44 protein-coding genes (1 of these 44 cut by a window edge) are annotated in these 47,314 nt (G+C 72.0%); 17 read left to right on the top strand and 27 right to left on the bottom strand.

The window, feature by feature from the left end; genetic code table 11:
- The 3 genes in view from FF041_RS36435 to FF041_RS36445 are tightly spaced (at most 54 nt apart) and all read left to right on the top strand, a layout consistent with a single transcriptional unit that may run on beyond the window.
- On the top strand, nucleotides 1–406 hold the final stretch of the coding sequence (locus tag FF041_RS36435) for a DUF4192 family protein (protein ID WP_153526895.1). The gene continues 1,244 nt to the left of window position 1, outside the view; 406 of the gene's 1,650 nt are visible here — the last part of the coding sequence; its start codon lies off the left edge, out of view; it ends in the stop codon at nucleotides 404–406.
- Nucleotides 407–460: 54 nt separating this feature from the next.
- Complete coding sequence (locus FF041_RS36440) at nucleotides 461–1,042, top strand: DUF6349 family protein (protein ID WP_153526897.1); 582 nt, start codon at nucleotides 461–463, stop codon at nucleotides 1,040–1,042.
- Nucleotides 1,039–1,554 (top strand): hypothetical protein, encoded by a 516-nt coding sequence (locus tag FF041_RS36445; RefSeq protein WP_153526899.1) that lies wholly within the window; start codon nucleotides 1,039–1,041, stop codon nucleotides 1,552–1,554. Before FF041_RS36440 ends, FF041_RS36445 begins: the two co-directional genes overlap by 4 nt.
- Nucleotides 1,555–2,287: 733 nt before the next feature.
- Here the strand turns inward: FF041_RS36445 and FF041_RS36450 are convergent.
- Genes FF041_RS36450 through FF041_RS36465 form a run of 4 tightly spaced genes read right to left on the bottom strand, consistent with a single transcriptional unit; the run spans nucleotide 2,288 to nucleotide 5,311 of the window.
- On the bottom strand, nucleotides 2,288–3,409 hold the full coding sequence (locus FF041_RS36450) for a serine hydrolase domain-containing protein (protein WP_153526901.1): 1,122 nt from the start codon (nucleotides 3,407–3,409) through the stop codon (nucleotides 2,288–2,290).
- Entirely contained in the window at nucleotides 3,406–4,335 is a 930-nt protein-coding gene (locus FF041_RS36455) for a DUF6895 family protein (protein ID WP_153526903.1), read from the bottom strand. Before FF041_RS36455 ends, FF041_RS36450 begins: the two co-directional genes overlap by 4 nt.
- 29 nt (nucleotides 4,336–4,364) lie before the next feature.
- Nucleotides 4,365–5,099, bottom strand: coding sequence for a hypothetical protein (locus tag FF041_RS36460; RefSeq protein WP_153526905.1), 735 nt, complete (start codon nucleotides 5,097–5,099; stop codon nucleotides 4,365–4,367).
- 11 nt (nucleotides 5,100–5,110) lie between these two features.
- Nucleotides 5,111–5,311: a hypothetical protein gene (locus tag FF041_RS36465; protein ID WP_153526907.1), complete on the bottom strand. Its 201-nt coding sequence runs from the start codon at nucleotides 5,309–5,311 to the stop codon at nucleotides 5,111–5,113.
- Between the two features lie 556 nt (nucleotides 5,312–5,867).
- Between FF041_RS36465 and FF041_RS36470 the strand changes: the two genes are divergently transcribed.
- The 4 genes from FF041_RS36470 to FF041_RS36485 all read left to right on the top strand — a co-directional run bounded on the left by FF041_RS36470 (nucleotide 5,868) and on the right by FF041_RS36485 (nucleotide 12,085).
- Entirely contained in the window at nucleotides 5,868–6,260 is a 393-nt protein-coding gene (locus FF041_RS36470) for a TOBE domain-containing protein (RefSeq protein WP_153526909.1), read from the top strand.
- Between the two features lie 185 nt (nucleotides 6,261–6,445).
- Nucleotides 6,446–7,243: a molybdate ABC transporter substrate-binding protein gene (gene modA / locus FF041_RS36475; RefSeq protein ID WP_153526913.1), complete on the top strand. Its 798-nt coding sequence runs from the start codon at nucleotides 6,446–6,448 to the stop codon at nucleotides 7,241–7,243.
- 128 nt (nucleotides 7,244–7,371) lie between these two features.
- Entirely contained in the window at nucleotides 7,372–9,483 is a 2,112-nt protein-coding gene (locus tag FF041_RS36480) for an ABC transporter permease (RefSeq protein WP_153526915.1), read from the top strand.
- Nucleotides 9,484–9,871: 388 nt separating this feature from the next.
- Nucleotides 9,872–12,085: an RICIN domain-containing protein gene (locus tag FF041_RS36485; protein ID WP_153526917.1), complete on the top strand. Its 2,214-nt coding sequence runs from the start codon at nucleotides 9,872–9,874 to the stop codon at nucleotides 12,083–12,085.
- 38 nt (nucleotides 12,086–12,123) lie between these two features.
- Here FF041_RS36485 and FF041_RS36490 read toward each other — a convergent pair whose 3' ends face one another.
- The 6 genes from FF041_RS36490 to FF041_RS36515 all read right to left on the bottom strand — a co-directional run bounded on the left by FF041_RS36490 (nucleotide 12,124) and on the right by FF041_RS36515 (nucleotide 18,910).
- Complete coding sequence (locus FF041_RS36490) at nucleotides 12,124–12,912, bottom strand: VOC family protein (protein ID WP_153526919.1); 789 nt, start codon at nucleotides 12,910–12,912, stop codon at nucleotides 12,124–12,126.
- A 171-nt stretch (nucleotides 12,913–13,083) separates the two neighbouring features.
- Nucleotides 13,084–14,523 (bottom strand): acyl-CoA synthetase, encoded by a 1,440-nt coding sequence (locus tag FF041_RS36495; RefSeq protein ID WP_323393682.1) that lies wholly within the window; start codon nucleotides 14,521–14,523, stop codon nucleotides 13,084–13,086.
- A 390-nt stretch (nucleotides 14,524–14,913) separates the two neighbouring features.
- Nucleotides 14,914–16,482 carry a GAF domain-containing protein gene (locus FF041_RS36500; protein WP_323393683.1) on the bottom strand — a complete coding sequence of 523 codons (1,569 nt, stop codon included), beginning with the start codon at nucleotides 16,480–16,482 and terminating at the stop codon, nucleotides 14,914–14,916.
- Between the two features lie 42 nt (nucleotides 16,483–16,524).
- Nucleotides 16,525–17,568, bottom strand: a complete 1,044-nt coding sequence (locus FF041_RS36505; RefSeq protein WP_323371315.1) for a rod shape-determining protein — start codon at nucleotides 17,566–17,568, stop codon at nucleotides 16,525–16,527.
- A 173-nt stretch (nucleotides 17,569–17,741) separates the two neighbouring features.
- Nucleotides 17,742–18,305 carry a hypothetical protein gene (locus tag FF041_RS36510; protein ID WP_153526921.1) on the bottom strand — a complete coding sequence of 188 codons (564 nt, stop codon included), beginning with the start codon at nucleotides 18,303–18,305 and terminating at the stop codon, nucleotides 17,742–17,744.
- A gap of 116 nt (nucleotides 18,306–18,421) precedes the next feature.
- Entirely contained in the window at nucleotides 18,422–18,910 is a 489-nt protein-coding gene (locus FF041_RS36515) for a MarR family winged helix-turn-helix transcriptional regulator (protein WP_153526923.1), read from the bottom strand.
- A 90-nt stretch (nucleotides 18,911–19,000) separates the two neighbouring features.
- On the opposite strand from FF041_RS36515, the gene FF041_RS36520 reads away from it, so the two are divergent.
- Nucleotides 19,001–20,023, top strand: coding sequence for an NADP-dependent oxidoreductase (locus tag FF041_RS36520; RefSeq protein ID WP_153526925.1), 1,023 nt, complete (start codon nucleotides 19,001–19,003; stop codon nucleotides 20,021–20,023).
- Nucleotides 20,024–20,214: 191 nt separating this feature from the next.
- Here the strand turns inward: FF041_RS36520 and FF041_RS36525 are convergent, their stop codons facing one another.
- Complete coding sequence (locus tag FF041_RS36525; RefSeq protein WP_153526927.1) at nucleotides 20,215–22,776, bottom strand: M14 family zinc carboxypeptidase; 2,562 nt, start codon at nucleotides 22,774–22,776, stop codon at nucleotides 20,215–20,217.
- Nucleotides 22,777–22,933: 157 nt separating this feature from the next.
- On the opposite strand from FF041_RS36525, the gene FF041_RS36530 reads away from it, so the two are divergent.
- On the top strand, nucleotides 22,934–23,758 hold the full coding sequence (locus FF041_RS36530) for an EI24 domain-containing protein (protein WP_153526929.1): 825 nt from the start codon (nucleotides 22,934–22,936) through the stop codon (nucleotides 23,756–23,758).
- Here FF041_RS36530 and FF041_RS36535 read toward each other — a convergent pair.
- From FF041_RS36535 to FF041_RS36545, 3 genes are all read right to left on the bottom strand, one after another.
- On the bottom strand, nucleotides 23,755–24,498 hold the full coding sequence (locus tag FF041_RS36535) for a carbon-nitrogen hydrolase family protein (RefSeq protein ID WP_153526931.1): 744 nt from the start codon (nucleotides 24,496–24,498) through the stop codon (nucleotides 23,755–23,757). The two genes, FF041_RS36530 and FF041_RS36535, sit on opposite strands and share 4 nt — an antisense overlap.
- Nucleotides 24,499–24,587: 89 nt before the next feature.
- Nucleotides 24,588–25,820: a C15 family peptidase gene (locus FF041_RS36540; RefSeq protein WP_153526933.1), complete on the bottom strand. Its 1,233-nt coding sequence runs from the start codon at nucleotides 25,818–25,820 to the stop codon at nucleotides 24,588–24,590.
- Nucleotides 25,821–25,920: 100 nt separating this feature from the next.
- Nucleotides 25,921–26,907, bottom strand: coding sequence for an SGNH/GDSL hydrolase family protein (locus tag FF041_RS36545; RefSeq protein ID WP_153526935.1), 987 nt, complete (start codon nucleotides 26,905–26,907; stop codon nucleotides 25,921–25,923).
- Between the two features lie 269 nt (nucleotides 26,908–27,176).
- On the opposite strand from FF041_RS36545, the gene FF041_RS36550 reads away from it, so the two are divergent.
- A complete protein-coding gene (locus FF041_RS36550) occupies nucleotides 27,177–27,674 on the top strand; it encodes a DUF3145 domain-containing protein (RefSeq protein WP_323371316.1) in 498 nt (165 codons plus the stop codon).
- Nucleotides 27,675–27,795: 121 nt separating this feature from the next.
- Here the strand turns inward: FF041_RS36550 and fabF are convergent, their stop codons facing one another.
- From fabF to FF041_RS36575, 5 genes are all read right to left on the bottom strand, one after another.
- Nucleotides 27,796–29,058: a beta-ketoacyl-ACP synthase II gene (fabF, locus tag FF041_RS36555; protein ID WP_323393684.1), complete on the bottom strand. Its 1,263-nt coding sequence runs from the start codon at nucleotides 29,056–29,058 to the stop codon at nucleotides 27,796–27,798.
- Nucleotides 29,059–29,145: 87 nt separating this feature from the next.
- On the bottom strand, nucleotides 29,146–29,397 hold the full coding sequence (locus tag FF041_RS36560; RefSeq protein WP_153482090.1) for an acyl carrier protein: 252 nt from the start codon (nucleotides 29,395–29,397) through the stop codon (nucleotides 29,146–29,148).
- A 115-nt stretch (nucleotides 29,398–29,512) separates the two neighbouring features.
- On the bottom strand, nucleotides 29,513–30,514 hold the full coding sequence (locus tag FF041_RS36565) for a ketoacyl-ACP synthase III (protein ID WP_153526937.1): 1,002 nt from the start codon (nucleotides 30,512–30,514) through the stop codon (nucleotides 29,513–29,515).
- A 27-nt stretch (nucleotides 30,515–30,541) separates the two neighbouring features.
- Complete coding sequence (locus FF041_RS36570) at nucleotides 30,542–31,459, bottom strand: ACP S-malonyltransferase (RefSeq protein ID WP_323393685.1); 918 nt, start codon at nucleotides 31,457–31,459, stop codon at nucleotides 30,542–30,544.
- An 89-nt stretch (nucleotides 31,460–31,548) separates the two neighbouring features.
- Nucleotides 31,549–32,733, bottom strand: coding sequence for a PucR family transcriptional regulator (locus tag FF041_RS36575; protein ID WP_323371319.1), 1,185 nt, complete (start codon nucleotides 32,731–32,733; stop codon nucleotides 31,549–31,551).
- Between the two features lie 155 nt (nucleotides 32,734–32,888).
- Here FF041_RS36575 and FF041_RS36580 point away from each other — a divergent pair, with 155 nt between their 5' ends.
- A complete protein-coding gene (locus FF041_RS36580; protein ID WP_323393686.1) occupies nucleotides 32,889–33,545 on the top strand; it encodes a pirin family protein in 657 nt (218 codons plus the stop codon).
- A gap of 79 nt (nucleotides 33,546–33,624) precedes the next feature.
- On the opposite strand, the gene FF041_RS36585 is transcribed toward FF041_RS36580, so the two are convergent.
- A complete protein-coding gene (locus FF041_RS36585; protein WP_153526943.1) occupies nucleotides 33,625–34,449 on the bottom strand; it encodes a serine hydrolase domain-containing protein in 825 nt (274 codons plus the stop codon).
- A gap of 103 nt (nucleotides 34,450–34,552) precedes the next feature.
- Here FF041_RS36585 and FF041_RS36590 point away from each other — a divergent pair, with 103 nt between their 5' ends.
- Nucleotides 34,553–34,984: a MerR family transcriptional regulator gene (locus tag FF041_RS36590; RefSeq protein ID WP_153482096.1), complete on the top strand. Its 432-nt coding sequence runs from the start codon at nucleotides 34,553–34,555 to the stop codon at nucleotides 34,982–34,984.
- A gap of 4 nt (nucleotides 34,985–34,988) precedes the next feature.
- Complete coding sequence (locus tag FF041_RS36595; RefSeq protein WP_153526945.1) at nucleotides 34,989–36,008, top strand: aldo/keto reductase; 1,020 nt, start codon at nucleotides 34,989–34,991, stop codon at nucleotides 36,006–36,008.
- 94 nt (nucleotides 36,009–36,102) lie between these two features.
- Here the strand turns inward: FF041_RS36595 and FF041_RS36600 are convergent, their stop codons facing one another.
- The 3 genes from FF041_RS36600 to FF041_RS36610 form a co-directional block, all read right to left on the bottom strand.
- A complete protein-coding gene (locus FF041_RS36600; protein ID WP_153526947.1) occupies nucleotides 36,103–37,158 on the bottom strand; it encodes an acyl-CoA thioesterase in 1,056 nt (351 codons plus the stop codon).
- Between the two features lie 252 nt (nucleotides 37,159–37,410).
- On the bottom strand, nucleotides 37,411–38,385 hold the full coding sequence (locus FF041_RS36605) for an NAD-dependent epimerase/dehydratase family protein (RefSeq protein WP_153526949.1): 975 nt from the start codon (nucleotides 38,383–38,385) through the stop codon (nucleotides 37,411–37,413).
- 11 nt (nucleotides 38,386–38,396) lie between these two features.
- Nucleotides 38,397–39,455 carry a ScbA/BarX family gamma-butyrolactone biosynthesis protein gene (locus FF041_RS36610; protein ID WP_153526952.1) on the bottom strand — a complete coding sequence of 353 codons (1,059 nt, stop codon included), beginning with the start codon at nucleotides 39,453–39,455 and terminating at the stop codon, nucleotides 38,397–38,399.
- 156 nt (nucleotides 39,456–39,611) lie between these two features.
- Here FF041_RS36610 and FF041_RS36615 point away from each other — a divergent pair, with 156 nt between their 5' ends.
- Nucleotides 39,612–40,265, top strand: coding sequence for a ScbR family autoregulator-binding transcription factor (locus FF041_RS36615; RefSeq protein WP_153526954.1), 654 nt, complete (start codon nucleotides 39,612–39,614; stop codon nucleotides 40,263–40,265).
- A 26-nt stretch (nucleotides 40,266–40,291) separates the two neighbouring features.
- Here FF041_RS36615 and FF041_RS36620 read toward each other — a convergent pair whose 3' ends face one another.
- On the bottom strand, nucleotides 40,292–40,936 hold the full coding sequence (locus FF041_RS36620; RefSeq protein ID WP_153526956.1) for a TetR/AcrR family transcriptional regulator: 645 nt from the start codon (nucleotides 40,934–40,936) through the stop codon (nucleotides 40,292–40,294).
- Between the two features lie 431 nt (nucleotides 40,937–41,367).
- On the opposite strand from FF041_RS36620, the gene FF041_RS36625 reads away from it, so the two are divergent.
- Together FF041_RS36625 and FF041_RS40495 are read left to right on the top strand one after the other, a co-directional pair.
- Nucleotides 41,368–42,507, top strand: a complete 1,140-nt coding sequence (locus FF041_RS36625; RefSeq protein WP_153526958.1) for a sensor histidine kinase — start codon at nucleotides 41,368–41,370, stop codon at nucleotides 42,505–42,507.
- The gene (locus FF041_RS40495; RefSeq protein ID WP_153526960.1) at nucleotides 42,504–43,271 is read left to right on the top strand and encodes a response regulator transcription factor; all 768 of its coding nucleotides are present in this window, start codon (nucleotides 42,504–42,506) and stop codon (nucleotides 43,269–43,271) included. Before FF041_RS36625 ends, FF041_RS40495 begins: the two co-directional genes overlap by 4 nt.
- Here the strand turns inward: FF041_RS40495 and FF041_RS36635 are convergent.
- Genes FF041_RS36635 through FF041_RS36645 form a run of 3 tightly spaced genes read right to left on the bottom strand, consistent with a single transcriptional unit; the run spans nucleotide 43,245 to nucleotide 45,869 of the window.
- Complete coding sequence (locus FF041_RS36635; RefSeq protein ID WP_153526962.1) at nucleotides 43,245–44,381, bottom strand: beta-ketoacyl synthase N-terminal-like domain-containing protein; 1,137 nt, start codon at nucleotides 44,379–44,381, stop codon at nucleotides 43,245–43,247. The genes FF041_RS40495 and FF041_RS36635 overlap by 27 nt on opposite strands.
- On the bottom strand, nucleotides 44,378–45,601 hold the full coding sequence (locus FF041_RS36640; RefSeq protein WP_194292336.1) for a beta-ketoacyl-[acyl-carrier-protein] synthase family protein: 1,224 nt from the start codon (nucleotides 45,599–45,601) through the stop codon (nucleotides 44,378–44,380). Before FF041_RS36640 ends, FF041_RS36635 begins: the two co-directional genes overlap by 4 nt.
- The gene (locus tag FF041_RS36645) at nucleotides 45,594–45,869 is read right to left on the bottom strand and encodes an acyl carrier protein (protein ID WP_153482109.1); all 276 of its coding nucleotides are present in this window, start codon (nucleotides 45,867–45,869) and stop codon (nucleotides 45,594–45,596) included. Before FF041_RS36645 ends, FF041_RS36640 begins: the two co-directional genes overlap by 8 nt.
- Nucleotides 45,870–46,215: 346 nt before the next feature.
- On the opposite strand from FF041_RS36645, the gene FF041_RS36650 reads away from it, so the two are divergent.
- Complete coding sequence (locus tag FF041_RS36650) at nucleotides 46,216–47,274, top strand: ketoacyl-ACP synthase III family protein (protein WP_153526964.1); 1,059 nt, start codon at nucleotides 46,216–46,218, stop codon at nucleotides 47,272–47,274.
- The last annotated feature ends 40 nt before the right edge of the window (nucleotides 47,275–47,314 follow it).

Raw genomic sequence — 47,314 nt, forward strand, 5'->3', positions numbered from 1 at the left:
CTTCCGCAGCGGCCCCCCGCAGCTCATGGACGAAGTCGCCGCCCACATCATCCTCGGCCTTCAGGATCGCGAGACCCGGGACGCAGCTATGTCCACCGGAGACGAAGACGACCTCCGCACAGAGCGGCAGCTGTGGGGCTACCTCGCCCGACGCTGTGTACCGCCGCACACCGACAAGACCCCGCCGCTCCTCACCCTCCTCGGCTGGGTCGCCTGGCGACAGGGCGACACGGTCACCGCCAGCCACGCCTTCTCGGACGCGCTCGACATCGACCCCGGCTACCTGCTCGCCGATCTGCTGCTCGACGGCGTCCGAGGCGAGCGCGACCCGGCCCCGGTCCTCGCGACCTACCGCGAGGCAGCACAGCGGTTCGCCGCGGGCCGGGCTGACCTCGACAACCTCTGACACCACGGCGGCCCCGGCAGCTTCGCCGGGGCCGCCCCCACCTGGAGACACCTCATGTCCACCTCTCCCGACGGACCCCGCGGTGCCGTCGCCCGGCACACCGCCTACCTGCCCGCGTTCTGGGACAAGTCCACGAACTCCCGCCCGATCTGGCGCATCGACTGGGGGCACCCCGGCTTCACACACCGCACCCCGCCCGAGGCCACTCCCGACCACCAGCCCACAGCACTCACCCGCTCATGGGAACAGCCGGCGCCCGACGGCTCCGGCGAAACCTGGCACCACCTCCACCGTGGGGCCTGCCTGGGCTGCCCGTGGGAGGGCCCCGACCGGCGCCGCGCGGACGAAGCCGTCGAGGACGCCCACGACCACACCCACCCCGGCTGGCACACGCTCCCGGCCGTACCCGAACGCCAGGGCCGGGGCTGGCTCACCCACATCCAGCATCTCTACCCGGACGGCTGGTTCGACCGAGGCGGCCCCATCCGCACCCTGCGCACCGGAATCGAGAAGCGGCACAGGCCCGGAGCAGCCCCGGGCGGCGGGTACGACATCGCCGTCCGCCCCACGAAGAGGTCCCCCAACCCAGTGGTCTTCCTGTCCCTGCCACTGGACAACGCCGAGGAGGCAGCATGAACGGCCAAGAGGCCGTCACCTGGCTCCGCCCCGAGTTTCAAGGGCGGGAAGACGAACTCGTCAACCTCGCGGCAGCCGCCCAACTCGTCGGTGTCAGCCGCTCAACCGTCAGCAACTGGTCGAAACGCCACCGCAACTTCCCCAAGATCGCACTGCTCACAGGCATCGGAGTGCGGCGTAACAAGCACGTTCCACGGGACGAGTTCCTGGACTTCGCGCGGATCCAGTTGCGTAAAAAGCGCGGCCCCGGCCCTGCGGCCAAGACCAGGCGGCCAGCAGCCCAACGCCGGGCCGACGATGTCGCGTACGCCGAGCGACAGATCACCCGGCTCTCTGACCTGGAGCAGCGGCAGGCAGCAGCACTCGCCAGAACCCGCAGGGACCTGAAGCAGCACCAGGCACGCCTGGAACGAGCCCGGCGACTCCTGGCCGCAGAGGTCGCGGCTGTGCGTGAGCTCGACCAAGGGCAAGGCTCGGACGGAGTTGTTCCGAACGGAGACGAGACGGACTAGCCTGTGATCAGACGGCTGACCAGGTGAAATGCCGTACGGCTCCACCCCCGGGCACAGGGGGCATGAGCCCGCTTCGCCGGTAAGGGACTCCGCTGCCCGCAAGTTCGAAACCTCGGCTTCCCCTGCTGCGCGACCTGCGACTATCCCGGCAGTCCTCCCAGGTGACTCCTCCGGGAGGAATCTCGGGGGACTGTCAGGGGACACGCAGGGGACGGAAGGACCGGGAAGGACCAGGAAAGCCGGTGCAGGGCCAGACTGGTTTCACTCCGCTGACCTGCGAATATGGGAAGATCAAGGCAAGATTGGGAAGCGGCCGGAATGATCGAAAAGGACTCATAATCCGTCGGCCGTGGGTTCGAGTCCCACCCGCCCCACCTCGGGCCCCGTGCGCAGAATCGTTCCTAGCAGCAGGAGCGGCTCCGCGCGCGGGACGAGGTGCGGGAGCGCGCCGAGTCGTCGATCATCCACTCGCCCGGCGGACCGTCATCCGGTCCCGGCGAGGTGCCCCGCGTCCCTCCGAGGCGCGGTCCGAGGACGGAGCCCGTCCGCCCGTGCGGCGGGGGCGTCGAGCGCGCGGGGTGCACCGGAAGGGCTTCACTCACGCGAGTGAGGCCATGGGTACGCCCATCACACCGCCCCTGGCCGTCACATCACCCCCGGCCGTCACATCGCCCCCTGCCCGGCCCTGGTTCCGCCCCTTGTCGGCGGGCTCAGGCGGGCTCAGTCGGCGGGCTCAGGGAAAGACGGCGTCCCGGAAGAGACGCCGTCCCGCGCGGATCACGGGCTGGCGGTGGGTGGGGGTGGTGTTGGCGACGATGGCGATCCCGGCTCCCGCGTCGGGGCTGAAACCGGCGAAGGCGGTGAACCCCGAGGTGCCTCCCGTGTGCCAGATCAGGGTGCGGCCCCTGACCTCGCGGATGTCCCAGCCCAGCCCCTTGTGGCCCGGGCCGCGCCCGCAGGGGTACCACGGCTCCCGTACGGCGGCCAGCGCGTGGGCCAGCGGGCCGGGGGCCGAGGCGGGATTCAGCAGCGCCTGGAGATAGCGCAGCAGATCGGCGGCGGAGGAGTAGAGGGCCCCGGCGCCGGAGAGGGCGTCGAAACGCCAGTGCGGCACGGCCCGGCCGCGACGGTGCCCGGTGGCGGCGCGGCCGGTCAGCACCTCGGCGGTGGGGACACAGGTGTCGCGCATCCCCAGCGGGCCGAGCACCCGCGCGGTGAGCAGCTCCGGGTAGGGAGCGCCGGCCGCGTTGGCGAGGAGCTGGCCGAGCAGACCGACGCCGAAGGTCGAGTAGCGCACTCTCCGCGGCCGGTCGCCCGGACGCAGCCGGGCGGTGGCCCGGTAGAGGTCTTCGAGCCGGTAGCGGGCGTAGGGATCGGTACGCCACTGCCGCAGCCCGCGCCGGTAGAGATTGCGGGGCAGCCGGGGCAGCCCCCCGGTGTGCGTGGCGAGGTCGGCGAGGGTGATGGCGGCCCCACCCGGCCGGGGCGCCGCCTCGCGCGGAAGGTGCGCCTCGATCGGATCGTCGTAGGCGACGGCGCCGGTGGCGGCCATCTCGGCGAGCAGCAGAGCGGTGAGGGTCTTGGTGAGCGACCCCACGGCGAACAGGGTGTCGGGCCCGGCGGGCACCGGGCGCTGACCGGGGCCGGGGCCGGAGCCGGGGCTGGGATCGGGGCCGGGGCCGGAGCCGGGGCCGGGGTCGGCACCGGGACCGGTTCGGGTGAGGTGGCCGGCCGCGGCGGCCGTGCGGTCGGCGCCCCGGACGACCGCCCCGGCGGCGGCGGGGATGTGCTCGTCGTCGAGGAGCGTCCGGATGCCGTCGTCGAGCAGGGCGGCGGCCGTGGAGGCGTCGCTCATGAGGCGTTTCCCGTCCCCGCGGCGGTGAGCGTCAGCGCCCGGGAGACGGCCAGGGTGCCCGTGCCGGCGGCGCCGATGGTGGGGTGGTGATGGTTGAGCCAGGCGTACTCGGGCTCGGCGGGCGGCACGGTCAGCCCGTTGGGGACCATGCCGTCGTCCCGCTGGGCCTGAGCGACGAGCTCCCATACGTGGGGGAAGAAGAGCGGGCTCTTCAGACAGGTGCCCACGACGAGGAATTCGAGGAGGAGATCCCAGAAGCGGGTCTCTGCGAAGACCTCCACCCAGACCGGCAGCCAGAGCCGGAGATACTCCTGGAGGTGCTCGGGCAGCCCGTCGGGATCGCTTCCGTAGTCCGTCAGATGGAAGACGGTGTGGGTGACCCCGTACGCGTTGTTGACGTCCAGCATCCAGGGCTCGGGGGTGCCGCCGAGCCAGGTCTGCTCGATCAGGGCGTCCACGTCGTCCAGCACGGGCAGCCCGATCCGCCGGGCCGAGGCCACGAGCGCGAGCCGGCGGTTGGGCACATGCTCGGTCACCCGGGACGCCCGCAGACCGGTGAGATGCGCGGTCAGCCCGTCCAGCGCGGCATGGCGGTACCCGGCGGCGGCGAACAGGGCGTACATCTCCATGGGGTGGGTGGCCGCGGGGGTGTGGGTCTGGAGCCGGTAGAGCATGTCCCCTTCCTTGAACTGCCGCCAGGCGTAGTCCAGCAGCGACTCGGCGGTGGCCGCGCACTGTCTCCCGGCGACCGCCTCCCGGTGCACCATCCCCGCCGCCAGGGTCAGTTCGCTCAGTGATTTCAGCGCGTTGCCGTCGATCTCGTGCTCGGGCACATCGGGGAGCGCGAACTCGCCGCGCATGCGCCCCAGCCACTCCACGGCCCCCTCGCTGACCCGGCGGGCCAGGCGTACCGCCTCGGTGTCCATGGCGTCTCCTCTCCGGTCGGTCAGAACGCTCACCGCGCCATCAGCCGCCGTGCGACGGCGACTTCCAGCAGCACCCGGGGATCGCCCGAGCCGAGTACCTCCAGATGCTCCAGCGCGGGTGCGAGCAGCGGCGGCCCCGCCAACCGGCTCGGCTGGCCTGCCGGGCCCGACTGGCCGTCGAGCACGATCCAGCGTGCGAGCCGGGCCGCGCTCAGCAGATCCCGGCGGAGCAGGGACCGTACGAGCCCACGCGTCAGATCCGGCCCCCGGCCGGCCAGCTGCGCCCGCAGGGCGGCGTCGGCGAAGGGATGGGCGGCGGAGGCCAGCGGCACCAGGAGCGCGGCCAGCGACAGCCAGTCGGCGGCGAGGCCGCCGTTCGGCGGCGGGGCGGGGGCGAGGCCCTCCCAGCCGGCCCCGTCCACCCCCACGGCGGCGAGGGCGTCCACCAGCGCCGCGTCCCGCGTGCCCCACAGCGCCGTCTCCCGGGCCTGAAGCCGCGGTGCGGGGTGCGCCCGCACCGCGGTCCGCACCAGCGCCGCGTCCTCGGCCGGCAGCGGGCGTCCTGTGAGAACGAACGGGGTGAGCACATCCGCGCCCAGCACACGCAATGCGGCCAGGCCGCCCGTACCGTCACCCCAGTCGCCCAGGGAATGGCGCACCCCGAAGGAGCGGTCATCCTCCCGCAGCGCCCGGGACAGGGCGCCCGCCAGCACACACGTTGCCGTCTCCACCGTGTTCGGCGACGGCTGATGCGGAGTCGTCATCGACCATGCCCTCAGAACGCCGCCGCGCAGGTGAGGTTCTGGACCGAGCCTTCGAAGGCGTCCTCGATCGGCTCGTTCCGGCGCGGGTTGGCCGAGAGGATCGCGAGGAGGAGCAGAACGCCCGCGCCCCGGACGGATCCCGGGCCGAAGCTCGTCGAGGTCTCACCGGCGGCGATCAGAGCCCGCATCTCAGTACTATTTTCCACAGACATGATAATTCCCTTTCTGTTGTGGAATTTCTCTGGCGATAGGGGCTATTCCATGAGCGCTATAGGGCGAAACGCATTTTCCTGAATGAGGTGCGGGCGGTGAAGAAAGGGAACGAAGGTGTGCCTGTGGGTGTCTTGACGTGCAAGTTTTCTATCGCCGCGGTGTACGTGTGACGGCTGGGGCGGGGAGGCGCGTCTGATGTCACAGGGGGGCTTGGCGGGTGGGATTATTTCGGGTTGAAAGAAATTCTGTCCCCATAGGGGCGGTCCGGTGCGATGTTCGGTGTGCTGTCCGGAGTCCGTGCTGAAAACAGTGTCGCGGCGCGTCCTGAATTACGTCCGTGTATTTCGGGCAGGGGAATTCTCGTTTTCCCGTTCGTGGGTGAGGGGTGGGCCCCGGGCTGCCGCGCGGCGGGTGCGCGGCGGGCGGGCAGCGGGCGGGCAGCGGGCGGCGAGCCGAAGGGCTCCGTCCGGGTGCGGTGCCTGGGGGTTGCAGCAGCGAGCCAAGAAGGCATGTATGCCTTGCATATGCGAGGTCGGAGCGCCTAGCGTGACGCATATGCACTCCTATACGATCGGCCAGGCCGCCGGGCTGCTCGGCGTCAGCTCCGATACCGTGCGGCGCTGGGCCGACGCCGGGAGGGTCGCCACCCACCGCGACGAGAGCGGACGCCGACTCGTCGACGGGCGCGATCTCGCCGCCTTCTCCGTGGAGCTCGCCCAGGGCGGCGGCGAGGACGAGGTCTCGTACACCTCGGCCCGTAACGCGTTCCCCGGCATCGTCACCGCGGTCAAGCTCGGCGACGTCGCCGCACAGGTCGAGATCCAGGCCGGGCCGCACCGGCTGGTCTCCCTGCTGACCCGGGAAGCCGTCGAGGAATTGGGGCTGGAGGTCGGCATGCAGGCCACCGCCCGGGTGAAGTCGACCAATGTGCATATCGACCGGGTGTGATCACGGGCACCGCCCCTGACCGCCCGCCCGCTCAGCCTGCGGCGTCCGCCGCCTGCCGGTCCGCCTGCCGGTCCGCCTGGTCCGTCCGCCTGGTCCGTCCGCCCGGTCCGCCCGCCGCCCGGTCCGCCCGCCGCCCGGTCCGTCCGCCCGGTCCGCCGCCTCACCCGTCAAGGAGCAGCCGTCCCATGTCCTCCGCCCGCAGCCTGCGCCGCGCCTCCGCCGCCGTACTGACCACCGCCCTCCTCGCGTCCCTCGCCGCCTGCGGCGACGCCGACGACAGCGCGCGGGACGACTCCCCGAAGTCCCAGGGCCGGCCCTCGGCCCGTCTCACCGTGCTGGCCGCCTCCTCGCTCACGGATGCCTTCGAGACCGCGGGCGCCGCCTATGAGAAGGCCAACCCCGGAACCGAGATCACCTTCTCCTTCGCCGGATCCCAGGAACTGGCCGCCCAGGTCGGGCAGGGCGCTCCCGCCGACGCTCTGGTCACCGCCGACACCACGACCATGGACGGGCTGAAGGCCGACACCGGAACACCGACCGTCATCGCCGGAAACCGGCTGGTCATCGCCGTCGCCGAGGGCAACCCCGAGAAGATCGACGAGCTCGGGGATCTGGCCGGCGCCCAGCTGAAGGTCGTGCTCGCCGCACCCGAAGTACCCGCCGGCCGCTACAGCGAGCAGATCCTGGACGCGCAGAAGATCGAGGTGAAGCCGGTCTCCCAGGAGCCCAATGTGCGCGCCGTCCTCAGCAAGGTCGAGCTCGGCGAGGCCGACGCCGGTCTCGTCTACAGGACCGACGCCGCAGCCGCCGCGGACAAGGTCGACGCGGTCGCGATCCCGGACTCCCAGAACGCCGTCGCGCGGTACCCGGCCGCGACGCTGAAGACCTCGCGGAACCCCGAGGCCGCCGCCGCGTTCGTGAGCTGGCTGAGCGGCCCCCAGGCACAGAAGATCCTCAAGGACGCGGGCTTCCAGCAGCCGTAGGCAGTGCCGCCACCGTCCCGCCACAGCGCCGTGCCGTCACCGACCCGCCACAGCGCGACGGCGCGACGGCGGGGCGGCGGGGCGCAGCCCGTGCCCAGCCGTCGCGCCGCGTACCCCAGGAACCCCCGATGAGACGCCCCCGCACCCCAGGGACCACCGGCGGCCGAGCCCCCCTCGCGCTCGCCGTCCCCGCCCTGCTCGCCGTCGTGTTCCTGGCACTGCCCGTCGTCGGCATCCTGGTGCGCACCGAGTGGAACGAGCTCGGTACGCATCTGACCGACCCGGCGGTCATCGAGGCCCTTGAACTGTCGCTGCTCGTCTCCTTCGCGGCCCTCGGCCTCTCCCTCGTCTTCGGGGTCCCGCTCGCCTGGGTGCTGGCGCGGGTCCCTTTCCGGGGGAAGACGCTCGTACGCTGTCTGGTGCTGCTGCCGATGGTGCTGCCGCCCACCGTCGGCGGTGTGGCCCTGCTCCTCGGGTTCGGCCGCCGGGGGCTCCTCGGACCCTGGCTGGAGGGCGCCTTCGGGATCACCCTTCCCTTCCACACCGCGGGCGCGATCGTCGCGGCGGCCTTCGTCGCGATGCCCTTCCTCGTCATCAGCCTCGAAGGCGCGCTGGGCGGGCTGCGCCCCGGTTACGAGGAGACCGCCGCCTCGCTGGGAGCCTCCCCGGTACGGGTGTTCCGCACCGTCACTCTGCCGATGGTCGCCCCCGGGCTGATCGCGGGAGCGGCGCTCACCTGGGCGCGCGCCCTCGGCGAGTTCGGCGCGACCATCACCTTCGCGGGCAATCTGCCCGGGGCGACGCAGACCCTGCCGCTCCAGGTGTATCTGCTGCTCCAAGAGGATCCGGAGGCCGCCACCTCGGTCTCCCTGCTGCTGCTGGCCATCGCCATGGCGGTGCTCATCGCGCTGCGCGGGCGGTGGGCGGGAGGCTTGACGGCCCCCGGAGCGGCGGACCGGCGAGACGGACCGGGGCGGCCGGCCCCGGACGAGCCCGCATCCGGAGCCCCCGCATCCGGAGCCCCCGCATCCGGAGCTCACACATCCGGAGCCCCCGCATCCGAGGTCGGCGCCGGCGCCCCCGTTTCCGGACCGGGCACCGGAGCGCCCGCTTCCGAGGCGGGCGCAGACACCAGGGACGCGCCCAAGTCCCAGGCGTGCACGCCCGGGTCCTCCGTACCGTCAGAACCCGACCCCCTCCCGCACCGGTCGTCGCTCCACGCCCGCCTCACCGGTTTCACCCGTCTCACCCTCGACGCCGAACCGGGCAGCACCATCGCCGTCGTCGGCCCCAACGGCGCGGGCAAGACCACCCTGCTCCGCGCCCTCCTCGGCCTCACCCCCCGCGCCCACGCCGAACTCCGCCTCGGCGACGCCGAGGTCACCGGCCTCCCCCCGCACCGCAGGGGCGTCGCCTGGGTCCCGCAGGACGGCGCGCTCTTCCCCCATCTGAGCGCCCTCGGCAATACGGCGTACGGCCTCCGCGCCCAGGGCGTGCCCCGCGCCGAGGCCCGCCGCGCCGCCCTCTCCTGGCTGGAGCGGCTCGGCGTCGGCCCGCTCGCCCACCGCCGGCCCGCCCAGCTCTCGGGCGGCCAGGCCCAGCGGGTGGCCCTCGCGCGGGCCCTGGCCGCCCGCCCCCGGCTGCTGCTGCTCGACGAACCCCTCGCCGCCCTCGATCAGACCACCCGGGCCCGGGTGCGCCACACCCTGCGCACCCATCTCGAAGGCTTCGGCGGGGTCTGTCTGATCGTCACCCATGACCCGGTGGAGGCGGTGTCGCTCGCCGACCGGGTGCTCGTCCTGGAGGAGGGCCGCGCCCTTCAGTACGCGCCGCCCGCCGAGGTCACCCGGCGCCCCCGCTCCCCGTGGGTCGCCCGGATGCTCGGCCGCAACGCCTGGCCCGGCACCGCCACCGGAGACGGGCTCAGCCTGCCCGGCGGCGGCCGGCTGATCGCCGCGGAGCCGCTGCCCGCCGGGGCCCCGGCCCTCGCCGTCATCGCCCCCGAGGCCGTCTCCGTCCACCGCCGTCAGCCGGGCGGCAGCCCGCGCAACGTCTGGCCCGGCACGGTCAGGGAGATCACCGCGACCGGCAGCCGGCTGCGGGTCCTGATCAACTCGCCCGAGGCCCCCGATCTGGTCGCCGAGATCACCCCGCAGGCGGCGGCGGAGCTCGGACTCGCCGAAGGCGCCGCCGTATGGACGAGCGTCAAGGCGACCGAGGTCTCGCTCGGTGAGCTATGAGGCCGGAGTGACAATAGTGAATTCAGTACGGTCATGGATGAACGGCCGGTAGTGATAGGGAGGTTGGCGCGAAGTCGACGTAACCGTCCGTGTTCGACAGCTCGGTTCCCCATCCGGGATCGATCATGACCGCTTGACCTCGGTGCGCCCCGGAGAAATCAGTCAACTCCGCTCAGGAATGATCCAATTCCTTTCATCGCTGGTGAAGCGGCGATTGCCCGAGCGTTCTTGACGTCTTGTTCCACAACGGCGGTTGTGCCAGGGTGAGCTCTCTCGTCTCCGGCCGCAATGGTTTTGTTCAACAGTTCGAATTGGTCATGAGTTCAGATGCTGTACACGTGTGCTTCTTTCGACAATCCTGACGACTTCATTGACCGAAAGACGTCTTATGCACCAACCCCGCCCCCAGGGTTCCCTTTCCCCCGCCCGCACCGGTCTGGACTCCGGGGCCTCCGATGAGGGCCTGGCGGCGTCGCTGCGGGCGGGCGACGCCGAGGACGACACCCGGCCGGTGGCCGTGCTGCTGGCGAGACACTGGCAGCCGGTATTCGACTACGCGCTGCTGGGCACCCCGTCCGCGAAAGCCGCCTCGCTGCTGACCACGGCGGCCTTCGCCAGAGTGCTGGAGACCCTCCGGCGGGCGCGCACCAGCGCCGCGCTCCGCCCGCTCCTGCTGATGACCGCACGCCGGATCGCCGGAGCGTGGGCGGCCGACGAACGGGTCGGCGCGCTGCCCGAACTCAGACACCCCGATACCGGCCGCTCCGCTCCCGCCGCGCTGTTCGCCCCCGCCGAGAACCGGGAACTGATCCTCCGGTCGTTTCTCGCGCTGCCCGGAACCGCCCAATGTCTGCTCTGGCATACCGAGGCCGAAGCCGAGGGCATATCCGTACCGGCCGGTCTGCTCGCCATCGATCCGCGCGGTGCGGCGATCCAGCTCGAACGCGCACGGGACGAACTCAGGGCGGGCGTTCTGCGCGCCCACCGGGAACTCGCCCCGGAGAGCGGATGCCGCCGTCACAACCGGCTGCTCGACGCGGCCCGCCGCCAAGGCGGCGAGCCGGTCTCCCCCGGCGTCCAGGCGCATCTCGCCGTATGCCCGCACTGCGCGTCCGCCGCCGAGCAGCTCGACCTCGGCGGTGACCGGCTGGCCACGCTGCTCGCGGAGGGAGTGCTCGGCCGGGCCGCGCGGCCGTATCTCGACTCCCGCCCGGCCCGCAGGGCGGCCCGCTACCGCGCCGGAGCCGCCGCGGGCCGGAACCCGGCCGCACGGCACACGCCCCCCTGGGCCGCCGAAGCGCGGACCCCGGCGGAAGAGGACGCTCCGGCCCCGTACGCCCTCCGGGCTCACCGCGCTTCCGAGGCTCTCCCGCACCACGTGGGGCCGTCCCATGCGGGACCGTCCTATGCGGGACCGTCCTATGCGGGACCGTTCCATGCGGGGCCGCACCACGTGGGGTCGTCCCACGGCCCCCGGACCGCCCCCGGCCGTGCCGGAGGGATTCCCCAGCGCCTGCGGTCCGCCCTGGTCACCGGCGTCGGAGCGGCCACCGGACTGCTGTTGGCGGCGAGCGTCGTCACCCGGCTCTCGTCGGACGGCGGCAGCGGGGCCGCCGCGCCCGCCGCACCCGTACCCCCCGGCGGAACCCTCGCCACCGCCACGGCGCCCGGTGCGCGATTCCCCGCGCCGGTGCCGTCCGTGACCGGAGCCGCCTATCCGGCCGGGGCGTTCACCGCCCATCTGCGCCATGCCGGGTCCGGCCTCTGCCTCGACGTCGAGGACCGGCGGGCCCGGCCCGGCGCGGCGGCCAGGACCGCCGTCTGCGACGCCTCCGCCACCCAGCGGTGGATCTACGGACGGGACGGTCTGCTGCGCTCCGCTGCCGCGCCCGGCCTCTGTCTGAACTCCCGGGCGCCCGGCGGCGTGCTCCTGCTCACCGACTGCGAGGGGGGCGCGGGAGAGCGCGGTGACGGTAAGGACGTACGGTACGACCTCACCATCCGGGGGCAGCTGATCCCCCGCTGGAACGACCGGTACGCCGTCGTGCCCGGCGCACGCCGCGCGGGGGCCGATGTGGTCGTCGCGGACCGGGACGGCACGGGCGGGCAGCGGTGGACCGCGGACCGCGCCGCCGATGAGGCGCCCGAGGTCAGGCACAGCGCCGACGCGGTCGGGCCGGACGCCCGGGAGGTGACCGCCTCGCCCGGCGCCGGGCATCCCGCACGGCCCGCCGAGGGCGAAATGTCGCCGCCGGCCGGTGGCGGGGGCCCGCCCGCGGAAGCACCGGACGCCGGCCGGGAGCCGGCGGGCGAGCCCGGCCGACTCCCGGGCGCGAGCGCGTCGGATACGTCCGATGTGTCGGATGTGTCGTCCGTACCGTCCGATCCGCCGCTGATCCCGGTCGGGACGGTGGAGCTCCCGGGCGCCGTGGCGGAGCCGCTCGGCCCGATCGACCTCGAAGGACCGGCGGCGGGCCTCCAGGGTCTGACAAGTCTGAAGGGGCTGAAGGGGCTGAAGGGGCTGAAAAGTGCGGTAGTCCCGCTGGGACCGGCCGGGCCCTCGGACCGTCCGCAGGCCGCCGGGGGCGCGGCACGGAAGTGAGCGCGCCCCCGGCCGCCTGCCGGATTCACTGGCAGGATTCAGGAGAAGGCGGGCATCTCGCCCTCCCGCTTTCCGAGGTCGATGACCGAGAACACCGCGCCCTGCTGGTCCATGACCGGGGCGAACCGCCCGAACGGGCTGTCCGCGGGCCCGTACAGCAGCTGTCCGCCGAGCCTCTCGACGGTGGCGACCGCGTCCTCCACATCCGCCACCGCGAAGTACACATTGATGAACGGCGCCGCGTCGGCCGGGAAGTTGTCGGTCATCTTCAGCCGTCCCGCCACCGGTTCACCGCCGATGCTCCACAGCTGGAGGTCGAGTTGATCGCTCTCCATCCGCCGCACCTCGAAGGGGAAGACGACGGGGAAGAAGGAGTCCGCCTTCCGCACCTCTCGGGTGCACAGCTCCGCCCAGGCGTACGCGCCCGGCTCGCCGGTCTTTCCGAAGCCCTTGTGACTGCCCGCCTGCCAGGCGCTGAAGAAGACGCCGCTGGGGTCCTGGGCCGTGACCATGGTGCCGAACTCGCCCACGGCCATGGGCTCCATCGCCAGGGTGCCGCCGTTCTCCCGGATCCTCGCCGCCGTCGCGCTCGCGTCGGGCGTCGCGAAGTACAGATTCCAGGCGGGCGGCCCGTCCATGCCCGGCATCCGCGGGACGACGGCGGCCACGGCCGCGCCGTCCTTGAACGCCTGGGTGTAGTCGCCGTAGTCCTCGGAGCTCTCGCCGAACGTCCAGCCCAGCAGCTCACCGTAGAAGCTCTTGGCGGCTGCCAGATCGGGGAACATCGCGTCCGCCCAGCAGGGGGTGCCTTCCGGTGGTACGGCCATGGGGTACCGCCTCCCGTCGAGAGGGTCCGGTAGTCCGCGGGAGGGACTCCGTCCCCTCACGCTAGGCGTCCCCGGATCGGGGCGCTCGCCGAGAGGCATGTAATCGAACGAGTGATCGATACGACCTTCCGGGTCGGGCGCACCCCGCGCCCAGGCCAGGAGGCCCTCCGGCTATGAAGCCCCCAGCGACCGCTTCATGATCTTCCCCATGTCGTTGCGCGGCAGCTCGTCCAGGAACCGGACCGCCCGGGGACGCTTGTGCGGGGCCAGCCGCGCCGCCACATGGTCCGCCAGCTCGGCCTCGGAAGGCGGGTTCTGACGGTCCGCCGCCACGATCCAGGCGACCGCCCGCTCGCCCAGATCCGCGTCCGGCTCGCCCGTCACCGCCGCCTCGCGCACGCCCGGGTGCTCCAGCAGCGCGTTCTCGATCTCGCCCGCGCCCATTTTGTAGCCGCCGCTCTTGATCAGATCGGTGGCCTTGCGGCCGACGATCCGGATCGAGCCGTCCGCTTCCCGTACCGCCATGTCGCCGGTCCGGAACCAGTCGCCGTCGAAGGCGGCGGCGGTGGCGTCCGGACGGTTCAGATACCCGGTGAAGAGATGGTCGCCGCGGACCTGGATCTCGCCGATGCTCACCCCGTCGTACTCCGTGATCACGGAGCCGTCCTCCTCGGTCAGCCGCAGCTCCACCCCGCGCAGCGGGACCCCGACCGAACCGGGCGCGGACGAGCCGTCCACCCGCACACTGGTGTTCATCAGCGTCTCGGTCATGCCGTACCGCTCGACGACCCCGCGGCCGGTCGCCGCCTCGATCCGCCGGTGGTCATGGACGGGCATCGCCGCCGACCCCGACACCAGCAGCCGCGCGCCCGTCAGGGCCTTCCGGAGCTCCGGGTCGCCGTCGACCGCCTCGGCCAGCCGGTGGTACATCGTCGGGACGCCGAAGAGCACGGTCCCGCCCGCCGTCAGCTCCCGGGCGACCGCATCCACCGAGAACCGCCCCAGATGCCGTACCTCGCCGCCCCGGCGCAGCGGTCCGATCACCCCCAGGATCAGACCGTGCACATGGAACAGCGGCAGCCCGTGCACCACCGTGTCGTCACCGGTCCACGCCCAGGCGTCCGCCAGCGCGTCCAGGCTCGTGGTGAGGGCCCGCCGGGGCAGCACCGCGCCCTTGGGCGGGCCGGTGGTGCCCGAGGTGTAGACGATCAGCGCGGGGGAGAGCGGTCCCGGCTCGACGGGCGGCGGGCCCGCGGTCCCGGTCAGCGGGACATCGATCCGCTCCAGCCCGTCGAGCGCCATCGGCAGGGACTCCCCGGGCCCGGCCAGCACCGCCGCCGGAGCGCTGTCCGTGATGATGTGGGTCAGCTCGCCGTCACCGGTCTTCGGGTTCAGCGGCACGACGGGCACTCCGGCGAGCAGCGCCGCCACCGCTCCCACCCCGGTCTCCAGCGTGGGAGTGGCCCAGAGCGCGACCCGGGACGCCCCGCCGATCCGTACGGCCAGAGCGCCGGCCGCGCCCGCCAGCTCCCCATAGGTCAGGGTTCGTTCGCCGAAGCGCAGGGCGATGCGGTCCGAGGCGGCGTCAAGGGCGGGGAAGAGGTCACTCACTCGTCGTTCTCCATGTCCGTGTCAGGGGTCCTGGAACCCGGGGCCCGTGTCGTTCGCGGTCCGGCGGGTCTGGTGGGTCTGGTGGATCGGCGCGGGAGAGTACATCAGTGCGCGGGGGTCCGGCGGGCCGTTCCCGCCGTGAGTACGTCAGTACGGGAGTACATGAGTACGCCGATACGTCGGCATGCCGGTACTCCGGCGCATCAGCGGGCGGGCGCGGGGCGGACGGTCTTCCGGGCCGGGTGTCTTCCGCATTCCCGAAGCCTAGCCAGCGACGGTCCGGCCGGGGGCCCGCCGGCGTCCTTCCGCCATTCGCGGCATCCGCCCCGCCGCGGGGACACGGCTCCGCGCGGCTCAGCGCGGGGACAGCTCCGAGCAGCTCCGAGCAGCTCAGCGCGGGGCCTCCCAGACGACCGGGGTGCCGCCCGCCCCGCCGTCCTCGCGGCGGCCGTCGTCCGTGACCGTCAGCCGTACCCCGGCCCGGCCGTCCGGCAGCCGGACCGTCGCGTCCACCTCCACCTCCACCGAGGTGACCCCGGGCCTGCGGTGCGCCGCCGCGAGCGCGCCGCGCAGCGCCGCCAGCAGCCGTCCCTCCGCCGGCTCCCGCACCAGCGCGTCGACCGCGCCCCGGAAACGTACCGAGGGCGGGAAGCCGAGCAGCGCGGACGCCCCGGCGATCTCCGCGAGCACCCGCCCCCGGAGGCCGGTCGGGGCCTGGGCGGGCGGCTGCTGAAGCGCGAAGATCGCCGTCCGCACCTCCTGGATCGTCGAGTCCAGCTCGTCGACGGCCCGGCTCAGCAGCTCGTCCGCCTCGCCCGCCCCCGCCCTCCGGCGCGTCGACTCCAGCATCATCTCGGTCGCGAACAGCCGCTGGACGACCAGATCGTGCAGATCGCGGGCGATCCGGTCACGGTCCTCGTAGACCGCGAGCCGCTCCCGGTTCTGCTGGGCGTCCGCGAGCACCAGCGCCAGCGCAGCCTGCGAGGCGAACTGCGAGGCCAGCAGCCGTTCGGCGGCGGTGTAGGGGCGGTCGCGGCGCCGTCTGGGCAGCGCGAGCGTGCCGATCAGCCGGCCGCCGCTCTGGAGCGGCAGCATCATCGAAGGACCGAAGCGGGTGCGTACCCGCGTCGTCATCCGGGGGTCGGTCGCCGAGTCCTCGATGAAGACCGGCTCGCCGCCGAGCAGTTGCGCGAGGACCGGGGAGCCGGGGGCGATGACGGTGCCGACGATGCCCCCCGGGTCGTCCGGGGCCGACGCGGTGACGATCTCCATCCCGCCCTCGTCCGTGGGCTGGAGCACCACCCCGGCCGACGCGCCGGCGAGGATACGGGCCTGTTCGGCGACGGTCATCAGGGCGTCCCGCGCGCTCTGGCCGGTGAGCAGCGCGGTGGTGACGGCGGCGGCGCCCTCGATCCACCGCTCCCGCTGGCGGGCGCTCTCGTAGAGCCGGGCGTTGCCGATGGCGATTCCGGCCTGGGAGCCGAGGATGCGCAGGACCGCGAGATCCTCCTCGGTGAAGACGCCCTCGCGTTTGCCGGAGAGATAGAGATTGCCGAAGACCTCGGTGTCCACCAGGATCGGCACACCGAGCAGTGAGCGGGTCTCGGGGTGGCCCTCGGGGACGCCCGACGACCGGGGGTCGGCGTCGAGATCGTGGATCAGCAGCGGCTGCGGGTCCCGGATGAGGAGACCTACTACGCCGGACGCGCCGCTCGGCAGCGGGCCGATCCGGTCGCGCTCCTCCTGGCTGAGCCCCGAGGTGTACAGCTCGCTGAGGGCTCCGCCCTCGGGGTCGATGACGCCGAGCGCGCCATAGCGGGCTCCGGTGAGCTCGGCGGCGGTGTCCACGATGTGCTGGAGCGTGGTGGGCAGTTCGAGGTCGGTGCCGACGCTGAGCACGGCTTCGAGCAGCTGCGGCAGCCCGTGTCCCGCTGCGTCGTCGGCGCCGTCGCCGGTCACGCCGCTCCGTCTCTGCCTTCGTCCCCGTCTCCGTCTCCGCTCTCAGTCGACCTCGGCCAGCGGGTTGAGGACCAGTGGCTGGATTCTGCCCTCCAGCATGGCGCCGAGGCCCAGCACCGCGCAGATGTCCGGCCGGTCGGCGATCTGCACCGGCATCCCGGTGGCGTTCCGCAGCATCTGGTCCAGCCCGGGGAGCAGCGCGCTGCCGCCGACCATCATGATCCCCCGGTCGGCGAGATCGGCGACGAGATCGGGCGGGCAGTCCCGGAGCACCTTGCCGATGCCGTCGAGCACCGAGGTGAGCGGGGTGTGGATGGCGTTCCGTACGGCGGCGGTGTCCACCTGCACGGAACGGGCGAGTCCGGTGGCCACGTCCCGGCCGTGGATCTCGGTGGACTCGGGGCCCTGGGAGGTGAGGCCGTTGCCGTGCAGGGCCAGCTGGAGGGGGCGCACCGACTGGAGGGGCAGCATCAGCTCGTGCTGGGTGCGCAGATGCTGGATCACCGCGTGGTCGATGGCGTTGCCGCCGACCGGGATGCGTTCGGCGGTGACGATGGAGCCGAGCGAGAGCACCGCGATCTGGGTGGTGGCGGCGCCGCACACCATGATCATGGTCGCGGTGGGCTGTTCCACGGGGAGTCCGCAGCCCACGGCGGCGGCGATGAGCGTGTCGACCAGCTCGACCCGGCGCGCGCCGAGGCCGACCAGGGTCTCCACGGCCGCGCGCTGGGCGAGCGGATCGCTGAGATGGGGGGTGCAGGCGGCGGCCCGGAGCCGGGGCTTGCGGCGCAGCTGACGGCGGAGTTTCTCACCGAGGAGATGGCGCAGCATCCGCTGGGCCATCTCGATGTCGACGACCGTGCCGCCGGACACCGGCCGTACGACGCGGATGTAGTCGGGCGTACGGCCGGTCATCTTCTCGGCGAGCGCCCCGACCGCGATGAGCGCGCCGGTACGGGTGTTCACGGCGGCCACGCTCGGCTCGTCCACGACGAGTCCGGCACCCTTGACGAAGACTCTGGTGCGGGCGGCCCCCAGGTCGACGGCGACATGGCAGCGGCGCAGCTGCTCAAGACTGACGGTCACGGCGGAACCTCCCGGATACGGGTCTCTGAAGGCATCGTCCGGCCGCGCCGGGGGCGGCGCTCGCTGGGTGAGCCGGTCGGGCTACCGGCTGACGGCCCGCCAGAAGGGGTGGGGCGGCGCGTACGACCGGGGTACGGCCGCTGGTCGCACCGCCCGCGCCCGGGTGCCGCGCTTCACAGCAGCCGCTGGAACAGCCCCCAGGTGAACTCCGCGACGCGCCGCTCCCCGCCGGGCAGGGTCAGGGAGAGCTGCCACCGGGTCGGCGCGGAGCCCTGCATCGGGGCGGCCGGCGCGAACGCCCGCGCCGCCTCGTCCACGGTGCAGGACCACGGCTTCAGATCCCCGGCCGTACGCAGCGTGGGACCGGCCGCGCCCGGGGCCCGTACCAGCCACTCGTTCCAGACCGCGCCGCCCTTTGCCGCCGCCAGCACCTCAAACCGCAGATCCGGCCAGAGCGGCACCGGCCAGAGCAGCGCCCGGCACTCCAGATCGCCGACTCTGCGGAGGCCGGAGTGCTCGGGCTCGCCGAGCACCGAGCGGTAGCGGGTGAGCGCGGCCCGGGTTCCCGGGGCGCGGACCATCGCCTGCCAGCGGCGGTTGGCCTCGCGCATCTCGGCGATGGATACGCCCAGGTCACGGCGGGCGTCGTCGACCAGATCCGGCTGGAAGTCGGCCATTCGGCGCAGCAGGACGAGCTGGAAGTCGAGGGGCCCGAAGGGTGCGGCGGCAGCGGTCATGACGACATCCTGCCGGGCTGCGGGCTTCAGGACGCGCCCGGGTCGGCGGGCGTCAGGGCACGGGTCACCGGTCGTCAGTCGTCAGTCGCCAGTCGCCAGTCGCCGGTCGTCGGGCTTCAGGGCGTGCCCGGTACCGTGGACAGGCTGAGCTCGCGGTATTCGTCCGGCGTCCCCGCCTCCTCGCCCAGCATCCGCCGCAGCAGATCCCGCAGCGTCTCCCGCTCCTGCCCGGAGAGGCGTGCCAGCGGCTCCTGGGCGGAGTTCAGCGACTCCCGCAGCTGGTGCATCGTGCTCGCGCCCTCCTCCGTGGCCGCCGCCAGCTTCACCCGGCGGTCATGGGGGTCGGGCCGCCGCTCCACCAGCCCGCGTGACTCCAGCCGGTCCACGATCCCCGTCACATTCGAGGGCTCGCACTGGAGCTTCTCCGCCAGCCGCCGCATCGGTATGGGTTCGAGCGCGAGCAGCCTCAGCACCTTGGCCTGGGCCCCGGTCAGCGATTGCCGGGCCGCGGCCTGTTCGTACTCGATGTGGTACTGCGTCACGACCCTGCCGATGAGATCGGCGACTTCGAAGGTGAGGGCATCGGGACGCGAGGTGGTGGCCATGCCCGTCAGCGTACTCCGATACTTGACACCATGAAATATCAAGGAGCATGGTTGTTTAACGCAGTAAAGTTTCTGAGGAGGTAACACCCTATGTCGTCTGCACTCCCCGCGGCGAGCCGTGAGTGGCACCTTGTGGCCCGCCCGCACGGCTGGCCCAAGGAAGAGGACTTCGCGCTGCGCGAGGTTCCGGTGTCCGAGCCCGCGCAGGGCCATGTGCTGGTGCGCAATCTGCATTTCTCGGTCGACCCCTATATGCGCGGGCGGATGAACGACGTGAAGTCGTACACGCCCCCGTTCCAGCTCGACCGGCCGATGGAAGGCGGTGCGGTCGGCGAGATCGTCGCCTCCGCCGCCGAGGGCTTCGCCGTGGGCGACCATGTGCTGCACAACCTCGGCTGGCGTGAGTACGCCGAGGTGCCCGCCGGGCAGGCCGTCAAGGTCGACGCCGCGCTCGCCCCGCTCTCCGCCTACCTCGGAGTGCTCGGCATGACCGGCCTCACCGCGTACGCCGGTCTCTTCGAGACCGCCTCCTTCAAGGAGGGCGACGCGGTCTTCGTCTCCGGCGCGGCGGGCGCGGTCGGCGGCCAGGTCGGCCAGATGGCCAGGATCAAGGGCGCGTCCCGGGTCATCGGCTCCGCGGGCTCCGACGACAAGGTCAAGTTCCTCATCGAGGAGTACGGCTTCGACGCGGCCTTCAACTACCGGAACGGGCCCGTCGCGGAGCAGCTCCAGCAGGCCGCCCCGGACGGCATCGACGTCTACTTCGACAACGTCGGCGGCGAGCACCTCGAAGCGGCCATCTCCTCGCTCAAGCCGCACGGCCGCGCCACCCTCTGCGGGATGATCGCTCAGTACAACAACACCGAGCCCACCCCCGGGCCGACCAATCTGCCCATGATCATCGGCAAGCGGCTGCGCCTTGAGGGCGTGCTGGTGACCGATCACTACGGGCTCCAGCCGCGCTTCGTCCAGGATGTCGCGGGCTGGCTGGCCTCGGGCGAGCTGAAGCACCACGAGACCGTGGTCGAGGGCATCGAGAACGGCTACAAGGCGTTCGTCGGACTCCTCCGCGGCGAGAACACCGGCAAGATGGTCGTCTCGCTCTCCCACTGAAGCACTGGGGCGCGCTGAGGTCCTGAGGCCCTGAGGCGACCGGGACCGCTCGGGCGGAGCGCGACACTGGCGCAGGGGAGGCGCCGGCACCGTACTACGCCCGACGACGGCAGAGGGCCGCACCCCCGTCCACGGGAGTGCGGCCCTCACCGCTCATCACGAACCGCTCAGCCGCTCAGCGGTTCAGCTGTTCAGCCGTTCAGCAGCGCCCGCCCGATCTGCGCGAACGCACCCTTCGGGTGGCCGCGGAAGAGCGGCTCCGTACCGAACAGCGCCACCGGCACACCCTCCGCCGACACTCCGCTGACCACCGACGGCTTGCCCGCCGCGTCGGCCGGACCGTCCGTGCCGCCGGCGGTCGCCCGCCAGTGACCCGACACCAGCGGATTGCCGCCGCTGTACAGCTGCTCGACCCGCACCCCGGAACCGAGGCCGGTGAACCACACCGGCGAGTAGACGAAGGTGTGCTTGGGCGCACCGCCCGTGATCACACCACCGGCGTTCTTCACCCGCACCACGCCGTTGGCGTCGCCGTTGCCCTCCACGGCGGTGGCCTGGATCAGCCCCGCCGCGTCGCTGAAGGCCGCGCCGTCCGCGCCGAGACCGACCACACCGGCGCCGCTCGCCCGGAACGCGTCACGGGCGGCGGGCGTCAGACCCGCGTAGCTGAGCCCCGTCGAGACGATCAGCACATCCGCGTCCGCCCAGTCGAAGCCCGCGTTCAGGATCGCGGTCGACACCGGCACCACGTCGAAGCCCATCTCACGCAGCGCGAACTGCTCGCCCGCCGTCACCGCGGCGGCCACCCGGGTGCGCTTCAGCGGCACCGTGCCGCGCTCCTTCGCCGAGGAGAACACCACACCGAAGCGGTCCGCGAGCACGGCCGCCTTCTTCCGCGCCGAACCGGGCACGATCGCCGCGCCGTCCCCCGTCCGCCGCACCGCGACGTCCTGCGAGAGCAGCGTGTTGAGGGCGGCCAGCTCCTTGGGGTCGTCCAGCCGCAGCCGCAGATCCCCCTTCGGGGCCACGGAGCCCACCGGCGCCGCGGCGTTCGCCGGACGGCTCGACACCTGGAGCTCGCCCCGCTTCACCTTGTCCACGGTCGCGCCCCACAGCAGCCCCAGGCTCCAGCCCGAGATGTCATACATCGCCGACACATCGGCGCTGATGTCCCGGCCCTCGGCCAGCATCACATTGGCGATGCCGCGCTTGGGCTGGTGCATGTCGACGACATACGAACCCGCCGGGTACCGCTTGCCGCCGAGCGCGAACGAGCGGGTCGCCCGCTCCACCCGCACATCGTTGGCGATCAGATGGTCCACCAGCCGGGCCGCCCCGGCGGCACTGCGCTGACCGCGCCCGGCCGGAACGACGTACGCCCGGGGGAACGTGGTCGTGTACACGTCCTCGGGACCGATCCCGGGCACGCCCGGCACCGTCTCCTCGGACACCGGCCGCTGCGCCTCACCGGCCGCGCCGCGCCGGAAGGTCTCGATCTGGTCGGCGATCACCCGGGAGCGGTGGGCGTGGGTGTACTGAAGGGTCGCGCGCATCGCCGCGCCCGCGATGTCCGTGTTGATCGCGGACCGGCGGCGCAGCTCCGCCACCGGCAGCGAGTCGTACGACGCGTTGTTGACCCGCATCGGGAACTCGATGGTGTGCGAGGCCACCGCGCCCTGGAACGGCATGTACTGCGGGGTGAAGATCGGCGGCCAGTCGTCCCAGCCCTCCGTCTGGTCCCGGAAGGGGATCTCGACGGGCCGCACCCCGTCCTTCTCCGCGGTGTAGCCGAGCCCGTTGACGGCCTTCTCCATGCCGAGCGCGTTGGCGTAGGAGTTCTTGAGGAAGAGGTCGTACTCGTAGTTCTCGCCGTGCGGCGGAGTCGTCGGCTCGATCAGCGTGCCGTTGACGTACCCGTGCAGATCGAGCATCACCGCGGGCTGCTTGTCGATGGCTATCCGCCGGATGGCGCGGGACTCCGGCTGCGAGGCGGTGACGAAGTCACGGTTGAGGTCGAAGCCGTTGGCGTTGGCACGGGTGCCGGCCACCCGGCCGTCGGGGTTGGCCGTCACATTGAGATAGACGCGGTTCTTCGACAGCAGATCCCGGGTCTTGGAGTCCTTGGCCTTCGCCAGCTCCTCGATGAGCTTGAGGGCGGCGTCCGTGCCCTCCCACTCGTTGCCGTGGATGTTGTTGTTGATGAACACCGGCGTCTTGTAGGACGACTTGATCTCTTTGTCCCGGACGGCGGCGGCGGGGGAGTTCTCTATGCGTTCGCGCATCCGCTCCTGGTCGCGGACCTTCCCCGCGCTCTCGGGCTCGGTGACGGTGACGAGATACAGCTGCCGCCCGCTGGCCGAGGTACCCGCGACCTCCACACTGACCCGGTCGCCCAGCAGCTGGAGGGCGTTGAGCCGGGGGGCGATGGAGTGGTACGGAACGAGCCCCAGCTTGATCGACTTGTCGGCTTCGTTGACCGGGGGAGTCTTCAGCACCGTACGGCGGGGGTAGGCGCGGTCCTTGGCGAGGGAGTGGGGCTGCTGGGTCAGCGCGTTGGCGGTGGCCGAAAACGGCGCCTTGGCGAGCGCGGAGTCGGCGCCGCCGCGCTCCCGCTGCGGACCGGTGCCGCCGGACGCGCCCGGGGTGTCCGGGCCCGCCGCGGCCGTGGGCCCGGCTATCGCCGGAACCGGCGCGAGGAGTACGGCGACCGCGAGCGCGGCGGTGGTGACCAGGGCCGGTCTGGATATGCCCATGCGTGAGTACCTCCGGGGGTCGGGGGTCGATCGGGTGACATGTATGCCGCAACGATCAGTACGCAGGGTCTATCGGTTGGACTCGGTAACAGGCAAGGGGCGTTTCCTACGAATCGTTCCCGGAGGCCCCGTCCGGGTGGCCCGATAGGGTGAGCTCATGCGTGATCTAGGGTCGGGTTTCGGCTATTTGATGAAGGGCCAGCGCTGGGTCGGCGCGCATGGCCGCTGGTTCGGCTTCGGGCTGCTGCCCGGCTTGGTGACCCTGGTGCTGTACGCGGGCGCGCTCATCGGGCTCGGCTACGGCGCCGACGACTTCGTGGGCTGGGCGACGCCGTTCGCCGACGACTGGTCCTCGCCGTGGCTCGGACTGTTCCGCGGCTCTCTGACCGTGCTGCTCTTCGCCCTCGGGCTCTTTCTCGCGGTGATCACCTTCACCGCCGTCACCCTGCTCGTCGGCCAGCCGTTCTACGAGTCGCTCTCCGAGGAGGTCGACCGCAGCCAGGGCGGCGCGGTCCCCGAGTCGGGGCTGCCGCTCTGGCGCGAGCTGTGGATCTCCGGGCGGGACTCCCTGCGCATCGTGGTGCGGGTGACGTTCTACGGCGTGCTGCTCTTCGCCGCCGGGTTCATCCCGGTGGTCGGCCAGACCGTCGTCCCGTTCCTCGGCCTCTGCGTCACCGGCTACTTCCTCGCGGAGGAGCTGACCGCGGTCGCCCTCCAGCGGCGCGGAGTGGAGCTGAAGGAACGGCTCCGGCTGCTGAGGGGCCGCAGGATGATGACCCTGGGCTTCGGACTGCCGCTCGCGCTGGCCTTCCTGGTGCCCTTCGTCGCGGTGTTCCTGATGCCGGGCGCGGTGGCCGGAGCGACGCTGATGGTCCGGGAGCTGGCCCCGCCGACCCCGGACCCGTCACCGTCCCGTCCCGCCGAGAGCACTCCCACCGCCCGGGCCGCCGCTCCGGAGCCCCACCGCTTCCACAAGGGTTAACCAACGGCGAGGGGCAGTTCGGCCACCGCCAGGCCCGGGTCCCGCCGGCCCGCGGTCGCGAGCGGTGCGCCGTCCGGCCCCCATATCGTGCTGTCCCCGAGGCACATCCCGATGTCGCTGGCCCCCACCTGGTTGGCCAGGGCGACGAAGAGCCCGTTCTCCCGGGCGCGTACGGGATAGACCGCCTCGAAGGAGTCGTTCCCGTCCTCCAGCACCGAGCTGGCCAGATACACCCGGCAGCCGTCCGCGCGGGCGCGCTCGGCCAGCTCGGGGAAGCGGTTGTCGTAGCAGACGGTCAGCGCGAAGCGGACGCCGTCGAGGGTGAAGCGGCCGTCGTGCTCGCCCGGGGCGAAGACATCGAGCTCCACCCCGTGCAGATGCCGCTTGTCGTAGCGGGTGAGGAGAGCGCCGTCCGGCCCGATGACCAGGGAGCTGATGCCGGGCCTGCCGCCCGCCGTGCGCACCGCCGCGTTGACCACGGCGGCGGTCCCGGTCTCCCGGCACGCCTCGCGGAGCGGGCCGAGCCGGGAGTCGTCCTCCGTGAGCCAGAGCCCGGGCCGCTCGGCCACCAGCTCCATCCCGTAACCCGTCACCGCCAGCTCGGCGAAGAGGACGAGGCGCGCGCCCTCCTCGGAGGCGGCGCGGACCAGGTTCCGCATGGTGTGGACATTGGCTTCGACATCGCCGGGCACGGAGCTGAACTGCGCCGCCGCGATGCTGATGGGCTGGTCGTCTCTCATGGGCCCATCATCGCCGCCTCGCTGCCCGACCAGGACAGCAGCCCCCGGCCGGCCCCGGGGAGCGCCCTTGCCCCCTGGGGGCCGCTCCGCTACGCCCCCGCCGCGACGCGGATGATCTCCCGCACCTGCGCGATGATGTCCAGCCGGTTGCGGACGAACGCCGGGTCGGTGATCTCGGTGGTGTTCCCCGCCCCGAACTGGAGCACCGGAGTGTGCACATGGCCGCCGGGGATCGTCAGCCCCAGCCGGTCCCGGAGCAGCGTCGCCCGGTAGGCGATCTCGTTCGACAGATAGTTGCCGCCCGCGCCCTCACGGGCCGTGGAGCCCGGCGTGGGCCCGCCGGGGCTGCGGACCGGGGCCGTGCCGCCCGCCGGGATCTCCAGCACCGAGGTGTTGTCGTACACCGGGAAACGGCCGGTGGGGGCCGCGACGATCGCCGTGTGCGGCAGCGTCGACGACGTCCACTGCGGCTGGGTCGCCGGATCGCTCACCGGCGCCGCCCCCGTACGCGACACATTGTCGTTGTCCGGGAAGCCGCCGCGCCACGCGCCGTTGGTACGCTCGATGTCGAACTGGCCGGGCCGGCCCTGGCTCACCGTGGTGAACACATCGGCCCTGGGCAGCTTGGAACGGAGCGTCCGCTCCACCGTTCCGTCCGCGAAGTCCTGCCAGCGGACCGGGAACACGGCCGCCTCGATCCGCGCCGGACCCTTCGCCGTCCGGATCACGGTCCCGTCCAGCGCGAGCGCCGTCGCGCCCGAGGGGTTGCTGATCCGGATGTCCCGGTCCAGGGTGAAGGGGTCGAAGGCCGTCATGACGATCCGCTGGACGTTCCCCTTGCGCGAGCCGGGGAAGTTCATCGAGTCCTGCCCGCGCGACGAGCGCTCCAACTGGTCCAGCAGCGCGGCCCGCCGGGCGTCGCTCAGCCCGGACGCGGGCTGCCACTGGCGCAGTTCACGGGTCATCCCGAGCCGCGCCCAGTAGAGCGGACGGTCGTCGTCCAGGCTCAGATCCCCCAGCGCCGGACCGCGCCCCTGGGCCCGGTCCACCGCACGCTCCCAGAGCGCGGAGGCGTGGTGCTCGACGACGTCCTCGGCCCGGTCGTACGAGCGGGCCGAGGCGAGCGCCCTGGCGAACCGGGGGGCCACCGCGTCGAATCCGCTCCGCCGCAGGATCTCCTGGGGAACGGCCCGGTCGAGCCTGGCCTCCTCCACGGTGACCGCCGCCGGAGCCGGAGCCGCCGAAGCCGGTACGGGAGAGGCCAGGGCAAGCGGTACGAGGAGGGCGCCGACCACGGTCGCTCGGGCACGTATCGGGGGCATGGGCAATCCTTCCGGTGGGGGTAGCCGGAAGTATCGCCTCATGATCAAGCCCCTGGCTAGGGCCGTTCCCGCCACCAGCCCGTGCGCCTACCCCGTGCGCCTACCCCGGCGGCCTCGCCGCCGTGATGTTCCGGTACGCGATCTCCGCCAGCGCTCCCTGCCCGTCCTTGCTGGGGTGGAACCAGTCCCAGCGGCTCAGCAGATCGTCGCTGAAGCGGTAGTCGAACACCGCCCCGCCGTCGTAACGGCAGCGCCGGTCCTTCCCGCAGACCTCCTTCAGCACGCCGTTGTACGCCACGACCCGGTCCCGCACATCCGCCCGCCGCTGCTGCGCCTTCGCGCTCAGATCCTCCGCGTCGCCCAGCATCGTGGAGCAGATGCCCAGCTTCCAGATCGCCCGGCCGAGCGGATCGTCCCGGCCGGTGGACCAGAGCCGCTTCAGATCCGGCACGCTCGACACGTACACCTGGGTCTTCGGCGCCGTACGCCGCAACTCCCGCAGCGCCCCGGTGAACGAGGCCCGGAAGTCCGCGACCGGCGTCATCAGCTCCGGCGAGTCGGCGCAGGCGTCGTTGGCGCCGACCATCACCGTGACCAGATCGGGCTTCTTCGCCGCGGCCTTGGTCATCTGCCGGGTCAGATCGGCGGCCTCGGCCCCGGTACGGGCGTAGTTCCAGGTGCGGTCGGCGATGACGGCGGGCTCGCCGATCAGCCGCGTCGCCAGACTGCGTACCTTTTCGTCGGTGCCGGTGGCCCAGGACGCCTCGGGGCAGTCGGAGAGCACCGCACAGGCGTCGAAGGCGCGGGTGATGGAGTCCCCGACGGCGGCGATGGAGTCGGGGCTGCGGTCCCAGACCGGTGCGGGCTTTCGCGCGGGGGCGCCGCTGGTCTGGGCCTCGGACGCCAGGTCGCATCCGGTGAGCACGCCCGTGGCGAGGACCGCGGCGGCGGTCAGGACCGCGGCGGCCCTCCGGGGCCGGGGGGCGCGTGCCGTCCGGAACGCCCGGATGGCCGAGGGCGGCTTCGCCCGATCGGTCGTATCTCTCCCGGCCGGTGCAGTGGCATGGTCTTCGCGCCTGTCGCGCATCACAGGATCCCCTCCGAATCGACTGCCCCCGAGGCCCTGCCGAGTGAAAGCTTGGTGCGTACGGCTCCTGGACCGAGGTTACGACACCCCACGGGCCCCTACGCACGGTAGCTTTTCCCCGTCGACCCGGTGGGCATCGTGTCCGGCGGCTCCGGCGGTTCCGGTAAATTACATCACGTCACATGCTGTCCCTTTTGTGGAGATTAACTCCCGATGCTGTTTACTGAGGCCGCTGGGAAGGCGATCCTCGTCCCACACTGGAGGTCCCGGTGACGACGACACGTGGCGTTCTGTACGTTCACTCCGCACCGCGCGCGCTCTGCCCGCATGTCGAATGGGCGGTCGCGGGCGTGCTCGGAGTACGGGTCCAGCTCGACTGGATCCGCCAGCCCGCGTCGCCGGGCACCTGGAGAGCGGAGTTCTCCTGGCAGGGCCAGGTGGGCACCGCGTCCAAACTCGCCTCGGCGCTGCGCGGATGGCATCTGCTGCGCTTCGAGGTCACGGCCGAGCCGTGTCCCACCGCCGAGGGCGAGCGCTACAGCGCCACCCCCGCCCTCGGCATCTTCCACGCGGTGACGGGACTGCACGGGGACATCCTGATCCCCGAGGACCGGCTGCGGGCCGCGCTGCTGAGGGCTTCCCAGGGCGAGACGGACCTCGCGGCGGAGACCGAGAAACTGCTCGGCAAGCCGTGGGACGACGAACTGGAGCCCTTCCGGTACGCGGGCGAGGGCGCCCCCGTCCGCTGGCTCCACCAAGTGGTCTGAGCGACCCGCCGGACCACCGGCAACAGGTCAGGTCAGGTCCAGGACACGCCGAAGGCCCGTACCCCCTCATCGGGAGCACGGGCCTTCGACAAGACCTACGCGTACCTGCTACCGCGCCGGATCAGACCGAACGGAACGCCAGCACCACATTGTGGCCGCCGAAGCCGAACGAGTTGTTGATCGCCGCGATCGTGCCCTCGGGCAGCGGACGGGGCTCGCCGATCACGATGTCCGCGTCGACCTCCTCGTCCAGCTGGTCCACATTGATCGTCGGCGGGGCCAGCCGGTGGTACAGCGCCAGGACCGTCGCCACCGTCTCGATGCCGCCCGCGCCGCCGAGCAGATGGCCCGTCATCGACTTGGTCGCCGAGACCGCGACATGGTCCAGATCGTCGCCGAGCACCTGCCGCAGCGCCTTCACCTCCGCCACATCGCCGAGCGGGGTGGAGGTGGCGTGCGCGTTGAGATGGACGATCTCCGCGGGCTTGAGGTCCGTCGTCGCCAGCAGATCGCGCATCGCCGCGGCGATGCCCCGGCCCGAGGGCTCCGGCTGCGCGATGTGGTGGCTGTCGGCCGACAGGCCCTGCCCCAGCACCTCGCAGTACACCTTCGCGCCGCGCCGGCTCGCGTGCTCGGCCGACTCCAGGATGACCACGCCCGCGCCCTCGCCGAGGACGAAGCCGTCACGGCCCTTGTCGTACGGACGGGACGCTTTCTCCGGGTCGTCGTTGTTCTTGGACATCGCCATCATGTTGGCGAACGCCGCCACGGGCAGCGGGTGGATCGCCGCCTCGGTGCCGCCGGCCACCACCACATCGGCGCGGCCGGAGCGGATCATCTCCACCGCGTAGCCGATCGCCTCCGCGCCCGAGGCGCATGCGGACACCATGGCGTGCACACCCGCCTGGGCGTTCACCTCCAGGCCCACATTGGCCGAGGGGCCGTTCGGCATGAGCATGGGCACGGTGTGCGGGGAGACCCGCCGCGAGCCCTTCTCCTTCAGTACGTCGTACTGGTCGAGCAGGGTCGTCACGCCGCCGATGCCGGACGCGATCACCGTGCCGAGCCGGCCCGGCTCGATCTTCCCGTCCTCACCGGCGGGAGCCGTGTAACCGGCGTCCGCCCACGCCTCACGCGCCGCGATCAGCGCGAACTGAGCGGAGCGGTCCAGCTTGCGGGCGAGCGGACGGGGCAGGACCTCGCTGGGGTCGACCGCCGCCGTCGCGGCGATCTTCACCGGGAGCTCGGCGAAACGCTCGTCGTCGAGCACCTTCGCTCCGGAGCGTCCGGCGAGCAGACCCTCCCAGGTCGATGCGCTGTCGCCACCCAACGGTGTGGTTGCGCCGATACCGGTGACGACCACGGTGCGATTGGTCGAGTTCACAGGAATTCAATCTCCACGTGTAGGGGGTGCTGAATGTTCACGACGCCACCGGGGATGGCGACAAGCGCATCAGATCCCGGGCGGGAATTACGCGGCCTGGTGCTTCGCGATGTAGTCCGCGGCGTCGCCGACGGTCTTCAGGTTCTTGACGTCGTCGTCCGGGATCTTGACGTCGAAGCGCTCTTCGGCGGCGACGACGACCTCGACCATGGAGAGCGAGTCGACGTCCAGGTCATCCGTGAAGGACTTGTCCAGCTGGACGTCCTCGACCGGGATACCGGCGATCTCGTTGACGATCTCGGCGAGACCGGAAACGATCTCTTCCTGCGTGGCGGCCATATGGCGCTCCTTCGATTCTGTGACAGAGAGTGAGGCGTCCGGATGATCCGGCAGCCGCTCCGGGGGTGACCGGCCCGGAATCCGGTCGGGGAACCGGCCCGGAGATTCCGGTTGACTAGGGGAGGGTAACGACCGTTGCCGCGTAGACGAGACCCGCCCCGAAGCCGATGACGAGCGCCGTATCGCCGCTCTTGGCCTGCCCGGTCGCCAGAAGCCGCTCCATCGCGAGCGGGATCGAGGCGGCCGAGGTGTTGCCGGTGGTCTCCACATCACGCGCGACCGTGACATGCTCCGGCAGTTTCAGGGTCTTCACCATCGAGTCGATGATCCGCATATTGGCCTGGTGCGGAATGAAGACGTCCAGGTCGTCCGCGGTGATCCCGGCCGCGTCCAGCGCCTGCTGGGCGACCTTCGCCATCTCGAACACGGCCCAGCGGAAGACCGCCTGGCCCTCCTGGGTGATGGCGGGGAACCGCTCGACCGTTCCATCGCGGTAATCCGTCCAGGGCACGGTCTGCATGATGGTGTCGGACTTATCGCCCTCCGAGCCCCAGACGGTCGGGCCGATCATCGGCTCCTTCGCGGGACCCACCACGACGGCGCCCGCGCCGTCGCCGAAGAGGAAGGCGGTCGCCCGGTCGCTCAGATCGGTCAGATCGCTCAGCCGCTCGACCCCGATGACCAGGACATATCCGGCCGAGCCATCGACGACCATGCCCTTGGCCAGGGTCAGCGCGTAGCCGAAGCCCGCGCACCCCGCCGAGATGTCGAACGCGGCCGGCTTGTTCGCGCCGATCTTGTCCGCGATCTCCGTGGCGACCGCGGGCGTCTGCTTGAAGTGCGAGACGGTGGAGACGATCACGGCGTCGACCTGCTGCGGGCTGATGCCCGCGTCGGCGATCGCCTTGCCGCCCGCCTCGATGGACATGGCGCTCACGGTCTCATCGGCGCCGGCCCAGTGGCGGGTGGCGATGCCCGAACGCGAACGGATCCACTCGTCGGAGGAGTCGATCGTCTCCAGGATGACCTCGTTCGGCACGACCCGGGTGGGGCGGTAGCCGCCGACACCCATGATCCTGGCGTACGGCGAGCCCTTGCCGGGATTGATCTTCGCCATCTCTTCGGCTCTCCTTGTCAGTCCGCGTCAGGCTGCTGAGTACTCGGCGGCGAGGCTGCGGGCGTCGTCGAGCTGGTCCGGGGTCTTGAGCGCGAGCGTCTTCACACCCGGCAGCGCGCGCTTGGCGATTCCCGTGAGGGTGCCGCCGGGGCAGACCTCGATCAGCGCGGTGGCGCCGCGCGCCGCGAAGGTCTCCATGCACAGATCCCAGCGCACCGGGTTGGCCACCTGGCCGACCAGCCGCGCGATGACCTCGTCGCCCGAATCGACGACCGCGCCGTCCTTGTTGGAGACATAGGGCAGCACCGGGTCGGCGGGCGAGAGCCCCGCCGCCGCGGCCTTCAGCGCCTCGACCGCAGAAGCCATATGCGGAGTGTGGAACGCTCCGGCCACCTTCAGGGGAACGACCCTCCGGACCCCCTCCGGCTTGTCCTCCGCGAGCGCGGCGAGCTGCGCGGCGGTGCCGGCGGCCACGATCTGACCCGCGCCGTTCACATTCGCCGGAGTCAGCCCGAGCCCTTCGAGATGCGCGATGACCTGCTCGGGCTCGCCGCCCAGCAGGGCGGACATACCGGTCTCGGCGATCGCGGCGGCGTCGGCCATCGCGAGACCGCGGGTCCTGACGAGACCGAGCGCCGCAGCGTCGTCCAGCACACCCGCGAAGACGGCGGCAGTGATCTCTCCGACGCTGTGCCCGGCGACCGCGCCCGGGGACACGTCACCGAGCGCGGACGCGGCCAGCAGACCGGCGGCCACCAGCAGCGGCTGCGCCACCGCGGTGTCGCGGATGTCGTCCGCGTCGGCCTTGACGCCGTAGTGGGCGAGGTCGAGTTCGATGGCGTCGGACCAGGCCGCGATACGGTCGGCCGCGCCGGGAAGGTCGAGCCAGGGAGTCAGAAAGCCAGGCGTCTGAGCGCCTTGGCCGGGAGCGACGAGTACGAGCACTCTCACACTCTCTCTTGTGTACGGCCCTGCCCGCCCGTGGGGACAGGGACGAAGAACCGTCAGGGGAATTGTTGGTGTCCCACAAAAGTCTAGGACTGCGGATCTCCATCGGCCAAGCGTCCGAGGATGAGGGCGATCCGCAGTGTGAACGCCGAGCGCACATCGGAGGGTGACCATCCGGTGACGTCTGTCACACGTCGTAGCCGGTAGCGCACGGTGTTGGGGTGAACAAAGAGCATTCGCGCCGCGCCTTCCAGACTGCTCGCCTGCTCCAGATAGACACTGAGGGTTTCCAGTAGTGCGGATCCAGCCTCTTCGAGCGGTCTGTAGATCTCCTCCACCAGCTGCTCCCGGGCGGCGGGGTCGGAGGCGATCGCGCGCTCCGGCAGGAGATCGTCCGCCAGTACCGGGCGCGGCGCGTCCTGCCAGGCGGAACACGCCTTCAGCCCGGCCGCGGCAGCCTGTGCCGATCTGGTCGCGGCGAGCAGATCCGGCACCACGGGGCCCGCGACCACAGGTCCGGCCGCATAAGGGCCGATCAGCGCCTTGGCGACATGGAGCGGGCTGTCGCTGCCGCCCGCGATGACCACCAGCCGGTCGCCGAGCACCCCGGTCAGCACCTGGAGCTTGGCGTGCCGGGCCGCCCGGCGGATCGCCTCCACCGTCAGCTCGCTGTCCCCGTCCGGCGCGGTGCCGAGGATGACGCACACATGCTCGGGCGAATTCCAGCCGAGCGCGGCGGCCCGCGAGACCGCGCCCTCGTCGGCCTCGCCGGAGAGCACCGCGTTCACCACCAGCGACTCCAGCCGGGCGTCCCACGCGCCCCGGGCCTCCGCCGCCTGCGCGTACACCTGGGCCGTGGCGAAGGCGATCTCACGGGCGTACACGAGCAGGGCCTCGCGCAGCACCGACGAATCGCCCGGCGCGGCCACCTCGTCGATCGCCGTCTCCATGACCTCGATGGTGGTGCGCACCATCTCCACGGTCTGGCGCAGGGTGATCGCCCGGGTCAGCTCGCGCGGCGCGGTGCCGAAGACATCGGTCGAGATCGCCTGAGGGGCGTCCGGATGCCTGAACCACTCGGTGAACGCGGCGATGCCGGCCTGGGCGACCAGACCGATCCACGACCGGTTCTCCGGGGGCATGGCCCGGTACCAGGGAAGCGTCTCGTCCATGCGCGCGATGGCGTTCGCGGCGAGCCGGCCGGATGACTGCTCCAGGCGGCGCAGCGTCGCGGAGTGCGGGTGGGCGTCGTTCGTTGCGGGTTCGGGCACGGGGACAAGAGTGCCTTATCGGGACGGCGGAGCTAAGTCCCGGGGTTCGCCGGGCGGTGACAACGCCCGTGCGGCGAGGGCTCGGGCCCTGGCACGGCGGCCCGACGGGACTTTGACGACACGACCTGGGCCCCGGGTGGCCTACGGTGGGGGCTGTGATTGACGTACGCCGATCGGCGGACCGCTACCCGGGCGGCGAGGCGGCCGAGGGCATCGACACCCGGCACGCCTTCTCCTTCGGCCCCCACTACGACCCGGACAATCTCCGCTTCGGCGCGCTGATCGCCTGCAACGAGGAGCGCCTCGCGCCCGGCGCGGGCTTCGGCGAACACCCGCACAGCCACACCGAGATCGTCACCTGGGTCGTCACGGGCGAACTGACCCACCGCGACTCGGCGGGCCACGCCACCGTGGTACGCCCCGGGGACCTCCAGCGGCTCAGCTCGGCCGCCGGGGTGCGGCACAGCGAACGCAACGACGGGGCCGAGCCCCTGGTCTTCGTACAGATGTGGCTGGCGCCGGACGAACCCGGCGGGGAGCCCTCGTACGAGATCGTGCGCGGGCTCGGCGACACGGAGCCGTACGCCCTGCCGCGGGCCGGCGCGGTGCTCCACGCCCGCAGGCTGCCGGCGGGCGGGCGTACGGAGACGCCGGCGGTGCCCGCGGTCTATCTCCATGTCGTCCGCGGTGAAGTCCGGCTCGCGGAGGCGGAGCTGGGGCCCGGGGACGCCGCCCGGATCACCGGCGGCGAGGCCCGGGCGCTGATCGCGTCGACCCCGGCCGAGGTGCTGCTGTGGGAGATGCGGGGCTGAGCCCGGGGGCCCAGGGGGGCCGGGACGTTCGGGCGGTGGTCCGAGCTGAGCCCGGGGGCCCGGGGGGCCCGGGAGATGCTCAGGCGGCGGTGGCCCGCAGTTCCGCGAGGACCGCGTCCGTGAACGGGGGCCAGGCATCGATCGCCCACGGCCCGAACGCCCGGTCCGTGAGCGCCACACAGGCCGCCCCCGCGTCCGGGTCGATCCACAGGAAAGTGCCCGACTGGCCGAAGTGCCCGAAGGTGCGCGGCGAGGACGAACCCCCCGTCCAGTGCGGCGACTTGGCGTCCCGGATCTCGAAGCCGAGGCCCCAGTCGTTCGGCCGCTGCCGGCCGTAGCCGGGCAGCAGCCCGTCCAGACCCGGGTACGCGACGGTCATCGCCGTCAGCACCGTGTGCGGATCGAGCAGCCGGGGCGACTGCACCTCGGCCGCGAACCGCGCCAGATCCGCCGCGGTCGAGACCCCGTCCCTGGCGGCCGACCCCTCAAGAGCCGTCGCGGTCATCCCCAGCGGCTCGAACACCGCCTGGTGCAGATAGCGGTCGAAGGGGATGTCCGTCGCCTTGGCGATATGGTCCGCCAGCGCCTCGAACCCCGCGTTGGAGTAGATGCGGCGGGCACCCGGCTCGGCGGTGACCCGGTGCTCGTCATAGGCCAGGCCCGAGGTGTGCGCGAGCAGATGACGGACCGTGGACCCCTCGGGGCCGGCCGGCTCGTCCAGCTCCACCGCGCCCTCCTCGTACGCGATCAGCGCCGCGTACGCCGCGAGCGGCTTGGTCACCGAGGCGAGGGGGAAACGGTGCGCGAGGGGCCCGTGCGAACCGGCCATGACGCCGTCCGCGCGGACGACGGCGGCAGCCGCGGTCGGTACCGGCCAGTTCTCGATCATCGCCAGGCTCTGCATGGGTATGAGCCTAAAGCCTCTGACCCGGCCATACGCCGGAGGGTGAGCCGCACCCGAGCTCTCCACTTGCCTGGAGCGCACTCCAGGGTTCTAGCGTTGAAGTATGACGCTGACCGAGAGCGGCAGCCGGGCGCTGCCGCGTCCCGAGGGCCGGGACCGCTACACGATCGGTGAGGTGGCCGCTCACACCGGGCTCTCCGCGGACACCCTGCGCTGGTACGAGCGGATCGGGCTGATGCCCCATGTCGACAGGACGCACGCGGGGCAGCGCCGCTTCACCAACCGTGATCTGGAGTGGCTCGCCTTCGTCGGCAAGCTGCGGCTGACCGGGATGCCGGTCGCGGACATGGTCCGCTTCGCCGAGCTGGTCCGGGAGGGCGGGCACACCGTCGCCGCGCGGCGGGAGCTGCTGATACGGACCAGAGGGGACGTACTCGGCCGGATCGCCGAGCTGCGGGACACCCTCGCCGTACTCGACTACAAGATCGACATCTATGGCGACGCGCTGCGCGCGCCGCTGGACGAGAGGGACTGACACGATGAGCGGGAACACGATCGCACAGGTGCGCCTCGGGACCGACGGGCCGCTGGTCGGTGTGCAGGGCCTCGGCTGCATGGGCATGAGCGAGTTCTACGGCGACACGGACGAACCGGCCGCCCGCGACACCCTCGCCGCCGCGCTGGACACCGGGGTCACCCTCTTCGACACGGCGGACATGTACGGGGACGGGGCCAATGAGAAGTTCCTCGCGCCGTTCTTCGGGGCGCACCGGGACGAGGTCGTCATCGCGACCAAATTCGCCATCGAGCGCGTCGGGGACGATCTTGCCCAGCGGAGGGTGCGCAATGATCCCGCGTATATCCGCTCGGCCGTGGAGGGAAGCCTGAAGCGGCTGAACGTCGATGTGATCGATCTCTACTACATGCACCGCCGCGACCCGGCCGTGCCGCTCGCCGAATCGGTCGGCGCGATGGCGGAGCTGGTGGAGCGCGGGCTGGTGCGGCATCTGGGGCTCAGCGAGGTCACCGGGGCGGAGCTGCGCGAGGCGCACGCGGTCCATCCGATCGCCGCGCTCCAGTCGGAGTGGTCGCTGTTCAGCCGGGATGTGGAGCAGAGCGCGGTGGGCGCGGCGGCGGAGCTGGGGGTGGCGTTCGTGCCGTACTCGCCGCTCGGGCGCGGCTTTCTGACCGGGGCGTTCACGGACGCCGCCAAGGAGCTGCGGTCGAGCGACTTCCGGGCCTCGCAGCCCCGTTTCACCGGGGAGAACGCGCGGACGAACGCGGCGCTGCTGGCGCCGGTGCGCCGGGTCGCCGAGGCGCATGACGCGACGCTCGGCCAGGTGGCGCTGGCCTGGGTCCAGCAGCAGGCCGAGGTGCACGGGCTGACGGCGGTGGTGCCGATCCCGGGCACCCGCAAGGCGAGCCGGCTCCGGGAGAACACGGCGGCGACCCGGCTGCGGCTGACCCCGGAGGAGCTGGCCCTGCTGGAGCCGATCGCGGACCGGGTGGCGGGGGACCGCTACCCGGACATGTCCTCGACGTCGGCGGCCCGCGAGTAGCCGGCCGGCCCGGGCCCCGGGCAGCGGTGGAGCCTGTGCGCCGGAGCGCCGATCCCCGCCGCCCCGGGCCGGGAGGGCCTCTCCCGGCGGGAGCTCAGTCCGTCTCCGGTTTGGCGACGGCCCAGGAGAAGGGGTCGATCTCGGGGTCGTCGGGGAGCGGTGCGGCCTGCTGGACGGCGCCCGGAGTCCGGCCGAGGCGTATCGCGCCTTCCTGGACGACGGATGCGACGAGTGTGCCGTCGGCCTGGTAGATCCTGGCGTGAATCAGGGCTCGCCCGTCGGCGAAGGACGGGCTCCGCTGCTCGTACAGGAGCCACTCATCGGCGGACAGGGGACGGTGGAACCACATGGCGTGGTCGAGGCTGACGGCGCTGCCGCTCCCGTCATTGGGCGATCCCGTGCGGTGGCAGGGAGAGCCGGAATCCAGAAGTGTCAGGTCCGACAGGTAGGCGACGAGGCAGTGGTGGAGCGCGGGTTCGTGTGCGGCTGCCCCGGGAGGCAGCTCCCGCACCCGGAACCAGACGCGTGTGACGGTACCGGACCCGCTCGTCCGAACTCCGGAAGGAGGCCCGGAAGGAGGCCCGGAAGGAGGCCCTGAAGGAGGCGTGGACGGTTCGCGCACGTACCGCAGATCGATGGCGTCGCGTACCTCCGAGAGCCGTCGGACGACACCGGGGTGCACATGCGCCGGTGGTTCGTCGACGGCGAGAGGGAGCCGGTGCGGGGCCGGCGCCGACTCCATCGGGTCCTGGTGATTCGCACCGGGCCGCGACACCGTCCTGGACGTCGACTTGAAGGACGCCGTCAGGTGGAAGATCTCCTGCTCCGTGCGGCCGAGTTGGACTGCCACGACCCGCCGTACGGTGAAGGAGTGGCCATCGCGGAGCCGCTCCACGCGGTAGGTGATCGGTGCGGCCGGGTCACCGCGGTAGAGGAAGTAGCCGTGCAGCGAGTGGGGTTCGCGTTCCCGGGGAACGGTGCGGGCGGCGGCGCTCAGCGCCTGGGCGACGATCTGGCCGCCGAACACGGCGGATGCGTCGAGCGGGACGGCCGGGCGCGACCGGAACGTGTCCGGTGCCGCCGGGTCGAGGGCGATGGAGTCGATCAACTGCTGGACGGGCGAGCCGGAGCGGGGAAGCACGGTCGTCATGGCCGTCACCGCCGGCCGGCGCGGATCGGGCGGACACCGGGTCCCCGGGACGGGGGCGGGGGCGGTTGCAAGCGGGGTGTCGGTGATCGCACGGGCTCTCCTGCTCTCCTGCTCTCCTGGCGGTGACGGACGTTCGGGTGTGCTCGGCGCGCTCCGCGTCGGCGGATTCCCGGGCAGTCTGGCAGCGCGGCGTGGAAGCCGGATAAAAGCCGAATTCAACGGCCGGGCGGGGGTTCCAGTTCCCGAGGGGCTCTACCCGCGGCCCTCGGCCGGGACCGAGGCCAGTGCTTCCTTGTACCAGGTCTCGTACCGGGGAAAGCGTGTGGGGAAGCCCGGTCCGGGGGTGAGGCCCAGGGCCGACCAGAGGGGTTGGCCGTCGAACCACTGGTCGCTGGTCATCATGGACAGATCGTGCTCGGAGCCGCCGTACGCCCGCAGGTGCGCGTATGCCTCGTCGCGGGTCAGGTCCCGGTCCGGCCAGGGGGTGGACGAGGCGGCGGCGACGGCACGCAGAAGCACATGCCAGGCCAGGGGTTCGGGGTGACAGGCGTGATAGACGGACGCGGTGAGGCGTTCGCGGGGTGCGAGGGCGGTCGCGACCAGGGCCCGGGCGAGATCCTCCGCCGCGATGGCCGACACCCGGGCGGACCATCGGTTCACCGTGCCGGGCAGGGTGCGCACCATCCGGGCCAGCGCGGGAACGACCCAGGTGTCCCCCTCGCCGTAGACCAGGTGGGGGCGGATGACGATGCCGCCCGCGGCCAGGACGGCGTCCTCGGCGCTCGCCCGGGTTCGGGAGGTGACCGAGGCCGGCGCGCGGTCGAGGTCGTCCGGACGCTCGCCCCGGAAGGTGCCGCGGCCGTACACCGCCGCCGTGCTCAGCTGGACGATGCGGGTGACGCCCGCTCGGCGGGCCTCGTCCATGAGCGCTGCCGTGCCCCGCGCGTTGACGGCCTCACACAGCTCGGCGGGGCCGCCGATCTGTGCCGCGCAGTGCAGCAGGACATCGGCGCCCTCGCAGACACCCGCCAGCGAACGCGCGTCGGTGAGATCGGCCTGGACGATCCGGGCGCCGGGTGCGGTGGCGCGGACCTGGCGGCGATGGGAGGTCAGGCGCAGTGAGAGGTCATGGAGCTCCGCCTCCCGGACGACATGTCGCTCCGCCTCCCGGACGACATGGCGGCCGATGAAGCCGGCGGCGCCGGTGATGACGACGGTGGTGGTCATGGGAGGCTTCCTCACCGGTCCGGGTGCGGACGCAGCACGACGGCGGCGGAGAAGACCGTGGCGCCGCGTTGTGTGCCGCGGATGCCGACGGGTATGCGGCCCGTGAGGTCCGGCTTGCCGGGCTGGGCGTCGATCCAGCAGGGGGCGTCGAGGTCGGCGTACCGCTCGAAGACGCTGTCGAGTACGACGGGAAGCGCGTCCGGCAGTCCGGTGGCGGCGTGCGCGGCTTGGCGGGCCGATTCGATGAGCGCCATGCCCGGCACATGGTCCACCGGATGGTCGAAGAGGATCGGGTGCGAGGTGTCCACTCTGAACTGCCACTGGTGGCGGCGGTGGTGCGGACCGGCGGCGGCCAGTACGACGTCACGCGGGTCGGCTCTGCCGACGACGGCCGGCGGGATGCCCGGGGGGACCGGCAGCGGCGTGGTGGTGGACCGTTCGCCGCGCAGCCGCCGGTATACGGACGGACTGGCGCAGCTGAAGGCGGCCTCGGCGGTGGCCGCCCGCACGCCGTCGCGCACGAGCGTCACGCGGTAGCTCATGCCCGCCAGCCGGCCGGCGCGGCGGACCATGTCGTGACAGGTGACGCGCAGTTCGACCTCGGTGGGAGCGGGTCCGGTGGTCAGCGCGTCGGGGGCCGCGGAGAAGGACAGGCTCCGCATCAGGAACTGGTGGCCGAAGGCGACACCGTACTCGGCATGGGCCAGGAGGGTGCCCGTCTGCCGGACCGACTCGGCGAGCAGCAGCGGGTCCTGGTAGCCCCCCGAGGGGGTGAAGAGGGCATGGCCCCGGGGCCACTGGGCGGTGACGGTGAAACAGTCCGCCCCGCCTGGTTCCCATGGTTCCCAGCGGGTGAGGAAGACCTCGGACACGGCCGCGCGGTGGACGTACTCACGCGGGACGGTGGTGGTGAGACCCGGTTGCCCGGTGGTGAGACCGGGTTGCCCGGGGATGGGACCCGGTTGCCCGGTGCTGAGACGCGGTTGTCCGGTGCTGACGGCGCGGGCCACCGGGGTGGTACGGGAGGCATCGAGGGCGGTGCTGCCAGCGGTACGAGTGGTGCGCTGCATGCAAATCCTGTCTCTCTGCGGGCAGGGCCGGCGACCGCGCTGTCGTGAGCCCTTGCTTCCTTGGTGGCTACAATCAACCTTGTCCGCAATGAAGATACAGACATGTCGGTTTGGTTTTGTGGATTATGAAAAGATCACGAATGGTGTGAGGTGGAGATGGCTGTACAGGAGCGGGGCGAGCGGTCCAAGCGCTCGATCCTGGAGGCAGCCGCGAGCGTTTTAGACGAGCGGGGATACGACGCCGCGAGTACGACGGAGATCCTCGCGCGCACCGGACTGACGCGAGGGGCCCTCTACCACCACTTCCCTTCCAAGGAAGCCATCGCCGCCGCGATGGTCGCCGCACAGAGCGAGGCTCTGGTGGTTCCGGAGCGGGCGGTGAAACTACAGGCCGTGATCGACCTCAGCCTGGAGTACGCCCGGCGCCTTCAGTCGGATCCGGTGCTGCGGGCGAGTGTGCGGCTGACCGTGGAGCAGACCTCGTTCACCAACCCGGGGCGCACTCCGTATCAGCAGTCGGTGGAGGCGCTCCTCGGTCTCTTCCGGCAGGCGGAGCGGCAGGGTGAGACGCTGCCCGGCCTCGACCTGGAGGAGGTCACGCAGTACATCGTGGGGGCGTTCACCGGTATACAGCTGATGTCGCAGGTGTTCTCGCGGCGCGAGGACCTGATGGACCGCGTGTCGGCGATGTGGCGGCTGCTGCTGCCGGGAATCGCCACCCCCGGCCTGCTCCCACGGCTGCGGACGACGCCGTCGCCGTCGACCGCGGCGCACACCGCACACGAAGAGAGCCTGTCCTCCGAGGGCTGAAGGACAGGCATGGGGCCATGGCGTCGTCAGTTCCCCGGCTCGCCGCTGTCGGCAGCCGTGGCCGTCGGGCTCACGAAGAGCGGACGCAGTGTCCGCCATATGCGGTCGGATGTGGCGGGCGACCACCATGTCTCGTCCGCGTGTCCGAGCGATTCCAGGCCCGCCATGAGCACCATGGCGAGGTCGACCAGGTCGCCTTCCTTCGAGGGGAGTTCCGGCAGCAGGGTGCTCACCCGCCGGCGGACCGCGGTCAGCACCTCCTCGCGCAGCCGGCGGTCGGAATCCGAGGAGCCGTCGGGGTCCAGTTGCAGACCGGCCCGCACGATGGGCTCGTCGCGCAGGGCCTGGCTCAGCGCGGAGCTGAAGCGGGAGAGCGCCCCGTGGGCGGCCTCACGGAAGGCGGCTTCCCGGTTCGGGGCGTCGAAGGCGGCTTTCTGATCCGGGGCGTCGAAGGCGGCGTCGATCATCGCGCTCGTCTCCTGGCGTGCCTCCTCGTGCACGGCGACCACCACGGCCTCCTTCGTGGCGAAGTGGTGATAGAGCGCTCCCCTGCTCACACCCGCGCTTTCGCAGATGTTGACCAGGCCGGCCTCGCGCAGGCCGCCGTGGCCGATCAGCTCGGCAGCGGCGCGAATGAGGGTCTGGCGGGTCTGCTCGGCTCGTTTCTGCATCGGGCGGTAGGTGTCCTTCCACGCACGAGGGACGGATGGCGGGCAGCCCTGCCGGCGCGACGGCGGCCTACGACCGCCGCGCGCTCTCCCCCGATGGGTGGCGTCGACACTGAACCGCCGATAAGGGGGTCAGTGAACCACCAGAATCCTTAACCGTACAAGTCTGTCTGTTTTTGGGCTCTCCGATCGCGCCATCCGGGCCGCGTCCCGCCGGGCCGGCCCGCGTGCTCTGCCGCCGAAGCCGGCAAACCCCGCTCGACTCGCCAACTGGGGCCGCTGTCAAACTCGTTGACAAACAGACAAGTATGTTTGTTATGGTCACGTAGTCGCCGAACGTCTACAGAACCCACACGTTGAGGAGTCTGATGGATCACTCGACTTCCCAGATAAGGCCGCCGGACGGGGGATCTCCGGCGGCTGCCCCGGGAGGCGTGTTCGCCGAGGCACTGCATGAGGGGCTGGTCCGCACGGTGCGAGGCTCCTCCTACCAGCGGGCGGCGGCCTCGCAGGCGGTGCCTCTGACATGTCCGGCGCCTTCGACGCCTCTCGGCGACACCCGGCACGGGGACGAGGCGGGGCCGTCGCTTCGGCCGAGGGCCTGGGCCTTTGAGCCGGAAGCGATCCTGGACAGGTTCAGACTCGGCCTCCCGGCGCTGCTGCCGCCGTCCGAACGTGAGCCCTCCGCCCCGCCCGCGGTGCTGGTGGCCTTCGCACGCCGGGCCCTGGCGGGCGCCGGGCGGCACGACCGCGAGCCTGCCCCCGCAGAGCCGCTCCCGGCCGCTGTCGGCGGCGTCCTGCCCCACCAACTCATCGCGGCAGTCGGCCTGTTGTACGAGTCCGCGCTGATTCACGCGCTGGAGAGCTCACATGCCCTCGGCGGGACGGCGCTGCCGCGCGCGGTGAATGTGCTGCGGGCGCTGGCGGACCCCCTGCGCGCCGCCGCGGCGGCGTTCTGGTGGGGCGACGACGACTGGAGCGAGTCCCGGCGGCTCGCCCGCCGGCTTCACGACGAACTCGGCAGCGTGCTGGCCGTGGCCCTGCACCGCATCGAGCTCAGCGAGGACGATCCGGAGAGGGCCGCGATCCATCTCGCGGTGGCCAGGCAGGCCCTGCGCGAGGCCGCCGCGGAGAACCGGAGTCTGATCGCCGGCCTGCGCCGGAGCACGTACACGCCGCCGATCAGAGAGGCCCTCCAGTCCTTCCTGGCCGACCTGGCGCCGCATGCGCACGTCACCATCCAGGTGGTCGGCGACGAGACGATCGCGCCCGAACGCTGCCGCCGTGAACTCTTCCTGATGCTCCGCGAGTTGCTGCGCAACTGCCTGGCGCATGCCCGGGCCGAGCGGGTCGAGGTGACCGTCCGCACGACCAGACGGTGGGTGTACGCCCGCGTCCAGGACGACGGTGTGGGCTTCGTCGCGGGGCGCATCGTGAGCGGTCCGCACACCGGACACGGCCTGATCTCCATCCGTGAGCGAGCCGAGGAACTCGGAGGGCGGCTGCGCGTCATGAGCGGACCCGGCGAGGGCACCCGCGCGGAACTGCATGTGCCGCTTGGCGCACGACCGTGACGGGGCCCGGCGCTTCACCGTCGGCCGGGGGATCCGTCTCCCGTACGCGCATCGTCCTCGCCGACGATCACGCACTGTTCCGGGAGACCCTCGGCGACCTGCTGAACGCGCAGCCCACGCTGACGGTGGTGGGGCACGCCGCCGACGGCGCCGAGGTCGTACGGTGTGTGGCCGCCGCACAGCCGGATGTGCTGCTGCTCGACCTCCACATGCCCCACAGCCATGGTGCGAACACGGTACGCGACATCATCCGTGCTTCCCCGCGCACCCGGATCCTCTGCCTCTCCGCCTATGCGGAGTCCTATCTGGTGGACGAGGTGCTGGCGGCGGGAGCCCGCGGCTTCCTGCACAAGGGAATCGACCGGGCAGCCCTGCTCACGGCGATCGAGCGCAGTCTCACCGAGCCCCGCCGCCTGACGGTCCTGGTCCCCGGCGGGACGGCGGCCCGCGTGCCGCTCGAAGAACCGCTCTCCCGCCGCGAGCACCAGGTTCTGGTCGGCGCGGCGTCGGCGAAGAGCAACCGGCAGATCGCCGACTGGCTCGACATCACCGAAGGGACCGTGAAGCGCCATCTGAACAGCGTCTTCCGGAAGTTGGGCGCGGTATCCCGCCTGGACGCGGTGAACAAGGCGGTCCGGGCGTCCCTGATCCCCGCCCCGGCCATTCCGGTCGCGGCAGCGCGGCGGTCTCCGGGAAGACGCCTCGCCCCGGAGACCGCCGCCGACCCGGCCTTTCACCTATCCGATGGCGGAGGGACGCCGTAGCACGGCCGCGCCCACCGATCCGTCGTGGCCCACCGATGTGACCAGACCCCAGGCCCCGGTCGTCGGCGCCGCGCCGCCGGCCCAGTGCGCCAGCAGCGCGGCCAGCTGCAGCCCTCCGCCGGCGCTGTAGGTCTCGCCCAGCACATCCTGTACACGCAGGAGTTCGGGGGTGTGCCCGGCCAGTCCCCGGCCGCGGCCACGGGCCTCGACCGCACTCCAGCCCGCGCCGCCGCTCGCCCCGGCCGAGACGACGCAGACGTCCTCGGGGGCGGCTCCGCTCGCGCGCAGCGCGTCCTCGACGCATCGTGCGAGGCTTGCCGCGACCGCGTGCGGTCCCTCGTCGAGGGGGGTGAAGGCCACCTCGCAGGCGGTCAGTTCGGCCAGGGGCGTCCCCGCGGGAGCGCCGCCGCCCGCCTCCAGGACGAAGACGGCGCTGCCCTCGCCGAGCGCCGCCTGCTCGCCCAGCGCACCGCTGCGCTGCCAGGCCCAGGCCGTCTGCGCGTTCAGCTCCTCCACCCCGCCGGTCAGCAGCCGGTCGGCCCGGCCGGTGAGCAGCGCACTGCGCGCGAAGCGCAGCGCGGAGAGAGCGGAGATCGCCCCACCGGCCAATGAGGCGTTGAGGCCCGTGTAGGAGTGCCGCATGGCCACTTGGCTCGCACAGTGGTTCAGCAGCAGCCCGGGAAACAGGGCCGGGCTCACCAGGTAGGGCCGCTCCGCCTCGTACGACTCACGGAAGAACTCCGCGAAGGCACGGGCGCTGCCGGTGCTGGTCCCCATCACCACTCCGGTCCGGGCCCGCTCCTCGGGGCCGACCAGCGCCGGGAGGCTGTCCAGCGCCAGCTCCGCCGCCGCCATGCCGAGCGTACTGGTACGGCTGAGGGCGCCGAGTCCCTTGCGCCCCAGATACTCCCGCGGGGCGAAGTCCGGTACCGGCAGCAGCCGTACCCCCGGTGGCGCGGGATATCCGGCCAGCGCCTCGGCGCCGCCGTCACCTGACGGAAGGGCGCCGGAGCGCACCGACTCGTACAGGGCTTTGCCGCCGGCGCCGGCCGCGCTGAGTACGCCGTACCCCGTGATCCGGACGACGGTCGGTGCGGTGCCGCTGCTCATTCGGGCCTCCCCAGCATCACGATGGCGTTGTTCCCGCCGAAGGCGAACCCGTGGTTCTCCACGATTCGCGGGTGCGCGGGACGGGCCCGTCCGGGGACGCAGTCCAGGTCCGGGCCGAGTGCCGGATCCACGGAGCGGACCGTCGCCGTCGGCGGCAGAAACCCCTCCCACAGGGCCATGCAACAGGCCAGGGCGCCGAAGCCGCTGGCCGCTCCCATGGTGTGGCCGAGCATCGACTTGATGGAGCTGACGGGCGGGATGCGGTCGCCGAACACCGCCCGCACCGCCGCGATCTCGGTCGAGTCGTTGGCGGCCGTCCCCGTGCCGTGCGCGCACACGTAGTCGACCTCCTCGGGCTTCACTCCGGCGTCCTGGTGGGCCAGGCGGATGCACTCGGCGATGCCGTCCCGGTCCGGCTGGGTCGGGTGCTTGGCGTCGCAGGTGATGCCGTAGCCCAGCACCTCGGCGTAGATACGGGCGCCCCGCGAGAGAGCGCTGTCCCACGATTCGAGAACCAGGGCCGCTCCGCCCTCCGCGGTCATGATTCCGCCCCGGTCCTCGTCGAAGGGGCGGCACAGGTCCGGGGCGATGGCGCCCAGGCGGTGGAAGCCCGCGTGGGTGGCGCGGTTCACCGCGTCGGCTCCGCCGGCGATCATGACGTCGGCCGCGCCACTGCGGATGAGGTCGAATCCGTACCCGATCGCGTAGTTGCTCGCCGAGCAGGCGGTGCCGAAGGTCTGGGCCTCGCCGTGCAGCCGTAGTTCGGTGTTGACGGCGGCGGCGATACGGTCCGCCGAGGCCCGGGCGGCGAGAGCCCCGTCGATCTCGCCGATGCCTTGTGCCAGCCACTGCTCGGTCAGTTCCTGGAAGGCGACGGCCTCCCCGTTGGTGGTGCCCATGGCGCTGCCCGCCCGAGCGGACGACAGGGCCTCGGGATCCCAGTCCGCGTCCCGCACGGCGAGCCGGGCGGCCGAGGCGGCGAACTGGGCGCTACGGCCCCACTTCTCGGCCGGCAGCCGCTCAAGGTGATCCTGTGGCCGGAAATCGTGCACCTCGCCGGCCTGGGTGTGCCGGAATCCGGTGCTGTCGAACGAGGCGATGGGGGAGACTCCGCTGCGGCCCTCGCGGATGGCCTCGGTGAACGCCTTGACGCCGATGCCGACACTGCTCACGGCGCCGAGGCCGGTGACCGCGACGCGGCGCAGCCGGGGCTCAGACATGCGCCGTGGCGGTGTGACGCTCGATCAGGGCGTAGGCGGCGCCGAGGTTGTCGAGGTCGGCCAGCTCCTCCTGGGGTATCTCGATGCCCAGCTGCTTCTCGAAGCGGGAGAAGATCTCGATGATCAGCAGCGAGTCGGCGTCGAAGTCCTCGGTGAAGCTCTGTCCCTCGCCGATCTCCTCGGCGGACACCTCCAGTACGTCCGCCACGATGTCCCGGACGCGGGTGCGCAGCTCGGGAGCGAGTTCCTGGCCATGGTCGACCGACATGTATGTGATCCCTTCGGAAGGGCGGCGGTGCGAGCCGCCCGAGTCATGTGCCACAAGCCGTACGGCGCGCGTTCCGTGTGACGCGTGCCGAGACCGCCCACGGAAACACAATGTGAATTACAGGACGGCCGGCGGAGCGGCTGTCACCGGCAGAGCGGCCGTCAAATGCCTTACGGCTTCCTCGATGCAGCACTCTGCCATATTGCAGCCATTGCCGAGAACCCTTGCTGATCAAATTAGGCCCCTCTTTCATAAGGGTTTGATGCACATTCCATTTGCTCTGGAAAGACTCGGTGTATTGCGGGGCGGGATCGTCCCGCGGCTGGAAGCAGAGGGGACTCCTGTCATGAGAACGAACCCGCTGGTGAGCATCGTCTCGGCGGCCGTGTGGCTGCCCCCGGACAGGGACAGCGCGGAGAGCGCCGTGGCAGAGCAGCGGGTCGAGGCAAAGGCGGCGCGGGATCTCGGTCACCCCTGCCTGCCGGTCGCCCAGGACGTCTCGGCGCCCGAAATGGCCGTGCTGGCCGCCCGGGAGGCCCTGCGCCTCGGCGGGGTGGCCGCGGCCGATACGACACTGCTGCTGCACGCGTGGATGCACTACCAGGGCCACGACCTCTGGTCTCCGCCGCACTACATCGCCCACCAGCTCGGCGCGCACAACACCGTTCCGGTGGGGATCCAGCAGATCTGCAACGGCGGCGCGGCGGCCCTGGAGCTCGCCGCCGCCAGGCTCTCCATGCGCTCCGTGCTCTCGACGGGAACGGGCCCGCGCCACGCCCTGGTCACCACCGCCGACCGGTTCACCGAGCCCGGCTTCGACAGATGGCGCAGCGACTACGGCGCCGCCTATGGCGACGCGGCCACGGCGGTGCTGCTCAGAGCGCCCGCCGACCCGGATGACCCGTTGCTGCTGCGAGCTCTGCACACGGTGGCCGCTCCGCACCTGGAGGCCATGCACCGGGGCACGGACCCGTTCGCACGGCTCCCCAGGGAGAACTCCTCCGTGGTCGACATGCGCCGGACCAAACGCGCCTATCTGAGCGAGCACGGGGCCGCGCCGTTCAAGAAGGTCAACGAGGAGATGATTCAGCGCGTGGTCCGGGGTGCGCTGGACGACGCCGGACTCGCGGCCGACGACCCGCGTATCCGGTTCGTCCTCCTGCCCCGCCTCGGGCGCAGAATGCTGGACGGAGCCTGGATCCCGACGCTGCGCGACCTCGTCGCGGCCCCGGCGGTCCGCTGGGGGAGCGACACGGGGCATCTGGGCACGGGAGATCTGCCCGCAGGACTGCACGAGGTGCTGCGCCGGCCCGCGCTCGGCCCTGGGGACATCGGTCTGCTGCTCAACGCGGGCGCGGGCTTCACCTGGTCGTGCGCGGTGGTCGAAGCACCGGCCGCGCGCTGAGAGCGGTGGGCCGCCGGGGGGTCACCGGGGAGTCACCGGG

This window comes from Streptomyces jumonjinensis (assembly GCF_009600885.1).
GTDB lineage: Bacteria > Actinomycetota > Actinomycetes > Streptomycetales > Streptomycetaceae > Streptomyces > Streptomyces jumonjinensis.

Coding starts and splice junctions, on each gene's coding strand:
- FF041_RS36440 (WP_153526897.1), top strand. CDS start 461: ATGTCCACCTCTCCCGACGGACCCCGCGGTGCCGTCGCCCGGCACACC.
- FF041_RS36445 (WP_153526899.1), top strand. CDS start 1,039: ATGAACGGCCAAGAGGCCGTCACCTGGCTCCGCCCCGAGTTTCAAGGG.
- FF041_RS36450 (WP_153526901.1), bottom strand. CDS start 3,409: ATGAGCGACGCCTCCACGGCCGCCGCCCTGCTCGACGACGGCATCCGG.
- FF041_RS36455 (WP_153526903.1), bottom strand. CDS start 4,335: ATGGACACCGAGGCGGTACGCCTGGCCCGCCGGGTCAGCGAGGGGGCC.
- FF041_RS36460 (WP_153526905.1), bottom strand. CDS start 5,099: ATGACGACTCCGCATCAGCCGTCGCCGAACACGGTGGAGACGGCAACG.
- FF041_RS36465 (WP_153526907.1), bottom strand. CDS start 5,311: ATGTCTGTGGAAAATAGTACTGAGATGCGGGCTCTGATCGCCGCCGGT.
- FF041_RS36470 (WP_153526909.1), top strand. CDS start 5,868: ATGCACTCCTATACGATCGGCCAGGCCGCCGGGCTGCTCGGCGTCAGC.
- modA (WP_153526913.1), top strand. CDS start 6,446: ATGTCCTCCGCCCGCAGCCTGCGCCGCGCCTCCGCCGCCGTACTGACC.
- FF041_RS36480 (WP_153526915.1), top strand. CDS start 7,372: ATGAGACGCCCCCGCACCCCAGGGACCACCGGCGGCCGAGCCCCCCTC.
- FF041_RS36485 (WP_153526917.1), top strand. CDS start 9,872: ATGCACCAACCCCGCCCCCAGGGTTCCCTTTCCCCCGCCCGCACCGGT.
- FF041_RS36490 (WP_153526919.1), bottom strand. CDS start 12,912: ATGGCCGTACCACCGGAAGGCACCCCCTGCTGGGCGGACGCGATGTTC.
- FF041_RS36510 (WP_153526921.1), bottom strand. CDS start 18,305: ATGACCGCTGCCGCCGCACCCTTCGGGCCCCTCGACTTCCAGCTCGTC.
- FF041_RS36515 (WP_153526923.1), bottom strand. CDS start 18,910: ATGGCCACCACCTCGCGTCCCGATGCCCTCACCTTCGAAGTCGCCGAT.
- FF041_RS36520 (WP_153526925.1), top strand. CDS start 19,001: ATGTCGTCTGCACTCCCCGCGGCGAGCCGTGAGTGGCACCTTGTGGCC.
- FF041_RS36525 (WP_153526927.1), bottom strand. CDS start 22,776: ATGGGCATATCCAGACCGGCCCTGGTCACCACCGCCGCGCTCGCGGTC.
- FF041_RS36530 (WP_153526929.1), top strand. CDS start 22,934: ATGCGTGATCTAGGGTCGGGTTTCGGCTATTTGATGAAGGGCCAGCGC.
- FF041_RS36535 (WP_153526931.1), bottom strand. CDS start 24,498: ATGAGAGACGACCAGCCCATCAGCATCGCGGCGGCGCAGTTCAGCTCC.
- FF041_RS36540 (WP_153526933.1), bottom strand. CDS start 25,820: ATGCCCCCGATACGTGCCCGAGCGACCGTGGTCGGCGCCCTCCTCGTA.
- FF041_RS36545 (WP_153526935.1), bottom strand. CDS start 26,907: ATGCGCGACAGGCGCGAAGACCATGCCACTGCACCGGCCGGGAGAGAT.
- FF041_RS36560 (WP_153482090.1), bottom strand. CDS start 29,397: ATGGCCGCCACGCAGGAAGAGATCGTTTCCGGTCTCGCCGAGATCGTC.
- FF041_RS36565 (WP_153526937.1), bottom strand. CDS start 30,514: ATGGCGAAGATCAATCCCGGCAAGGGCTCGCCGTACGCCAGGATCATG.
- FF041_RS36585 (WP_153526943.1), bottom strand. CDS start 34,449: ATGCAGAGCCTGGCGATGATCGAGAACTGGCCGGTACCGACCGCGGCT.
- FF041_RS36590 (WP_153482096.1), top strand. CDS start 34,553: ATGACGCTGACCGAGAGCGGCAGCCGGGCGCTGCCGCGTCCCGAGGGC.
- FF041_RS36595 (WP_153526945.1), top strand. CDS start 34,989: ATGAGCGGGAACACGATCGCACAGGTGCGCCTCGGGACCGACGGGCCG.
- FF041_RS36600 (WP_153526947.1), bottom strand. CDS start 37,158: ATGACGACCGTGCTTCCCCGCTCCGGCTCGCCCGTCCAGCAGTTGATC.
- FF041_RS36605 (WP_153526949.1), bottom strand. CDS start 38,385: ATGACCACCACCGTCGTCATCACCGGCGCCGCCGGCTTCATCGGCCGC.
- FF041_RS36610 (WP_153526952.1), bottom strand. CDS start 39,455: ATGCAGCGCACCACTCGTACCGCTGGCAGCACCGCCCTCGATGCCTCC.
- FF041_RS36615 (WP_153526954.1), top strand. CDS start 39,612: ATGGCTGTACAGGAGCGGGGCGAGCGGTCCAAGCGCTCGATCCTGGAG.
- FF041_RS36620 (WP_153526956.1), bottom strand. CDS start 40,936: ATGCAGAAACGAGCCGAGCAGACCCGCCAGACCCTCATTCGCGCCGCT.
- FF041_RS36635 (WP_153526962.1), bottom strand. CDS start 44,381: ATGAGCAGCGGCACCGCACCGACCGTCGTCCGGATCACGGGGTACGGC.
- FF041_RS36640 (WP_194292336.1), bottom strand. CDS start 45,601: ATGTCTGAGCCCCGGCTGCGCCGCGTCGCGGTCACCGGCCTCGGCGCC.
- FF041_RS36645 (WP_153482109.1), bottom strand. CDS start 45,869: ATGTCGGTCGACCATGGCCAGGAACTCGCTCCCGAGCTGCGCACCCGC.
- FF041_RS36650 (WP_153526964.1), top strand. CDS start 46,216: ATGAGAACGAACCCGCTGGTGAGCATCGTCTCGGCGGCCGTGTGGCTG.